The sequence below is a fragment of the Dietzia sp. NPDC055877 genome (genome assembly GCF_053615975.1).
In genome coordinates this window covers 111758-167856 of the sequence record NZ_JBSHCV010000006.1, presented here as the reverse complement: position 1 = coordinate 167856, position 56099 = coordinate 111758, and the positions used below count along the sequence as shown (strand labels likewise).

55 protein-coding genes and 2 pseudogenes (2 of these 57 running past the window's edge) are annotated in these 56099 nt (G+C 71.1%); 29 read left to right on the top strand and 28 right to left on the bottom strand.

The genetic code is table 11. The annotated features are described in order from the left end of the window. Positions 1-30 carry the final stretch of an ABC transporter ATP-binding protein gene (locus ACWGLC_RS09550; RefSeq protein WP_452099660.1) on the top strand. 702 nt of this gene lie to the left of the window's left edge, so only the last 30 of its 732 coding nucleotides appear in the window; the start codon falls outside the window, past its left edge; its stop codon occupies positions 28-30. Next, positions 27-1073 carry an ABC transporter substrate-binding protein gene (locus ACWGLC_RS09545; RefSeq protein ID WP_452099659.1) on the top strand — a complete coding sequence of 349 codons (1047 nt, stop codon included), beginning with the start codon at positions 27-29 and terminating at the stop codon, positions 1071-1073. Before ACWGLC_RS09550 ends, ACWGLC_RS09545 begins: the two co-directional genes overlap by 4 nt. Positions 1074-1093: 20 nt before the next feature. On the opposite strand, the gene ACWGLC_RS09540 is transcribed toward ACWGLC_RS09545, so the two are convergent. From ACWGLC_RS09540 to ACWGLC_RS09530, 3 genes are all read right to left on the bottom strand, one after another. After that, positions 1094-1486 (bottom strand): DedA family protein, encoded by a 393-nt coding sequence (locus ACWGLC_RS09540; RefSeq protein ID WP_452099658.1) that lies wholly within the window; start codon positions 1484-1486, stop codon positions 1094-1096. 45 nt (positions 1487-1531) lie between these two features. Beyond that, positions 1532-1840 carry an antibiotic biosynthesis monooxygenase family protein gene (locus ACWGLC_RS09535; RefSeq protein WP_452099657.1) on the bottom strand — a complete coding sequence of 103 codons (309 nt, stop codon included), beginning with the start codon at positions 1838-1840 and terminating at the stop codon, positions 1532-1534. 92 nt (positions 1841-1932) lie between these two features. Then, the gene (locus tag ACWGLC_RS09530; RefSeq protein ID WP_452099656.1) at positions 1933-2817 is read right to left on the bottom strand and encodes an A/G-specific adenine glycosylase; all 885 of its coding nucleotides are present in this window, start codon (positions 2815-2817) and stop codon (positions 1933-1935) included. A 38-nt stretch (positions 2818-2855) separates the two neighbouring features. Between ACWGLC_RS09530 and ACWGLC_RS09525 the strand changes: the two genes are divergently transcribed. Both ACWGLC_RS09525 and ACWGLC_RS09520 read left to right on the top strand, forming a co-directional pair. Beyond that, entirely contained in the window at positions 2856-3509 is a 654-nt protein-coding gene (locus ACWGLC_RS09525) for a carbonic anhydrase (protein WP_452099655.1), read from the top strand. Positions 3510-3565: 56 nt separating this feature from the next. Next, positions 3566-4231 (top strand): hypothetical protein, encoded by a 666-nt coding sequence (locus tag ACWGLC_RS09520; RefSeq protein ID WP_230929933.1) that lies wholly within the window; start codon positions 3566-3568, stop codon positions 4229-4231. Between the two features lie 33 nt (positions 4232-4264). Here the strand turns inward: ACWGLC_RS09520 and disA are convergent, their stop codons facing one another. Beyond that, positions 4265-5380 carry a DNA integrity scanning diadenylate cyclase DisA gene (disA, locus tag ACWGLC_RS09515; protein WP_452099712.1) on the bottom strand — a complete coding sequence of 372 codons (1116 nt, stop codon included), beginning with the start codon at positions 5378-5380 and terminating at the stop codon, positions 4265-4267. A 10-nt stretch (positions 5381-5390) separates the two neighbouring features. Next, a complete protein-coding gene (locus tag ACWGLC_RS09510; protein WP_452099654.1) occupies positions 5391-5963 on the bottom strand; it encodes a hypothetical protein in 573 nt (190 codons plus the stop codon). Positions 5964-6161: 198 nt separating this feature from the next. Here ACWGLC_RS09510 and ACWGLC_RS09505 point away from each other — a divergent pair, with 198 nt between their 5' ends. The 5 genes from ACWGLC_RS09505 (at position 6162) to rlmB (ending at position 10413) form a co-directional block, all read left to right on the top strand. Next, complete coding sequence (locus tag ACWGLC_RS09505) at positions 6162-6662, top strand: CarD family transcriptional regulator (RefSeq protein ID WP_452099653.1); 501 nt, start codon at positions 6162-6164, stop codon at positions 6660-6662. A gap of 16 nt (positions 6663-6678) precedes the next feature. After that, positions 6679-7452: a 2-C-methyl-D-erythritol 4-phosphate cytidylyltransferase gene (gene ispD / locus ACWGLC_RS09500; RefSeq protein ID WP_452099652.1), complete on the top strand. Its 774-nt coding sequence runs from the start codon at positions 6679-6681 to the stop codon at positions 7450-7452. After that, the gene (gene ispF, locus ACWGLC_RS09495) at positions 7449-7931 is read left to right on the top strand and encodes a 2-C-methyl-D-erythritol 2,4-cyclodiphosphate synthase (RefSeq protein WP_452099651.1); all 483 of its coding nucleotides are present in this window, start codon (positions 7449-7451) and stop codon (positions 7929-7931) included. Before ispD ends, ispF begins: the two co-directional genes overlap by 4 nt. A 63-nt stretch (positions 7932-7994) precedes the next feature. Then, a complete protein-coding gene (cysS, locus tag ACWGLC_RS09490) occupies positions 7995-9443 on the top strand; it encodes a cysteine--tRNA ligase (RefSeq protein WP_452099650.1) in 1449 nt (482 codons plus the stop codon). A 1-nt stretch (position 9444) separates the two neighbouring features. Then, positions 9445-10413 (top strand): 23S rRNA (guanosine(2251)-2'-O)-methyltransferase RlmB, encoded by a 969-nt coding sequence (rlmB, locus tag ACWGLC_RS09485; protein ID WP_452099649.1) that lies wholly within the window; start codon positions 9445-9447, stop codon positions 10411-10413. 128 nt (positions 10414-10541) lie between these two features. On the opposite strand, the gene ACWGLC_RS09480 is transcribed toward rlmB, so the two are convergent. From ACWGLC_RS09480 to otsB, 5 genes and pseudogenes are all read right to left on the bottom strand, one after another. Next, on the bottom strand, positions 10542-11585 hold the full coding sequence (locus tag ACWGLC_RS09480; protein WP_452099648.1) for an aminoglycoside phosphotransferase family protein: 1044 nt from the start codon (positions 11583-11585) through the stop codon (positions 10542-10544). A gap of 194 nt (positions 11586-11779) precedes the next feature. After that, on the bottom strand, positions 11780-12628 hold the full coding sequence (locus ACWGLC_RS09475) for a metal ABC transporter permease (protein WP_230931362.1): 849 nt from the start codon (positions 12626-12628) through the stop codon (positions 11780-11782). Continuing rightward, positions 12628-13398: pseudogene (locus tag ACWGLC_RS09470) on the bottom strand (metal ABC transporter ATP-binding protein); the annotation flags it as partial. The gene ACWGLC_RS09475 and the pseudogene ACWGLC_RS09470, both read right to left, overlap by 1 nt. A gap of 94 nt (positions 13399-13492) precedes the next feature. After that, positions 13493-14581, bottom strand: a complete 1089-nt coding sequence (locus tag ACWGLC_RS09465; RefSeq protein WP_452099647.1) for a metal ABC transporter solute-binding protein, Zn/Mn family — start codon at positions 14579-14581, stop codon at positions 13493-13495. 222 nt (positions 14582-14803) lie between these two features. Further along, positions 14804-15607 carry a trehalose-phosphatase gene (gene otsB, locus ACWGLC_RS09460; RefSeq protein ID WP_452099646.1) on the bottom strand — a complete coding sequence of 268 codons (804 nt, stop codon included), beginning with the start codon at positions 15605-15607 and terminating at the stop codon, positions 14804-14806. Between the two features lie 78 nt (positions 15608-15685). Here otsB and ACWGLC_RS09455 point away from each other — a divergent pair, with 78 nt between their 5' ends. From ACWGLC_RS09455 to ehuA, 6 genes are all read left to right on the top strand, one after another. Then, entirely contained in the window at positions 15686-17167 is a 1482-nt protein-coding gene (locus ACWGLC_RS09455) for an amidase (protein WP_452099645.1), read from the top strand. Beyond that, positions 17164-17847: a GntR family transcriptional regulator gene (locus tag ACWGLC_RS09450; protein ID WP_452099644.1), complete on the top strand. Its 684-nt coding sequence runs from the start codon at positions 17164-17166 to the stop codon at positions 17845-17847. The genes ACWGLC_RS09455 and ACWGLC_RS09450 overlap by 4 nt, the downstream gene beginning before the upstream one ends. A 244-nt stretch (positions 17848-18091) precedes the next feature. Further along, the gene (gene ehuB / locus ACWGLC_RS09445) at positions 18092-18943 is read left to right on the top strand and encodes an ectoine/hydroxyectoine ABC transporter substrate-binding protein EhuB (protein ID WP_452099710.1); all 852 of its coding nucleotides are present in this window, start codon (positions 18092-18094) and stop codon (positions 18941-18943) included. Between the two features lie 30 nt (positions 18944-18973). Further along, positions 18974-19705, top strand: coding sequence for an ectoine/hydroxyectoine ABC transporter permease subunit EhuC (ehuC, locus tag ACWGLC_RS09440; protein ID WP_452099643.1), 732 nt, complete (start codon positions 18974-18976; stop codon positions 19703-19705). Beyond that, on the top strand, positions 19702-20346 hold the full coding sequence (ehuD, locus tag ACWGLC_RS09435) for an ectoine/hydroxyectoine ABC transporter permease subunit EhuD (RefSeq protein WP_230931368.1): 645 nt from the start codon (positions 19702-19704) through the stop codon (positions 20344-20346). The genes ehuC and ehuD overlap by 4 nt, the downstream gene beginning before the upstream one ends. A gap of 67 nt (positions 20347-20413) precedes the next feature. Beyond that, the gene (gene ehuA / locus ACWGLC_RS09430) at positions 20414-21175 is read left to right on the top strand and encodes an ectoine/hydroxyectoine ABC transporter ATP-binding protein EhuA (protein ID WP_230931369.1); all 762 of its coding nucleotides are present in this window, start codon (positions 20414-20416) and stop codon (positions 21173-21175) included. 9 nt (positions 21176-21184) lie between these two features. Here the strand turns inward: ehuA and ACWGLC_RS09425 are convergent, their stop codons facing one another. The 4 genes from ACWGLC_RS09425 to ACWGLC_RS09410 are packed head-to-tail and all read right to left on the bottom strand — an operon-like array spanning position 21185 to position 25876. Continuing rightward, the gene (locus ACWGLC_RS09425; RefSeq protein WP_452099642.1) at positions 21185-22381 is read right to left on the bottom strand and encodes a CaiB/BaiF CoA transferase family protein; all 1197 of its coding nucleotides are present in this window, start codon (positions 22379-22381) and stop codon (positions 21185-21187) included. Next, positions 22378-23631, bottom strand: coding sequence for an MFS transporter (locus tag ACWGLC_RS09420; RefSeq protein ID WP_452099641.1), 1254 nt, complete (start codon positions 23629-23631; stop codon positions 22378-22380). Before ACWGLC_RS09420 ends, ACWGLC_RS09425 begins: the two co-directional genes overlap by 4 nt. 8 nt (positions 23632-23639) lie before the next feature. Then, the gene (locus tag ACWGLC_RS09415) at positions 23640-24725 is read right to left on the bottom strand and encodes an acyl-CoA dehydrogenase family protein (RefSeq protein WP_452099640.1); all 1086 of its coding nucleotides are present in this window, start codon (positions 24723-24725) and stop codon (positions 23640-23642) included. Further along, entirely contained in the window at positions 24725-25876 is a 1152-nt protein-coding gene (locus tag ACWGLC_RS09410) for an acyl-CoA dehydrogenase family protein (protein WP_452099639.1), read from the bottom strand. The genes ACWGLC_RS09415 and ACWGLC_RS09410 overlap by 1 nt, the downstream gene beginning before the upstream one ends. 129 nt (positions 25877-26005) lie before the next feature. Here ACWGLC_RS09410 and ACWGLC_RS09405 point away from each other — a divergent pair, with 129 nt between their 5' ends. Beyond that, entirely contained in the window at positions 26006-26758 is a 753-nt protein-coding gene (locus tag ACWGLC_RS09405; RefSeq protein WP_230931374.1) for an IclR family transcriptional regulator, read from the top strand. A 10-nt stretch (positions 26759-26768) separates the two neighbouring features. On the opposite strand, the gene ACWGLC_RS09400 is transcribed toward ACWGLC_RS09405, so the two are convergent. From ACWGLC_RS09400 to ACWGLC_RS09380, 5 genes are all read right to left on the bottom strand, one after another. Beyond that, the gene (locus ACWGLC_RS09400; RefSeq protein ID WP_230931375.1) at positions 26769-27584 is read right to left on the bottom strand and encodes a crotonase/enoyl-CoA hydratase family protein; all 816 of its coding nucleotides are present in this window, start codon (positions 27582-27584) and stop codon (positions 26769-26771) included. A 64-nt stretch (positions 27585-27648) separates the two neighbouring features. Then, complete coding sequence (locus ACWGLC_RS09395; protein ID WP_452099638.1) at positions 27649-28932, bottom strand: TRAP transporter large permease; 1284 nt, start codon at positions 28930-28932, stop codon at positions 27649-27651. 1 nt (position 28933) lies between these two features. Beyond that, the gene (locus tag ACWGLC_RS09390; protein WP_452099637.1) at positions 28934-29566 is read right to left on the bottom strand and encodes a TRAP transporter small permease; all 633 of its coding nucleotides are present in this window, start codon (positions 29564-29566) and stop codon (positions 28934-28936) included. After that, a complete protein-coding gene (gene dctP, locus ACWGLC_RS09385; protein ID WP_452099636.1) occupies positions 29563-30681 on the bottom strand; it encodes a TRAP transporter substrate-binding protein DctP in 1119 nt (372 codons plus the stop codon). Before dctP ends, ACWGLC_RS09390 begins: the two co-directional genes overlap by 4 nt. Positions 30682-30862: 181 nt before the next feature. Then, positions 30863-31480 (bottom strand): LuxR C-terminal-related transcriptional regulator, encoded by a 618-nt coding sequence (locus ACWGLC_RS09380; protein WP_452099635.1) that lies wholly within the window; start codon positions 31478-31480, stop codon positions 30863-30865. A gap of 145 nt (positions 31481-31625) precedes the next feature. On the opposite strand from ACWGLC_RS09380, the gene ACWGLC_RS09375 reads away from it, so the two are divergent. Continuing rightward, positions 31626-31904: a WhiB family transcriptional regulator gene (locus ACWGLC_RS09375; RefSeq protein WP_452099634.1), complete on the top strand. Its 279-nt coding sequence runs from the start codon at positions 31626-31628 to the stop codon at positions 31902-31904. A 34-nt stretch (positions 31905-31938) separates the two neighbouring features. Here the strand turns inward: ACWGLC_RS09375 and ACWGLC_RS09370 are convergent, their stop codons facing one another. The 3 genes from ACWGLC_RS09370 to ACWGLC_RS09360 are packed head-to-tail and all read right to left on the bottom strand — an operon-like array spanning position 31939 to position 37708. After that, positions 31939-33402, bottom strand: a complete 1464-nt coding sequence (locus ACWGLC_RS09370) for an NAD-dependent succinate-semialdehyde dehydrogenase (RefSeq protein ID WP_452099633.1) — start codon at positions 33400-33402, stop codon at positions 31939-31941. Then, positions 33399-36425, bottom strand: a complete 3027-nt coding sequence (locus ACWGLC_RS09365) for an FAD-binding and (Fe-S)-binding domain-containing protein (protein ID WP_452099632.1) — start codon at positions 36423-36425, stop codon at positions 33399-33401. The genes ACWGLC_RS09370 and ACWGLC_RS09365 overlap by 4 nt, the downstream gene beginning before the upstream one ends. Beyond that, positions 36422-37708 (bottom strand): aspartate aminotransferase family protein, encoded by a 1287-nt coding sequence (locus ACWGLC_RS09360; RefSeq protein ID WP_452099631.1) that lies wholly within the window; start codon positions 37706-37708, stop codon positions 36422-36424. Before ACWGLC_RS09360 ends, ACWGLC_RS09365 begins: the two co-directional genes overlap by 4 nt. 76 nt (positions 37709-37784) lie before the next feature. On the opposite strand from ACWGLC_RS09360, the gene ACWGLC_RS09355 reads away from it, so the two are divergent. Continuing rightward, positions 37785-38756 (top strand): D-2-hydroxyacid dehydrogenase, encoded by a 972-nt coding sequence (locus ACWGLC_RS09355; protein ID WP_452099630.1) that lies wholly within the window; start codon positions 37785-37787, stop codon positions 38754-38756. Positions 38757-38839: 83 nt separating this feature from the next. Continuing rightward, positions 38840-39703 carry an ectoine hydroxylase gene (thpD, locus tag ACWGLC_RS09350; protein WP_452099628.1) on the top strand — a complete coding sequence of 288 codons (864 nt, stop codon included), beginning with the start codon at positions 38840-38842 and terminating at the stop codon, positions 39701-39703. Between the two features lie 16 nt (positions 39704-39719). On the opposite strand, the gene ACWGLC_RS09345 is transcribed toward thpD, so the two are convergent. Then, the gene (locus ACWGLC_RS09345) at positions 39720-40631 is read right to left on the bottom strand and encodes a LysR substrate-binding domain-containing protein (protein WP_452099627.1); all 912 of its coding nucleotides are present in this window, start codon (positions 40629-40631) and stop codon (positions 39720-39722) included. A 175-nt stretch (positions 40632-40806) separates the two neighbouring features. Here ACWGLC_RS09345 and ACWGLC_RS09340 point away from each other — a divergent pair, with 175 nt between their 5' ends. After that, positions 40807-42054 (top strand): Glu/Leu/Phe/Val dehydrogenase dimerization domain-containing protein, encoded by a 1248-nt coding sequence (locus ACWGLC_RS09340; RefSeq protein WP_452099626.1) that lies wholly within the window; start codon positions 40807-40809, stop codon positions 42052-42054. Positions 42055-42073: 19 nt separating this feature from the next. Here ACWGLC_RS09340 and ACWGLC_RS09335 read toward each other — a convergent pair whose 3' ends face one another. The 4 genes from ACWGLC_RS09335 to kstR form a co-directional block, all read right to left on the bottom strand. After that, positions 42074-43030: a hypothetical protein gene (locus ACWGLC_RS09335; protein WP_452099625.1), complete on the bottom strand. Its 957-nt coding sequence runs from the start codon at positions 43028-43030 to the stop codon at positions 42074-42076. Then, positions 43024-43962 carry a hypothetical protein gene (locus ACWGLC_RS09330; protein WP_452099624.1) on the bottom strand — a complete coding sequence of 313 codons (939 nt, stop codon included), beginning with the start codon at positions 43960-43962 and terminating at the stop codon, positions 43024-43026. Before ACWGLC_RS09330 ends, ACWGLC_RS09335 begins: the two co-directional genes overlap by 7 nt. Continuing rightward, positions 43959-44264, bottom strand: coding sequence for a hypothetical protein (locus ACWGLC_RS09325; protein WP_452099623.1), 306 nt, complete (start codon positions 44262-44264; stop codon positions 43959-43961). Before ACWGLC_RS09325 ends, ACWGLC_RS09330 begins: the two co-directional genes overlap by 4 nt. An 87-nt stretch (positions 44265-44351) precedes the next feature. Next, positions 44352-45068 carry a cholesterol catabolism transcriptional regulator KstR gene (gene kstR, locus ACWGLC_RS09320; protein ID WP_452099622.1) on the bottom strand — a complete coding sequence of 239 codons (717 nt, stop codon included), beginning with the start codon at positions 45066-45068 and terminating at the stop codon, positions 44352-44354. Positions 45069-45234: 166 nt separating this feature from the next. On the opposite strand from kstR, the gene ACWGLC_RS09315 reads away from it, so the two are divergent. The 6 genes and pseudogenes from ACWGLC_RS09315 to ACWGLC_RS09290 all read left to right on the top strand — a co-directional run bounded on the left by ACWGLC_RS09315 (position 45235) and on the right by ACWGLC_RS09290 (position 52531). Continuing rightward, complete coding sequence (locus ACWGLC_RS09315) at positions 45235-47406, top strand: acyl-CoA dehydrogenase family protein (RefSeq protein ID WP_452099621.1); 2172 nt, start codon at positions 45235-45237, stop codon at positions 47404-47406. 39 nt (positions 47407-47445) lie between these two features. Further along, positions 47446-48462 (top strand): annotated as a pseudogene (locus tag ACWGLC_RS09310) (acyl-CoA dehydrogenase family protein); the annotation flags it as partial. Positions 48463-48573: 111 nt separating this feature from the next. After that, a complete protein-coding gene (locus ACWGLC_RS09305; RefSeq protein WP_452099709.1) occupies positions 48574-49791 on the top strand; it encodes an acyl-CoA dehydrogenase family protein in 1218 nt (405 codons plus the stop codon). 24 nt (positions 49792-49815) lie between these two features. Continuing rightward, entirely contained in the window at positions 49816-50901 is a 1086-nt protein-coding gene (locus ACWGLC_RS09300) for a bifunctional MaoC family dehydratase N-terminal/OB-fold nucleic acid binding domain-containing protein (protein ID WP_452099620.1), read from the top strand. Next, a complete protein-coding gene (locus ACWGLC_RS09295; protein WP_452099619.1) occupies positions 50898-51347 on the top strand; it encodes a MaoC family dehydratase in 450 nt (149 codons plus the stop codon). Before ACWGLC_RS09300 ends, ACWGLC_RS09295 begins: the two co-directional genes overlap by 4 nt. Next, entirely contained in the window at positions 51344-52531 is a 1188-nt protein-coding gene (locus tag ACWGLC_RS09290; RefSeq protein ID WP_452099618.1) for a lipid-transfer protein, read from the top strand. The genes ACWGLC_RS09295 and ACWGLC_RS09290 overlap by 4 nt, the downstream gene beginning before the upstream one ends. A 141-nt stretch (positions 52532-52672) precedes the next feature. Here the strand turns inward: ACWGLC_RS09290 and ACWGLC_RS09285 are convergent, their stop codons facing one another. Beyond that, positions 52673-53752 (bottom strand): alpha/beta hydrolase, encoded by a 1080-nt coding sequence (locus ACWGLC_RS09285; protein ID WP_452099617.1) that lies wholly within the window; start codon positions 53750-53752, stop codon positions 52673-52675. A 191-nt stretch (positions 53753-53943) separates the two neighbouring features. Between ACWGLC_RS09285 and ACWGLC_RS09280 the strand changes: the two genes are divergently transcribed. The 3 genes from ACWGLC_RS09280 to ACWGLC_RS09270 form a co-directional block, all read left to right on the top strand. Continuing rightward, complete coding sequence (locus tag ACWGLC_RS09280; protein ID WP_452099616.1) at positions 53944-55590, top strand: AMP-binding protein; 1647 nt, start codon at positions 53944-53946, stop codon at positions 55588-55590. A 92-nt stretch (positions 55591-55682) separates the two neighbouring features. After that, on the top strand, positions 55683-55973 hold the full coding sequence (locus ACWGLC_RS09275; RefSeq protein WP_452099615.1) for a hypothetical protein: 291 nt from the start codon (positions 55683-55685) through the stop codon (positions 55971-55973). Further along, positions 55970-56099 carry the 5' end (the start) of a hypothetical protein gene (locus ACWGLC_RS09270; protein WP_452099614.1) on the top strand. 272 nt of this gene lie beyond the right edge of the window, so 130 of the gene's 402 nt are visible here — the first part of the coding sequence; the start codon lies at positions 55970-55972; its stop codon lies beyond the right edge, outside the window. Before ACWGLC_RS09275 ends, ACWGLC_RS09270 begins: the two co-directional genes overlap by 4 nt.

Sequence of the window (56099 nt, the reverse complement as noted above, 5' to 3'; positions counted from 1 at the left end):
GACCACTCAGACGAGGACTATTCGATATGACCACCACCGTTTCCGACATCCGTAGGCGACACTCGATACTGATCGCACTCCTCACGCTGGCGGCGGTCGTGATGATCGCTGGCGCGGGGTGCGCCAGCCGGGAATCGCAGGCCCAGGCGCCCGTCCCGGACCGGGTGGACCCGGCGGAGCTGTCCGACCTCGTGCTGCGGGTGGGGGACCAGAAGGGTGGCACGGAGGCGCTGCTGACCGCGTCAGGGCAGCTCGACGACCTGCCGTACCGGGTGGAGTTCTCCACCTTCACCTCCGGACCGCCGCAGATCGAGGCGCTCAACGCCGGGCAGATCGACGTGGCTGTCACCGGGAACACCCCGCCCGTGTTCGGGGCCGCGGCCGGGGCGCGCGCGTCCGTCGTGTCCGCCTACGCCAACGACGGGGAGGGCGACCAGATCCTCGTCCCGGCCGACTCGGACGTGCAGTCCGTGGCGGACCTGGTCGGCCGGAAGGTGTTGGTGGCCAAGGGCACCTCCGCCCACGGCCACCTGCTGCTGCAGCTCCGTAAGGCCGGGGTCGACCCGGAGGACGTGGAGCTGGTGTACCTCCAGCCCGCCGAAGCGGGGTCGGCGTTTTCCCGCGGCGACGGCGACGCGTGGGCCATCTGGGACCCGTACACCGCCATCACCCAGACCACCTCTGATGCCCGCACCCTCACCACCGCGGCCGGGACGACCAACGGGTTCGGGTTCGGCGTGGCGTCTAACGAGGCCCTGGCGGACCCGCGCCGGCAGACCGCGATCGCCGACCTGCTGGTCCGGATCGCCGAGGCCGGGACGTGGGCGGCGGAGGATCCGGCCGGGTGGGCGGACTACTACGGAGACGCCGTGGGCATCTCACCGGAGGCGGCCGAACTCTCGCAGGGCCGAAGTAGCCGGGTGCCGGTCGCGCTGGCGGACACGATCGCCAGCGAACAGGAACTGGCCGACGCGTTCAGCGAGGACGGGCAGATCGACGCTGTGGACGTGTCCGAGTTGGCGGACGACCGCTTTGCCGACGACCTGGCGCCCGTGGTGGGCCCACTGCCCTGAACTGAGCCGGGCTGACCAGGTCAGGCGGCGACCCGGTCCCAGAGGGTCGCGATCGCCGCCCAGCCGACCATGCCGACGGTGGAGTAGAGCAGCGCCCAGAGCACACACCCCACGGTCACGGCCGGCAGGTAGCGGCGTAGCGGCATGACGGTGAATCCGGCGCTGAAATTGATCGCTGTCTGGATGCCGACCGTCAGGAACGACAGTGGCACCGCGACCACGCCGTAGCGAGCGGAGAGCCGCTGGGCGCGCTTCATGGTCGGCCCGTCGAGGCGACGGGCGAGCCTGTCGCTGAGCCGACCCCCGCTCAGCGCGCCCCGGCCCAGCCAATAGGTGGCGTTGGCCCGCAACATCACGATCAGGAACAGGGTGCCGAAGGCCAGGGCGAACGGCAGTTCGGCGATCCGGTCCATGGGAGGGTAGCGGGGCGGGGTGCGGTCAGGTCACGTCAGGTCTGGTCAGCCGGCGGGCTTGACGTTCATGACCACGTCGAACTCCAGCAGGTTCGCGCCGTCGGCGACAGGCTTGCCGTGCTGACCTGCGTGGGCCGCGCGGGCGTCGCCGTCGCGCCACGCCTCGAACGACGCGTCGTCCTCCCACGTCGTCACCACGAAGTAGCGGGTCTCCCCGCCGGTCGGGCGCAGCAGCTGGAACCCGAGGAAGCCCGGGGAGTTCTCGACGGTGTGCGCGCGCTCGGAGAACCGGCGCTCGAGCTCGGCACCGGCCTGCGGCGGGACGTTGAGGGCATTGATCTTCACGACGGTCATGTAGGGCAGCCTACGCTTACCGGCGGACGAGCCGTAGGCGGTGGCCTGACCGCGACGTGTGATCTCGTCGTGGTCGTATCGCGGGCGGCGCCTCAGGTCGGTAGTGAGTAGCGGCCCTCGACCCGCACCACGAGCCCGTCGTCGACAAGCGAGGCCAACGCCCGCGCACGTTGCACCTCGTCCGGCCACACCAGGTCGAGCCGCGCGGCGGTCGCGGTGCCGTCGCCGTCGCGCAGTACGTCGAGCAGCATGCCGCGGACCTGACGGTCGGTCCCGGCGTACGTCTGGGCCTTCCGCCTGGGCCCGTCCCAGGCGGGCTTCCCGGCGGCCACCCACGCGCACGAGGAGGCGAGCGGGCAGGCGTCGCAGTCGGGGGAGCGGGCGGTGCACACGAGGGCGCCCAGTTCCATGACCGCGACGGAGAAGGCCACGGCGTCCTCACGCCGCGCGGGCAACAACGACTCGACGGCGGCGAGGTCGCGACGGTTCGACGGCGGGCCCGCCTCGGCGAGCCCGTTGACGGCGCGCGCCACGACGCGCCGCACGTTGGTGTCCACCACGGGGACGGCCTGGCCGTGCGCGAAGCAGGCGACGGCGCGCGCCGTGTAGTCGCCGACGCCCGGCAGGGAGAGCAGGTCGTCGACGTCGGTGGGAACCTCGCCCCCGAATGTGTCGACGACGACGACAGCGCACTCCCGCAGTCGCAACGCACGGCGCGGATAGCCGAGTTTGCCCCACATGCGGATCACGTCCGCGGGGGCGGCGGCGGCGAGTTCGGCCGGGCCCGGCCACCGCGCCAGCCAGTCGCGCCAGACCGGCTCCACCCGGGCGACGGGCGTCTGTTGACTCATCACCTCACACAGCAGGATCTCCCAGGCGCTCACGCCGTCCTCGCGCCACGGCAGGGCGCGGCCGGCGCCGGAGAACCAGGAGATCAGGGCAGGGGTGTCGATGTCGTGGGCTGCGGTGGAGGTCACTGAGGGTCCTTCTGGGAAGCGAGTGCACAATATGAGCCATGCCTCATACCAACCCGATCAGCGCCTGGGCCTCGCTCCGCGACGGCAATCATCGATTCGTCAACGGCGAGATGCGTCATCCCAGCCAGAATACCCAGCGGCGTGAGGACCTGGTCGCCGCGCAGCAACCCAAGGCCGTGTTGTTCGGCTGTTCGGACTCGCGGGTGGCGGCAGAGATCATCTTCGACCAGGGGCTGGGCGATATGTTCGTCATCCGCACGGCGGGCCACATCATCGACACCGCGGTCCTGGGGTCGATCGAGTACGCCGTGCACCTGCTGGAGACGCCGCTGATCGTGGTGCTGGGGCACGACAGCTGCGGCGGCGTGGCCGCGGCGGTCGAGGCGCTCAAGACCGGCGAGATCCCGCCAGGGTTCCTGCGGGACGTGGTCGAGAAGGTCTCCCCGTCGATCCTCAACGGCCGTCGCGAGGGCCTCACGACGACCGACGACCTCGAGGCGCGGCACATTCTGGAGACCGGTGAGCTGCTGGAGCAGCGGTCCAAGATCATCTCGGAGCGGGTGGCCGCCGGCAAGCTCGCGATCGTGGGCGTGACGTACAAGCTCAACGACGGGCGAGCGTATCTGCGCAGCGTGATCGGCGACGTCGAGGACGTCCCGCACGGTCCCGGCGAGGAGATGGTCGCGGTCTGAGGGACACGCCGCGCCGCAGGTCGGGTGGGCGCGGGCTCGGATCTAGAGTTGGGCTCGTGCAAGAACCTCAGGGCCCCCTACCGCGCGAAGTCTATGTCCGCCGTCGTGTCGCGGCGGTCGTCGTCGCGGTCGTCGTCGTCCTGGCGGTGGTGGTGGCGCTCTTCCTGGCCTCCCGCGACACCGGGACGGACACCCAGGCGACGGCCGACGGCGGGGACCCGGATACGTCGGAGGCCGCAGAGACCACCGAGACCTCGACCACCGAGCCCACCGAGAGCGACAAGCCCGACGACGGCGGCGCGTCCCGCGGTCGTTGCGCTGACGAGGACCTGCGCCTGGACGTGTGGCCCGCCGGGCCGAACGTGCCGGTCGGCGAGGAGGTCCGCTTTTTCGTCAACGTCCTCAACACGTCCGAGACGACGTGCGACCGCGACCTGTCCGAGGCGCCGCTCTCGTTCGAGGTCTATCGGCTCGACGACAACACCAAGGTCTGGTCCAGCATCGACTGCACGACGCCCCGCGACGAGGACGAGGTCGAACTGCGCCCGAACGAGCCGGAGCCGCGCCAGATCGACTGGTCGGGCCGCCGTTCCGCCGAGGGCGCCTGTGCCGAGTCCGACCGCACGCCGGTCGAGGTGGGTTCCTACCAGGTGTACGCGCTGGTCGGGAACGTCTTCAGCCCGGCCGCGACGTTCAACGTGGTCGACGCGCCCGAGGCCTGACGTCTGAGACCTGACGCTCGCGTCTGACGTCGGTCAGCCGGTGACGAGGCCGGTGAGCCGCTGCCGGACGTGCCGCGCCCACAGGGAGCCGACGCCCTCGACATCGGCGAAGTCCGCCTGCTCGGCCGCCAGCAGCGCCGTCACCGAGCCGAACCGCTCCACGAGTGCCGCGATCTGCACCGGCCGCAGCCGGGGGATATGGGCGAGCATCCGGTAGCCGCGCGCCGAGACCTGGTCGTCCAGGTCCTCGGGCTCGGCCGGTAGCCCGAGGCAGCGCGCGACGGGGCCGGGTAGCAGCAGATCCGCGTCGGAGAGCACGGTGAGCCGCTCCAGGCCCGTCTCGACCTGCTCGGCAGTGGGCAGGGCCGGGGAATCCGCATCGGCGGGATCCATGCCGGTCTGGTCCACCACCAGGTAGTCGGCGACGAGGCCCCAGAGCTCATCCGGGGTGTCCGAGAGCAGCTCCTCGAGCTGCAGTGTGGTCTGACGCCCGTACTCGCCCATCTCGACGGTCAGCTCGGCGAGCTCGGTCCCCAGTCGCTCCAGGCGAAGCAGGCGCTGGGCCATGGTGATCACGTCACGCACGGCCGCGTACCCGCCGATCTCCGCGCGATCGAGTCGGGCCCGGGCGCGGGCGGTGCGGGCGCCGTGACGCTCCATCGTGGCGACGGTCTGGTCGGCGCGGGCGAGCAGCACGACGGGATCGGCCAACACGCGGGCCTGCCCTGCGGCGTACACGGTCACCGTGGTCATGGATGCCGACACGGCGACCGCGGGGACACCGGTGTGCCGGGCGGTCCGCTCCGCGGCGCGGTGACGGGTGCCCGTCTCCACTGCGGGCAGCGAGGGATCGGGCACCAGATGGACGTTGGCGCGGGTGATCCTCGTGCCGTCCGTGGACAGGACCACGGCGCCGTCCATCTTGCTCAGCTCGCGCAGGCGGGCCGGGGTGAACGGGACGTCGAGATCGACCCCGCCGTCACAGATGGACTGGACCGCGGGATCGTCCCCGAGTACGACGAGGCCGCCGGTTCCGCTACGCCGGATCCGGTCGAGCGCGTCGCGCAGCGGCGTGCCCGGGGCGAGGCGGCGGAGAACGCCGCGGACCTCGGCGTCGACGGGCGAGCCGTCAGCCGAGCGGGCGGACAGGGCGGACGTCTCAGTGCCCCTCGGACGGGGCGGCGGTCTCGGCCGGGCGGGTGTACTCGCCGATCTCGAGGTGCTCGGCCATCACGGCCGCGTCCAGCTCGATCCGCTCGCCGTTGCTGAAGGAGACGGTGGCGGGGACCGAGGTGCCGATGTGCAGCTCCTCGCCTCCGGGCAGCATCGCCGTGGCGTGCTCGAGGCAGACGTCGGCGGCTGGCGGCATGGGCGCCGCGTCCGGGCTGGCGTCGAAGACGATCGAGCAGCCACGCTCCATCGGCCGGGTGTCGCCGAGCTGTACCGGCATGCCGTCGACCTCGGCCGACTCGATGCCGATCGGGTCCTCCATGCCGTAGCCGGTGTACGAGGCCGCGAAGCCGACACGGGCCTCGCCGCCGTCCTGCGGGATGAGCACCTGGAAGTCGTTCACGGACAGATCGCCGGCCGAGCCACGGCCGCCGTCGACCGCGGCGACCTGGTTGGCGGTCTGCGACACCTGGCCGGATCCGCAGGCCGACGCCCCGAGGGCGGCGCCCACGGCCAGGACTACGAGCGCGGTGCGGCGCAGGCCGGTGTTCGGTGAAGTCACGTCAGGCTCCTCGGGGAATGGTCGTCTCTCAGGCCGGTCTCATCGTAGTCCACGGCCCCGCGCCATCGGTGCCGGAGTGGCCCCCCCGGGGGCGCCGGAATGCCTGGACAGGTCCGGCACGGTGCTGACCTGCGCAAACGGAAAACACCGAGGCTGAGGGCGTGCTAACATAGGTCAGTCGAAAGGGGAAAGCCACTCATGGAGTTCAAGGTCGGCGACACCGTCGTCTACCCGCATCACGGCGCCGCGACCATTCAGGCGATCGAGATGCGGACGGTCAAGGGCACCGAGAAGGAATACCTCGTCCTCAAGGTTTCGCAGGGCGATCTCACGGTCAAGGTCCCGGCCGAGAACGCCGAGTACGTCGGAGTGCGCGACGTGGTGGACCAGGCGGGCCTCGACAAGGTCTTCGAGGTCCTGCGCACCGAGCACGCGGAGGAGCCCACCAACTGGTCCCGCCGCTACAAGGCGAACGGCGAGAAGCTCGCCTCGGGCGATGTGAACAAGGTCGCCGAGGTCGTACGTGACCTCTGGCGCCGCGATCTCGACCGTGGACTGTCCGCGGGCGAGAAGCGCATGCTGGCCAAGGCCCGCCAGGTGCTCGTCGGTGAGCTCGCGCTCGCCGAGCGCGCGGACGAGGATCGCGCGGACGCGCTCCTCGAAGAGGTGCTGGGCTCAGCAGCGCCCGCGTCCGCGTAATGCGGCACACCACCAGGTGACGCACCACGAATCGACCGGCCACCCCGCCCCTACGAGCAGGGTGGCCGCGGTCGTCCCCGCCGCCGGATCCGGCGTCCGTCTCGGCGCCGGCATCCCCAAGGCCTTCGTCGAGCTCGGGGGCCGGACCATGCTCGAACGGTCCGTGGCAGGGCTGCTCGACTCGGGCGTCGTGGACGATGTGGTGGCCGTGGTGCCGGACGATCGCGTGGAGGAGGCGGAGTCACTGCTGGCTCCGCTGCGGGTGGGCCGCCACGTCGTCGTCGTCACCACGGGCGGAGCCGAGCGCACCGACTCGGTGCGTAACGGCCTCGCGGCCCTGACCACCGCCCACGACGCGGCGACCGGCGCGGCGGTCTACGACGTCCTGCTCGTCCACGACGCGGCGCGGTGCCTCACCCCCGCCGGGTCGATCCGGCGCGTGGTCGAGGCGGTGCGCGCAGGCGAGGCCGCGGTGGTGCCCGTCCTCCCGGTCGTCGACACCGTCAAACAGGTCGACGCCGCGGGCCACGTCGTGGGCACCCCCGACCGCTCCGCGCTGCGCGCCGTCCAGACCCCGCAGGGCTTCGCGCCCGACGTGCTCCTCGTCGCCTACGACGCGGCCGGGGACGTGGCCACCGACGACGCGGGGTTGGTCGAGCGGCTCGGCCGGCGCGTCGCCACCGTCCGGGGTGCGGCGCTCGCGTTCAAGATCACCACCGCGGACGACCGCGCGCTCGCCGAATTCCACCTGCGGTCCCGACCGACCGCACAGTCCCAGGAGGACCCGTGACCGGACCCGTCATCCCCCGCGTGGGGATCGGCACCGACGCCCACCGCGTCGAGCCGGGCAAGCCCTGCATGATGGCCTGCCTGCACTTTCCCGACGACCACGGGTGCGAGGGCCACTCGGACGGCGACGTCGTGGCGCACTCGCTCGTCGACGCCCTGCTGTCCGCCGCGGGACTCGGCGACCTCGGCACCCTGGTCGGGACCGGGAGGCCCGAGTACGACGACGTCTCCGGGGAGCAGCTCCTTCGCGAGGCCGTTCGGGAACTCGGCAGGCACGGCTGGGCGATCGGCAACGGGGCCGTGCAGATGGTCGGCAACCGGCCCAAGATGGGGCCGCGGCGGGTCGAGGCCGAGGAGCGGCTGTCGGAGATCATCGGGGCGCCGGTGTCCGTCTCGGCCACCACGACCGACGGCATGGGGTACACCGGCCGCGGCGAGGGCGTCTCCGCCGTGGCCACCGCGCTGGTCTACCGGGCCTGAACTACCCCACACCCCGCGCGACGACGCGGGCGTACGGCGCGGCCACCGGTAGACTCGGCCACCGTGACACTCCATCTGTATGACACCGCCACCCGCTCCCTGAGGGAGTTCGCCCCCGTCCGGGAAGGGCACGCGTCTGTCTACCTCTGTGGAGCCACCCCGCAGTCCGCCCCGCACATCGGGCACGTGCGCTCCGGCGTCGCGTTCGACATCCTCCGTCGCTGGCTGCTGGCCGCGGGCTATGACGTGGCGTTCGTGCGCAATGTCACCGACATCGACGACAAGATCCTGACCAAGGCGGCCGAGAACGGTCGCCCCTGGTGGGAATGGGCCGCCACGCACGAGCGCGAGTTCACCCGCGCCTACGACGCGCTGGGCGTGCTGCCGCCGTCGACCGAGCCGCGGGCGACCGGGCACATGACCCAGATGATCGAGTACATGGAGCGGCTCATCGAGCGCGGCTACGCGTACCCGGCCGAGGGGTCGGTCTACTTCGACGTGGCCGCCTGGTCGGCCGCGCCGGAGGGCGACTACGGGCACCTGTCCGGACACAAGCTCGACGAGGTGGACCAGGGGGAGTCCGCGGACCTGCGCGGTAAGCGCGACCCGCGCGATTTCGCCCTGTGGAAGGCGGCCAAGGACGGCGAGCCCAGCTGGCCCACCCCGTGGGGCGACGGCCGGCCCGGCTGGCACCTCGAGTGCTCGGCCATGGCCACCTGGTACCTCGGCGGCACCTTCGACATCCACGGCGGCGGCCTGGACCTGCAGTTCCCGCACCACGAGAACGAGGCCGCACAGTCCCACGCCGCCGGTGACGGCTTCGCGCGGTACTGGCTGCACAACGGCTGGGTCACCATGGCCGGCGAGAAGATGAGCAAGTCGCTGGGCAACGTGCTCAGCGTGCCCAACATCCTCGAGCACGTCCGGCCGGTCGAGCTGCGCTACTACCTGGGCAGCGCCCACTACCGCTCGATGCTCGAGTACTCGCCCGAGGCCCTGCAGGAGGCGGCGGCCGGCTACCGGCGCATCGAGGCGTTCGTAGGGCGGGTGGTCGAGGCCGTCAGTTCGGACGCGGGGCCGTCCGTCGCCCCGGATGCCGCGGTGCCCGTCGGGACGTGGACCGAGGGGTTCGCCGCCGCGATGAACGACGACCTGGGGGTGCCGGCCGCGCTGGCCGAGATCCACGGGCAGGTCCGGGCGGGCAACACCGCGCTGGCGGCCGGCGACATGGAGGCGGCGTTGGCCGCCGCCTCGTCCGTGCGGGCGATGGCAGGTGTGCTGGGCGTGGATCCACTCGACGCCCGGTGGGTTGCCGCCGGTGGGGGCGACGACGACACGGCCGTCGCGCTGGATCTTCTCGTACAGGCCGAGTTGGCCGCACGGCAGCAGGCTCGGGCGGACAAGGACTTCGCCACCTCGGACGCCATTCGTGACCGGCTGGTCGCGGCGGGCATCGACGTGGCCGACACTGCGGACGGCCAGAAGTGGTCGCTCGCCAACCGGAAGGACTGATATGGCGGGCAACTCGAGCCGGCGCGGAGCGATCCGCAAGAGCGGCACGAAGAAGGGGCAGGTCGTCGGTTCCGGCGGCCAGCGTCGTCGTGGACTGGAGGCGCGTGGCGCCACCCCCAAGGCGGAGGACCGGACCTATCACGCGGCCCACCGCCGGGCGAAGTCTGCGGACCGCAAGGCGCAGGGCGCGCAGCAGCGTCGCCAGTACGCCCAGAAGAAGGCCGACGGGCCCGAGCTCGTGGTGGGCCGCAACCCGGTCGTGGAGTGCCTGCGGGCCGGGGTCCCGGCGACCGCGCTGTTCGTGGCCGTGGGCGCGGACAACGACGAGCGGCTCACCGAGGCCGTGCGTTTCGCCGCCGACAACGGGATCTCGATCCTGGAGGTGCCGCGCGTCGATCTGGACCGCATGACGTCCAACGGCATGCATCAGGGGATCGGGCTGCAGGTTCCGCCGTACGAGTACGCGGACCCGAACGACCTCATCCAGAGCGCCATGCACTCGTCGCAGCCGGCGCTGCTGGTGGCGCTCGACAACATCACGGACACGCGGAACCTCGGCGCCGTCATCCGCTCGGTCGCGGCGTTCGGCGGCCACGGCGTCCTGATCCCCGAGCGTCGCAGTGCCTCCATCACCGCGGTGGCGTGGCGGACCTCGGCCGGCGCGGCGGCACGCCTGCCCGTCGCCCGCGCCACCAACCTCAACCGCACGCTGCTGGACTGGGCCAAGTCCGGCGCCCAGCTCGTCGGGCTCGACGCCGGTGGCGACGTGTCGTTGGACGACTACGACGGCACCGGCCCCACGGTCATTGTGGTGGGATCCGAGGGCAAGGGCCTGTCCCGGCTGGTACGCGAGAACTGCGACTCCATCCTGTCGATCCCGATCGCCTCGAAGGTGGAGAGCCTCAACGCCTCGGTCGCGGCGGGCGTGGTGCTGTCGGAGTTCGCGCGTCAGCGGCGCGTCAAGGGCTGACGAGGGTTTCCGGCCCGCTCCACGCGTCGAGTGGTCGCAGAGCCGGGTTTTTGCTCGTGCGGTCTTGGGAGTTCGTGAGGCGGTGTGACCTATCGGCGAAGGTGGGGCGGCCGCGGTAGAGGGGTCGGTCAGGCGCGGGGTCGGCGGGGTGACCGGCAGCGATCAAAGGTCGCTCGTGCGTACTCCCACGTCTCCTCGCCGTAGTACAGGTGGCCGGCGAGCATATAGAGACCGGCCAGCCGCTGGTAGGTCCACGCCCGATCGAGGAACTCAGGATCCACGCGACCGACGTAGCGCGCCAGGACGTCCTCCACGAAGCGCGGGCCGTATTCGTACAGCTCCGCGAAGTCGATGGCCGGGTCTCCGATGCACATATCGGTGAAGTCGATCAGGCCGAGCTGGCCTGGTGAGCCGGCCTCGGCCTCGGTTCCGCCAGCACGGCCGCGCTGCCAGTACAGGTGGCGGGCGTAGATGTCGTAGTGCAAAAACACCCGGGGCAGCAGGGTGGACTGCAGCCCGGCCACCTCGTCGCAGATCTCGCGGGCCGTGCGCATCTCGTCCGGTGTGAGCACGTCGGGCATGTTGTTCTCCACGATCCCGCGCACGAAGTCCAGGTTCTCGGGCTGGTACGACGGCGCGACCAGATCCATCGGTGGCGCCGAGGTGTCCTGGATGTGCAGCGCAGACAGCAGAGAACCCAGCTGCGTGGCGATGTTCGTCTGCTCGGTGAAGGGCAGGCTGTGCAGTAGGCCCGCGGTGAGGCGTTCCCCGTGGACCATCGGGTAGCCGGCGAACGGGATGAGGCCCTCGTCCGGCCGCGCGCTCGCAGGCACATGCGTGTAGCGGGGGAGCGCCGCCTCGATCCGGGGCGCCAGGTGCTCGAGCACCGCGATCTCGGTGGGCAGCTGCGCGAGCGCCTGCTCGTCGGAGGGGAAGCGGAACACCAGATCGGCGTACCCGAGGGCGTCCTCGCCGGAGCAGCCGCGGCAGAGGATCACCACGTGGTCCCAGCCCTCGTCGGTGCGGCTGACCGACTCCCAGTGCAGCGACGGGTAGGCCATGCGGATCGCGTGGAGTTCTGCCCCGGCTTCAGCGCCGGCCGCGGCGTCGTCGGCGTCGGGTCCGGCGCCAGCGTCGGGCTCGGGCTCGGGCTCGGAGGCGGTGTCCATCATCGTCCAGACGTTAGTAGCGACAAGCGCGGACGCCGTGCTTCCTCTCGGCATGGCGGGCTGACCTGGTCCGACCCGGCGTCGCGAAGAGGGTTTCGCACAGTGCCTCTCGGGCGATGTGGGCGAAAGGCTCTTCGCGACGAAAGGCGGCGGCGCTGTGGAGTGCTGTGAGGCGGGCGCGGCACGGGGCGGGGGCGTCAGCGACGCAGGGCGGCCACGACCCGACAGGCCAGGTAGATCACGAACGAGATCGTGGTGACGAAGACCGAGACCGGCACGCCGGGCGCCAGCGAGAGCAGCATCCCGCCGACCGCGGCGATCTCGGCGAACAGGATCGTCAGCCCGATCGCCTTGGCCGGGCTGGAGGTGACAGCAGCGGCCGCGGCGGCCGGGGTGATGAGCAGCGAGAGCACCAGCAGCGCACCGACGACCTGTACGGCCTGCGCGGCGGCGAGCCCCACGAGCACGGCGAAGACCATGTTGATAGCCCGCACCGGCACGCCGCGGGCCTCGGCCACCTCCGGGTCGGCGGAGGAGAACACGAGCGGCCGGTACAGGGCCACGAGCGCGGCGCAGATGATCGCCGCGACGATCGCCATCTGCAGCAGGCCGTTCTCGGACACCCCCACGATCTGCCCGGTGAGCAGGGCGAAGGCGGTTCCGGATCGGCCGGGGTAGAGGTGGATGAACAGCACGGCCAGGCCCAGTCCGAACGCCAGCACCACGCCGATCGACGAGTCGCGCTGGGAGGCCCGCGATCCCATGAGTCCGAACATCAGGGCGGCGATCACCGACCCGACGATCGCGCCGAACCCCAGGTTGAGGCCGAACAGCAGCGCGGCGGCGGCACCGGTCAACGCCAACTCGCTGGCACCGTGCACGGAGAACGACATCTGTCGCATCACGATGAACGGCCCGATCGCCCCGGCGAGCAACCCGAGCAGCGCGATGGCGGCGAGGCCGAGCAGGACGAAATCCTGCTGCAGCAGGTAGGCGGTGACCTCGGTGTCGGCGATGGACCCGAAGATCTCGAGCAAGCGGTCCATCAGTGCGCTCCGTGTCCGTGGTCGACGTCGTCATGATGGTGGTGCCCGGTCGACCAGGGCTCGGCCACCAGGTGCTGCGTGTCGCCCACCACGACGATCTGCCCGCGCACCCGCAGCACCTCGACGGGCGAGGAGTACAGGTCGGACATGACCTCGGAGGTGAACACCTCGTCGGGCGTGCCGATGCGGTGCCGGCCGTCGACGATGTAGAGCACGCGGTCGACCATCGGCAGCACCGGGTTGATCTCGTGGGTCACGAAGACGATCGCGGTGTCGTCGTCGCGACGCCGGTGATCGAGCACGGAGGCGACGGTGCGCTGGCCGGTGAGGTCGAGGCTGAGAAGCGGCTCGTCGCACAGCATGACGCACGGGTCGCACGCGATGGCCTGGGCCACGCGCACGCGCTGCTGCTCGCCGCCGGACATCCGGCCGAGCGGCTTGTCTGCGAGCTTTCCGGCCTCGAGCCGGGCCAGCGAGTCCTCGACGATCCGCTTCTTCTCCCCGCGTCGGCTGGGCCATCCGGGGCCCCAGCGGGTGCCGTCGATCCCCAGGCTGACCAGGTCGCGGCCGCGCAGGGTGATGCCGGGGTCGAACGCGCGCTGCTGCGGCACGTAGCCGAGGTGGGTGCCGCGATCACCGGGCGCCCGGCCGTCCACGACGACACGGCCGGCGTCGGGGGCGAGCTCGCCGAGCAGCACCTTGAGCAGGGTGGACTTGCCGGCGCCGTTGGGTCCGAGGACGGCCACGAACTCGCCGGGCTGGATCTGCAGGTCGAGGTCGCGGATGAGGGTCCGGCCGCCGCGCGAGATGGTCACGCCGTCGAGCGAGACCACCGGGCCGGGCCCGGGGATGCCGCGCTCGTGGTCAGTGCCCACCGTCGCCCTCCGGCGTGGCGTCGGAGAGTGCGCGGGTCAGGTCGTCGACGATGTCGCGCATCCAGGTGAGATAGTCCGCGCCGTCGGGGAGGGTCTCGGTGAGATCGACGACGACGACACCGGCCTCCACCGCGGCGTCACGCACCCGGGCCGTGACGGCCGTCTCGGTCTGCGAGTTGAACGCCAGGAACGCGACCTCCCGCTTGTGGAGCAGGTCGATCAGGCCGGCGAGGTCGGCGGCCGCCGGGTCCGTGTCGTCCTCGACGGAGGAGAGGAACCCGGCCGGCGTCAGGTCCACCATGTGTGCGTAGTCGAACAGATGCGCGCCGATGCGCTCGGTCTGGGCGTAGGTGAAGTGCCCGCGGTCGTGGATCTCGTCGAGCTGCGCACGGAGCGGGCTCAGCTCCCCGCCGAAGTCCCGGGCGTTGGCCCGGTACTCCTCGGCGTGCTCGGGGTCGAGTTCGGAGAGCTGCTCGGCTACCCGCTCGGCCACGGCGGCCGTGGTGGGCAGGCTGAACCAGACGTGCTCGTTGGTCTCCGAATCGTGCGAGTGGCCGTGGTCGTCGGCGGCATTGTCGGCGGGGATGTCGTCGTCGTGCGCGTGGTCGTGACCGGCGTGACCCGCGTCGTCGCCGTGATCGTGGGAGTGCTCCGGCGCGGCCTCGCCGGTGACCCGGGAGTACTCGTCGACGGCCCGCACCACCGGGACATCCCCGGCGTTGGCCAGGGCGAGGTCCACGAACGAGTCGTAGCCGCCGCCGTTGTAGACCACGAGGTCGGCCGTGGCGACCCGGGCGGCGTCGGCGGGGCCGGCCTCGTAGGAGTGGGGGTCGGCGGCGGGGTCGGAGATCACGGACTCGACCTCCGCGTTGCCGCCGGCGACCTGCCGGGCGATGTCCGCGTAGACGGTCGTCGACGCCACCACGGACGGACCGTCGCCGTCGGCGGGCCCCGTGCCCGAGGCGCCGCCGCAGGCGGTCAGCGCGCCGGCGCCGACCAGAGCGGTGGCGAGCACGGCCAGGGTCCGGGACAGGCCGGCGCGGCGGGGCTGGCGGGAGGCCGGGCGGGAGGTCGACACGGGCACCACTCCTCGGGGTGAAGGCGAACGGTAATGGGAACCGTTGTCGGTAAGTGTACGACCGCGCCTGCGCAGGGCGACAACCCCGGGGGTGCTCCCGCCGCATGTGCCGCGCCCGCCCGCCTCCGGGTGTCCGGAATCGCCGCCCATTGGATGTCTCGCCACCCACGGGATTCGGCAGGTGGCGCGACATCCGATGGGTGGCGCTGCGGACCGGCGGGGTCAGCCGCGGAGGTCGGCCAGGGTTTCCAGCAGGCGCACGACGGCGGGGATGTCCTCCACTCGGTGGCCGGCCGCGGTCTCGCCCGGACCGACCTTGATCCCCACGTCCTGCGGGCGCAGTCGCGCGAAGCCGCGCTCGTCGGTGACGTCGTCGCCGATGAAGATCGTCACGTCGGCGCCGGCCTGCTCGGTGAGCCGCTCGAGTGCCGCCCCCTTGCTCGCCTCGCGGACCGCGATCTCCACGACGTTCTTGCCCTCGGTCACGAACACCCCGCCGGCAGCGGCGGGCCCGGCCAGCGCCCGGGCCGTCGCCTGCTCGCGTGCGGCCGGATCCTCGACCGGCCGGACATGCAGCACGGCGGCGGTCGGCTTGGATTCGACGTGCGCCCCGGGGGCGTCGGAGGCGATCTCCGTGAGTTCGGCGTGGATGCGGGCCAGGAGGGCGTTGTCGTCGTCGTCGAGTGGGGCGTCGAACCCGCCCTCCCACTCCGAACCGTGGCTGCCCACCAGCACCACCGGGGCGCCCGCGCCGCTCACCTCGGCCAGCGCGGCGCGGTTGCGGCCCGACAGGAGGGCGACCGTCGTGCCGGGCAGTTCCGCGAGTCGCGCGAGGACGTCGAGCGCGCCGGGGGCGGCGAAGGCGCTCATGGGCTCGTCGGCGAAGGGGGCGAGGGTGCCGTCGTAGTCGCACGCCACGACGAGGGCGGATGCGGCGGCGGCGCGGCGCAGTGCCTCGGCCAGGGCCGGGGTGAGGTCCGGCTCGGTGGGCTCTGGGGTGGAGGCGGTGTGGTCGGCGGCGCTCATGGCTCCAGCGTAGAAGATGTCCTTGACGGGGCGCGGACCGAATGTACGATTGTCGACAATCCGACGAAAGGTGGCCTGATGACCGCGTCTCTCACCGCACTGCAGCTCGCCGAGAAGTTCCGACGCGGCGAGCTGTCGCCCGTCGACGCGGCGCGCGACGCGCTGGCCGCGATCGAGCGGGTCGACGGCCGGCTGAACGCGATCTGCCACACCGACCCCGAGGAGACGCTCCGGCAGGCACGCGCGGCGGAGCGGCGCTACCGCGACGGCGCCGCGATCGGCCCCATCGACGGCGTCCCCACCACCATCAAGGACATCTTCTACACCCGTGGAGTGCCGACGCTGCGCGGCTCCCACCTGCTGGCCGACAAGCCCGGCGCGGACGACCCCGCCTCCTGGCCCGACGACGCCCCCGTCACCGCCGCGACCCACGAGGCCGGCTGCGTGGTGATCGGCAAGACCACCACACCCGAGTTCGCGTGGAAGGGCGTCACCGACAACACCCTGACCGGCATCACCCGCAACCCCTACGACCCGGCGCTCACCCCGGGCGGCTCGAGCGGCGGCGCCTCGGCCGCGGTCGCCGCGGGGCTCGGGCAGCTCGCGCTGGGGACCGACGGCGGCGGATCGGTGCGGATACCGGCCGCGTTCTGCGGCATCGTCGCCCTCAAGCCCACCTACGGCGTCATCCCCATGTTCCCGTCGAGCCCGTTCGGCACGCTGGCCCACGCCGGGCCGATGACGCGCACCGTCGCGGACACGGCCGCGTTCATGGACGCGCTCCTGCGCCCCGATCCACGCGACTGGTCCGCGGTGCCCGCCCGCGCCACCACGCCCACCACCGGTGGATACCTCGCCGCCGCCACCGACGGCGCCCGCGGCGACCGGCCGCTCGAGGGGCTGCGCGTCGCCTACAGCGCGACCCTGGGATTCGGGAGGAACGACGACGACGTCGAGCGTGAGGTCGCGCGGGCCGTGGGCGTACTCGAGGCGCTCGGCGCGCGCGTCGACACGGTGGATCCCGGGATCACCGACCCCGTCGACGCGTTCCACGTCCTGTGGTTCGCCGGGCTCGCGGCGGTGCTCGCGCCGCACGGCCCGGGGGCGGTCGAGCGAGTGGACCCGTCGATGCGGGAGGCGCTCGGCCGCTACCACGACTTCTCGGCCGCCGACTACCTCGACGCGGTCGCGATCCGGATGGCGTTGGGCGCCCGGCTGGCCGACTTCCACCAGAACTACGACCTGCTGGTCACGCCCACCACGCCGATCCCCGCGTTCGCCGCGGGCTCGGACGTCCCGCCGGGCTGGCACAGCCCCGACTGGACCTCGTGGACGCCCTACACCTACCCCTTCAACATGACCCAGCAGCCGGCGCTGTCCGTGCCGTGCGGGCTCACCGATTCCGGGCTGCCGGTCGGGGTGCAGCTGATCGGGGCCCGGTTCGACGACCTGCTCGTGATCCGCGCCGGGGCGGCGCTCGAGGCCGCGCTCGGTCAGGTGGTCCCGGCACCGCCCGTCCACGCCGACGCGCAGCTGGGGCCTGGGGGCGCCACGGCATGAACGAACCGGATCATCTCGCCGGGCTCGACCCGGTGGTGCAGGAGTCGACCCCCGCGATCATCGCGCGGGGGCTGCGCCGAGCGATCTCCGACGGCAGCTTCGCCCCCGGCGACCAGCTGGGGGAGGCCGCGCTGGCGCGCACCCTCGGGGTGAGCCGGGGCCCGCTGCGGGAAGCGATGCAGCGGCTCACCCAGGAGGGACTGCTGGTCTCGCACCGCAACCGCGGGCTGTTCGTCGCCGACCTCACCCCCGAGGCCGTGGCCGACATGTACCTGCTCCGCACGACCATCGAGACGGCGGCGCTCCAGCGCGTCCTCGAATCGGGGGCGGGTGCCCGGACCGCCGACGAGCTGGACTCCGCCGTGGACGCGATGGCGGCGCTGGCAGAAGAGCCCCGCTCGGCCGCGATGGTGGCCGCGGATCTCGACTTCCATCACGCGTTGGTCGAGGCCGCGCGCAGCCCGCGATTGTCCCGGGTCCACGAGACGGTGCTGGTGGAGACGAGCATGTGTCTGCACGCCATGAGCGCCACGTATTCGGACGCCGATTCGCGGTTATCGGAGCATCGCGCGATCGCGGAGGCGGTCCGGGCGGGGGATGCCGCGCGTGCCACATCGCTGCTGGTGGAGCACATGCACGACGGACTCGCCCGGGTCCGGGCGGCCGGCCCGGCGACCTGACCCCGGCGGGTCGGCCGAAGATCGGAGATGGTGAGGCTGAGGCGGTTGGGGTTTACGGTTGTGTCGGGAGCCACAAGTGACCCGTGATAAGTTCGGAATCAGCTAAGAGAGCATCGGGCGTGAGCCCACGTTCCGGTGAGACGTGAAGGTCGGACCGCGGGAGGGCCCGCGGTGCGATCGCGACCGGAAGGCTGACAAGACAATGGCACCCTCGATGTTGAGAAGTCCCGCACGAACCCGTGCGATGGGCGCGATCGCCGCGACCGCGGCGGCCGTCCTGGCGCTGTCCGGCTGCACCTCCACCTCGACGGATGAGGACGGCAGTCTCCTCGAGCGGCTGCAGGATCAGGGAACGGTGACGGTGGGCTTCGCGGGTGAGGCCCCGTACTCCTTCGAGGAGAACGGCGAGCTGACCGGTGCCACCGTGGCGCTGCACCGCGAGATCTTCGGCAACCTGGGGATCGACACCGTCGAGGGCCAGAACGCCGACTTCGGCGCCCTCATCCCCGGCCTGCAGGCCAACCGCTTCGACGTGGTGAGTGCGGGCATGTCGATCCTGCCCGAGCGCTGTGAGCAGGCCGCGTTCTCCGAGCCCGAGTTCAACTACACGACCGCGCTGATGGTGCCCGAGGGCAACCCGATGGGGCTGACGGACCTGCAGTCCGTGCTCGACAGCGGCGCTCGCCTGAGCACCATGACCGGCGCGATCGAGTCCGACTACGCCGCCCAGATGGGTATCGACAACACGCAGGTCGCCACCCCGCAGGACGGCATGGACGCCGTCACCTCCGGCCGCGCGGACGTGTTCGCGCTGACCGCCATCTCGCTGAACTGGATGGCGAACAACAACCCCGACGCCCCGGTCGAGGTGACCGAGTCGTTCGTCGCCGAGATCGACGGCGTGCCGCAGGTCGGCGCGGGTGGCACGGTGTTCCGCACCGACGACCAGGAGCTGCTCGACGCGTACAACGAGGAGCTCGCCAAGATCACCTCGGACCCCGAGAAGTACCTGGAGATCGTGGGCGAGTACGGGTTCACGGCCGAGGAGCTCCCGGATCCGGAGCTGACGACCGCGGACCTCTGCGCAGGGGCGTGATCCCGATTCCGAGAACCGGGGTGAGCGGCAGTGGACCGTAACCTCGACGCCTTCCTGGATTCCTGGCCCGGATTCCAGGAAGGCATTCTCATCACCATCTACCTGACCCTGGGCGGGGCGGCGCTGGCGTTCGTCATGGCGCTGGTGCTCGGCGTGGCCGCGGGGTCGCGACTCATCGTGTTGCGCGGGATCGCCCGCACGATCATCGAGTTCTTTCGCGGAACCTCCCTGCTGGTACAGCTCTTCTGGCTGTTCTTCGTGTTGCCCCTGCTCGGGTACGAACTCGACCCGCTGTTCTGCGGGATCCTGGCACTGGGCCTGAACTACGGCGCGTATGCCGCCGAGGTCGTCCGCGGAGCGCTGGCGGCCGTGCCGGCCGCGCAGACCGAGGCCGCGATCGCGCTCAACCTCTCGACTTGGCAGCGGCTGTACAAGGTGACGTTCCCGCAGGCGTGGGTGCAGATGATCCCGCCGCTGAACAACCTGCTGATCCAACTCCTCAAGGGCAGCGCGCTGGCCAGCTTCATCCTGCTGCACGACCTGACCTTCCAGATCGGCGAACTGCGCAAGACCACGGGCGACACCCTCTTCGCGTTCGGAATCGGCCTGATCCTGTACTTCGTGATCGCCTACGTACTGACCCTCTTCATGAACCTGCTCGAATTCCTCGCCAAGGCCCGTCTCGGGACCGGACCGACGCTCAAGGGGCTGCTGAGTCTGCGGCCCGAACGCGTCGACGACGCGGTGGGGGTGGACCGATGAGCGTGAACTGGAGTTGGGAACGCGCGGTCGAGAGCATCCCGTTCCTGCTGGAGGGCTTCAAGATCACCCTGCTGGCCACGGTGGCGGGTTTCGTCATCGCCGCGATCCTCGGACTGGTGGTCGCGGTGCTACGGCGCTCGGGCCCGAAGGTCGTGACGGTGCCGCTGCGGATGGTCACCGAGTTCATCCGGCTGACGCCCCTGGTGGTGCAGCTGCTGTTCGCCTACTTCCTGCTGCCACAGTTCTCCGCGTTGCAGATCGGTATCACCGTGCTCGGCATCCACTACGCCACCTACATGGCTGAGGTGTACCGGGCCGGCATCGACGCGGTGCCCCGCGGGCAGTGGGAGGCCGCGCGTGCGCTGTCGCTGCCCCCGGGACGGACCTGGCGCGCGGTGGTGCTGCCGCAGGCCATCCGGAACACCGTGCCCGCGCTAGGCAACTACGCGATCTCACTGTTCAAGGACACCCCGTTCCTCTTCGCGATCACCGTGGTCGAGATGGTCACGGCCGCGCAGCAGTACGGCGCCCGGAACTTCCAATACCTCGAGCCGATCACGATCGCCGGCGTGATCTTCCTGCTCGCGAGCTACCCGACGTCGATCCTGATCCGGAGACTGGAGAAGACCCTTGTCTACTGACGGAAACCCCCCGACCGGACCCGCCCGGCCGGCGGACCCAGCGGGCGCGGGCTATGACGGCTCGCACATGGTGGTGTTCGACAAGGTGCTCAAGCAGTTCGGCAGCAACGTCGTGCTGGACCACCTGGACTTCACCGTGCGACGGGGCGAGCGTGTGGCCCTGATCGGCCCCAGTGGCTCGGGTAAGACCACCATCCTGCGTCTGCTCATGACGCTCGAAGAGGTCAACGACGGAGTGATCTGGGTGGAGGGCCAGCCCCTGACCCACCAGCGCAAGGGCGACAAACTGGTCAAGGCGTCCCAAAAGCACCTCCGGCAGGTCCGGTCGAAGATCGGGATGGTGTTCCAGCAGTTCAACCTGTTCCCCAACATGACGGTGATGGAGAACATCACCGAGGCCCAGATCCATGTCCTTAATCGCTCCAAGGCCGAGGCCGTGGACCGGGCCCGCGAGCTCCTGGCCACGGTCGGGCTGTCGGACAAGGAGAACGCCCACCCCACCACGCTCTCGGGCGGTCAGCAGCAGCGGGTCGCGATCGCTCGCGCGCTGGCCATGGACCCGGACATCCTGCTGCTCGACGAGGTGACATCCGCCCTCGACCCCGAGCTCGTCGCCGACGTCCTCGGTGTGCTGAGGACGATCGCCGAGACCACTGACATCACCATGCTGCTGGTCACCCACGAGATGGGATTCGCCCGCGACGTGGCCGACCGGGTTCTCGTGTTCGACAAGGGCAAGATCGTCGAGGAGGGCACGCCCGAGGCAATCTTCACCAACCCGCAGAAGGAGCGGACGCGGACGTTCCTCAAGGCCGTCCTCGACCGCTGACCGGGGGCGTCAGGCGGGCAGGACGCCGGCTGCCCGTAGTCCCTCTGCCTGCTCCTCGGTGATCCCGAGCTCGGAGAGCACCTCGGCGGTGTCCGCGCCGCGGTCGCGCGGGCCGAAGCGGACGGCGCCCGGGGTGTGCTCGAGCTTCACCGGGATGCCCACGCTGCGGTACCCGTCCCGCTCGACCACCATCTCGCGGTGGAGGACCTGGGGCAGCGACATCGCTTCCCCGACCGTGTTGACCGCCCCCGCCGGCACCCCGGCTGAGCGACACAGATCCGACAGCTCGGCGCGGCCCCACTCGCCGACGATCGCGCCGAGCGTCCCGCGCAGCTCCGCCGAATGGGCGAGCCGCTCGGCATTGGTGACGTAGCGCGGGTCCTCTGCGAGCTGGCCGACGCCGAGCGCGGAGGTGAGAGACCGGAACTGCGAGTCGTTTCCCACGCCGATGAAGAACGGGCCGTCCGCGCACTGGAACGTCTCGTACGGGCAGATCGTCGGGTGTGCCACGCCGGTGCGCGGCGGGGTCTCGCCCGTGGCGAACCACTTGCCGGCGTGCGGGTGGAGAATCGATACGGCGTTGTCGAGCAGCGCGAGGTCGACCAACTGGCCCCGGCCGGTCGTCTCCCGGGCGTGCACGGCCATGAGGATCCCTGCCATCGCGTTGAGGCTGGTGATGATGTCGACCAGGGGGATGCCGACGCGCATCTCGGGACCGTCGGCCTCACCGTTGATGCTCATCAGGCCGGACAGTGCCTGGAGGACGGCATCGTATCCGGGCGCGCCGCCGAGCGGACCGTCGACGCCGTACCCGGTGATCCGGCAGTGGATGAGCCGTGGGAACTCCACGGCGAGCACCTCGTCGGACAGGCCCCAACGATCGAGTGTGCCGGCCTTAAAGTTCTCGATCACCACGTCCGCCTCGGCCAGCAGTCGGCGAAGGAGGGACTGCCCCTCGTCGGTGCGCAGGTCCACGCTGATGTTGCGCTTGTTGCGGTTGAGCCCGTCGAAATAGGCGCTGTGGCCCGGTTTGACGAAGGGCGGGCCCCACCACCGGGTGTCGTCGCCGGCGGGGGGTTCGACCTTGATCACGTCCGCGCCGTGGTCGGCGAGCATCTGCCCGCAGAGCGGCCCGGCCAGGACGCGGGAGAGATCGACGACCCGCAGGTCGGTGAGCGCGCCGGTGCGGTCGGTGGTGTCGGTCATCTGTCACTCCTGGTGTTCGGTGTGGTCTGGTCGCGGGGGTCGGGTGCGCGACGGGTCGGCAGGGCACCAACCCGGCCGAGCTCGTCAAAGGGATGCCGGCGGAGCGAGACGCTCGTGGTGGCCGCCGAGGCGGCGGTGAGTGCGCCGGAGAGGAGGAATACGCTGCCCGGGCCGGCTATCCCGGCGATCGCGCCGGCGCCGAGGGGGACGAGGACCTGGGCGGCCCGGTTGCCGGTCAGTCGCAGCGACAGCGCTGCGGCGCGCTCCCCGGCCGGCGCGGCCGCGGTCACCCAGTTCATGGTCACGGGTTGGTTCATGCCCCAGAAGAACCCGATTACGGCGAGGCAGGCGAACATCGTCCCGGCGTCGCCGGCGAGGCCGAGTACGACCACCGCCGGGGTGGTTACGACGGGGGAGGCGATGAGGATCGCGCGCTGGGACCACCGCCGCAACGCCCACGGTGTGGCCGCGCGGGAGATCATGGAGAACACCGAGCGCGTCGCGACGAGCAGGGTCACCACGAGCGGCGTCAGCCCCACGGACTCGCCCAGCACGGGCATGTACGCGGTGATGAGGTCGAAACCCGTCACCACGATGAGCGCGGCGAAGATCGACGGCGGCATGCCCTTCCGGCGCAGGAGCGCGGTCATCGACTCGGCCCGGGGCTGACCTGCGCTTCGCGCGGGGGGCGTCGACCGGGGCAGGGCGAGCGCGAACGGCAGCGAGATGACGATCGCGCTCGCCATCACCCACAGCGCCGGCCCGGTGTCCACGTGCTCACCGGTGCGGCCGGCCTGGAGCAGGACGCCCATGACCGGCGTACCCACCGCCTGGCCGACCGAGACGGCGAGCGTGAACATCGCAAAGCCGTTGACGTGACGGTCGCGGGTGGTGAGCTCCATGACGAATCCCTGCGCGGCGATGAGGGTCATGACCTGACCCAGGCCGACCATCGCGTTGGCGGCGGCCAGGACGGGGATGGAGGGCGCCACCGCGGTCAGGGCGACCGCTGACGCGGACACCGCGGTACCGACGGCGAGGACGCCCCAGCTGCCGCGCCGGTCGACGAACCGCCCGAACTGCAGGGCGACGAGCATCGGCAGCGCCGCGAACGTGGCGGCGACCAGCCCCACCTGGGCGGCGTCACCGCCGAGCGCGAGTACCCGGTACGAGACCGCCACCCGCACGGCGTCGTACGCGCCGTTGACCAGCACGACGGCGACGAACAGTCGGGCGAGCGGAGCGGTCACGGATCGGCCTAGGCGCCGGTCACGGCGTCGAGCCACGCCGAGGGGATCCCGTCGACGGGGGCGCCCTCGACGATCATCGGCCAGGCCCCGTCCATCCCGCCGGTGACGGCGGCGCGGCTGAGGAAGCCCTCCCAGAAGGCGGCCGAGCCGAACTCCGACCGCCACTGCAGCGCGGGGAGGGTGAGCCGGTGCAGCGTGTGCTCATGCGTCGTGCCGATCGCGCCGTGGATCTGGTGTGTGTTGCGCACGGCGACGGCCAGCGCCTGCGAGACGACGCTCCGGGCCACGGCCACGCGGAATTCCGACAGGCCCCCGGCGAGGTCGTCGGTCAGGGCGTCGACGAGCGCGGTGTCCACGGCGGCGCGGGACAGTACCGATTCGGCGGCGATGTCCACGACCAGGTTCTGCACCGACTGGAACTTCGCCAGGGCCCGGCCGAACTGGTTCCGCTCGGTGGTGTGTGCGATCGACGAGGCGAGCATCCCGTCCATCGCCCCGACGCACTGGAGGGCGCGGGCGAGGGCGCCGCGCAGGACGTGGGCCTGCACCGCCGAGGCGGGGACCGGCGCCCACGGGTGGTCGCCGTCGGCGGTCACGGAGCCGGTGGGGACGGCGGAGATGCCCTCGGACTCGACGACGACGAGGTGGTCGGTCGCCACGTCGGCGACCTCGTAGCCACCTGATGCCCGCCGGACGCACAGGACTGTCGCGGTGGCGCCGGCCCAGGGCACGCGGTGCGCGGTGCCGTCGGACCCGAGGACCGCCACTGTTGCGGTCTGCCCGGACGAGTCGTCCAGGCTGGCAGCGCGGCGGAGGGGGCCGGCGAGCAGATCGGTCTCGGCGAACGGCACGGCCACACCGGCGGCCGCGAGCGTCCGCAGGAGGGCCGCGGCCTCGGTCCAGCCCGCGCCGCTACCGCCGGACTCCTCCGGCGCGGTGAGTCGGGCGAGGCCGACCTCGGTCAGGGTGGCCCACACCGCATCCGGGTCGGGCTCGACGTCGGGTCCGGAGAACCCGGAGACGAGGTCGTCCATGAGGTTCTGCAGGTCGGGATCGACACCGAGGTCGATCTCGGTGGTGTTCGAGGTGGTCATCAGCGCATCCCCAGTCCCCGCGCGATCACGCCGCGCAGGATCTCGTTGGTTCCGCCTCGGAGCGTGAAGCCCGGGCGTTGGTGTAGCCCTGCACGCAGGAGGGCGTCGATCTCTCCGGGGGCGGCGGGTGTCTCGTCGCCGAGCCCGGTGGAGACCACGTCGACGAGGTCGCCCTCGGTCGTGGTTCCGAGCAGTTTGACCAGCGCGGCCGCGGTGTCGGCCTTCTCTCCCCGTTGCAGGGCGCCCGCGATGTTCTGGCTCAGGGCGTGGAGACCGGCCATCCGGGCGACGGATCGGCCGAGGTCGGTCCGCTCGGGGAGCCTGCCCGCGGTGATCTCACCGATCTCGGCTGCGAGCAGGCGGAAGGAGGACAGGAAGCGTTCGGGCCCGCTGCGTTCGAAGGCGAGCTCGGCGTTGACCTGCTCCCAGCCGTTGCCCGGGGTGCCGAACACGCGGGAATCGGGGACGAACACCTCGTCGAGGACGACCTCGTTGAAGTGATGGTCCCCGGATAGCGAGACGATGGGGCGGATGGTGACGCCCTCGGCGCGGAGGTCGACGATGAACTGACTCAGGCCGGCGTGCCGGTGATTCGTGTCGAGTGGCTCGGTGCGGGCCAGGGCGATGAACGCCTCGGCGTGCTGGGCGCCGGAGGTCCACACCTTGGTCCCGGTGATCGTCCACCCGCCGTCGACGCGCACGCCCCGGGTGCGCACGCTCGCGAGGTCGGACCCCGAGTCGGGCTCGCTCATGCCGATGCCGAAGCAGCAGTCGCCGGCCGCGATCCGCGGCAGGAACTCCTGCTTCTGCTCCTCGGTGCCGTAGCGCAGCAGCGAGGGCGCGATCTGCCGGTCGGCCACCCACTGCGCGGCGACCGGGGCGCCCACCGCGAGGAGTTCCTCGGTGATGACGAAGCGCTCGAGGTGTGTGCGACCGCGGCCGCCGTACTCCTCGGGGATCGTCATGCCGACCCAGCCGCGATCGGCCAGGCGCCGGGTGAACGCCTCGTCCCAGCGGGTGAGCCACGTGTCGATCCACGGGGTGAATGCGCCGGCGGCGATCTCGGCGGCGAGGAACTCCCGCACCTGACCGCGGAGCTCCCGCATCTGCGGGGTCTCCACGGTCGTGGGCGGGGCGAAGGTGGTACTCATCGGTTCTCCTGCTGGTGAGGGCTGTCGGGCCGCGTGATGTCACTATGACACCGCTCGGCTGATTACGCAATAGAGCAACTAGTTACGGATTTAAGTAAGTATCGGCTGCGACTTGGTAGGCTCGTGCTCATGACCACCACTGCCGAGCTCGATGCCCAGATCCCGGAACGGCCCAGGCATCGGATGGTGGACAGGGTGGCATCAATCCTCGAGGCGGTGGCCCGGTCCGGATCGGGGATGACGCTCACGGCGATCGCCAAGGCGCTCGGCGCACCGGTCAGTTCGACGCAGGGGCTCGTGAACGGCCTGGTGGCCACCGGGTATCTGGACGAGCGGGACCGGGTCTACACCCTCGGGATGGCGCCGTACCTGCTCAACGTCATCGCGGGTCGCCCTCCCGTGACGCAGGTCCCCCACGACGCGCTCGAGGCGATCAACGAGGAGACCGGGATGGTCACCGTTCTCTCCGCCGCGGTGGGCGACGACCTGTTCTACGTCGATCACGTCTCGTCCGACCCCGCCTATGCGTACCTCGCCGAGAACCGTCTGCGGCGCTCGTTGCTCCGGACGTCGGCCGGGTGGGTCCTGCTCGCGGCGCGGGAGAACCGGGACCTCTGGGCCTACCTCAATGCCCGCCCCGAGGCGGATTCCGGCCGGGTCGAGGCCTTCCTCGAGGCGCTCGCGCAGATCCGCGAGACCGGGATCTGCGCGGCGCCCCACGCCGCCGAGAAAGGCGCTGATGGCGTGTCGGTCGCGGTGACCGAGCGGGGCGGCACGATCGCCGCGGTGGGCGTCATCGGTTCCCGTGCCGAGATCGATGAGCGACGTGACGACCTCGTGGAGATCCTCGGCCGTCACGTCGCCACCTGGCAGCTCGACTGACCGCGCCCGGTCAGCGACCCTCGTAGTTCCCCGGTCGCTTCTCGCCGAACGCCGCGAGCGCCTCGCGGTGGTCCGCGGTGTGGTGCGCGAGGGCCTGCATGGCCGCGGAGAGCTCGAGCACCGACTCCAGGGACTGGTGCTGGGATTCGCGGAGGAGTTTCTTGGCCATCCGGACCGAGTGCGGCGGGTTCTTGGCCACTCGCGCGGCCAGCTCACGGGCCGCGCCCATCAGCTCCTCGGGCTCGACCACCCGGGAGACCAATCCCCAGTCGAGCGCGGTCGCGGCGTCCACGCGGTCGCCGGTCAGCGCCATCTCGGCCGCGCGGGCCGGGCCCACGGCCTTGGTCAGCAGCCACGCGCCGCCGTCGCCGGGGATGATGCCCAGTTGGACGAAGCTCTCGGCGAACCACGCCCTGCTCGACGCCACCCGGAGATCACACATGAGGGTGAGATCGCAGCCCGCGCCGACGGCCGGGCCGTTCACGGCCGCGATCACGGGCACCTCGCAGTGGTAGAGCGCGCGCGGGATCCGCTGGATGCCGTCGCGGTAGCCGCCGCGCACCTCGTAGGGGCTCCCCCCGAACATTCCGCTGCGGTCGACCATGTGCTTGACGTTGCCGCCCGCGGAGAACGCGGAACCGGCGCCGGTGAGGATGACGGCACGCACATCGGGGTCGGCGTTGACGACGGACACCCGGTGGACGAGCGCCTCGATCACACGGTCGTCGGAGATGGGGTTGCGAGCGTCCGGCAGGTTGATGGTCCAGGTCTCGATGTGATCGGCGCGGTCGATCAGCAGCGCGTCGTCGGAGGTGTTCTCTGTCATCGTCATTCCTTTGCGGGGGAGGGTTGGAGTGGGTGTCGGAGTGGGTCGGTCGGGTCGGCTCAGGTCACATTGTCTCCGGGATCCAGAGCACGATGCCGGGGAATATGAGGAACAGCAGGGCAACGGCCAGCATGGCGATCACGTACGGGAAGGCACCGCGGAAGACCTCCTCGACCCGGCGGCCGGCGGAGCGGGCCACCACGAACACGTTGAGGCCCATGGGCGGGGTGACGAGGCCGACCTCGGCCAGGAGCACCATGAACACCCCGAACCAGATGGGGTCGTACCCGAGCTCGACGACCAGCGGGAGGACGACCGGGACGGTGAGCGCGATGATCGCGATCTGGTCCATGAAGAAGCCGAGCACCACGTAGACGATGCCGATGCACAGCATGATGACGAACGCGGGGAGCGTGAGGTCGCCGATCCACGCGACGAGCGTCGGCGTGACCTTGGTCTCGGTGAGGAAGTGGCCGAAGACGTGCGCCCCGATGATGATGGCGAAGATCATGGCCGTGGACTTGGTGGTCTCCACCAGGGTGTGTCCCACGCCGGCGAGGCTGAACCGCCCGCGCGCGATCACGAGAATCATCGCCGCGACGCTTCCCAGTGCCGCCGCCTCGGTAGGAGTGGCCCACCCGAGGTAGATGGAGCCGACCACGGCGAGGAAGACCAGTGCCAGCGGGGCGGCCGTGCCCAGCGCGCGTCCCTTCTCGGCCCACGTGGAGGGCTGCCCGGACGGTACGGCCTCGGGATCGCGCAGCATTGTCACGTAGAGCATCACCACGAGAGCGCACGCGATGATCACGCCGGGCAGGGCGCCGGCGATGAGCACGTCGCCCACGCTCACCTCGGCGGTGATCGCGTAGAAGACCAGGATGATCGACGGCGGGATCATGGCGGCGAGGGTGCCGACCACCGCGACGAGGCCGCTCGCGGTCTTGGGACTGTAGCCCTCGTCGATCATCTTGAGCGTCGAGGTCTGGGCGAGCGTGGCGGCCGCCGCGGTGGAGGAGCCGGACACCGACGCGAACGCGGTGCCCGCGCCGATGGAGGCGACGGCCGTGCCTCCCCGGATGCGGCCGACGATGGCCCGCGCCGCGTCGAAGAGCGAATCGAGCAGTCCGGACAGCATCAGGAGGTGCGCCATGAGGATGAACAGCGGCACGGCGGACAGCGAATAGCTCATCACCGAGGTCGCGGGCACGGTCTGCATGACCCCGTCGACCACGCCGAAGCCGCCCACGGCGAACAGTCCGATGATGCCGGCACCGAGGATCGCGAACGACACCGGGACCCGGATAAGGATGAGGACGAGCAGGAGCACGACTATGGCGAGTGCGAGCATGTCAGATCTCCTCTGCGTGGATGCCGGGCTCGTAGTCGGTGGCGACACGATTGAACGGGGCGGTGAGTTCGCGATAGAGGTCGATGGCCACCACGACGAAACCGAGGCCGGAGGCCACCGGGATGATCGACTTCCACCACCAGCTCGGAAGTGACAGTTCAGCCATCCCGGGTGGGGGGATCTCCGAGGTGACGAACGAGAACTGCATGGCGCGCGTTCCCGAGTACACCAGGAGCACGAGCCCGGCGAGGATGATGAGGTACGTGATCAGCAGCAGTACCTTGCGCACCGGCTCGGGGGTCTTCTCGAAGATGGTGACCACGGCGACGTGCGCGCCGGCGCGGTAGGCCGTGACCGTGCCGAAGAAGGCGAGGGTCATCATCAGGTACTGCTCGACCAGGCCGACGTTCCAGCCCAGCGGTGCGTCGAAGGCGGTCCGGGTGAACACCTCGAGCGCGGTGAGGGCGACGATGACGACGATCGCGACGCTGGCGATCACCGCGCAGAACGCGGAGATCCCGTTCTGGATGCGGTCGAGCCTCGGGTGGGTGTCGGTGAGGTAGCCGAACGGCGTCCGACGGGCGGGTGTGGACCCCTGGCGGGGGGCGATGACCTCGGGTACCTGGTCGCTCATGATCGCTCGCTTCCGTGCTCGGACTCCGCACGGGCGAGTGCGGCGGTGAAGTCGTCGAGGACCCGGCGGGCGGGCAGACCGATGCTCTCCAGGTCCTTGACCCAGGACTCCCGGACGGGCGCGGCCAGCGCCTCCCAGTGGGGACGCTCGGCGTCCGTGACCTCGATCATCTGTACGCCCGCGTCGCGCATTGCCTGCTTAGACTCGTCCATCGACCGGTTGATCTCGCGGCACACGGAGTCCTGTGCGACCTCGGATGCTTCGGCGAGGACGGCCTGCTGCTCCGGGGTCATCTCGTTCCAGACCGTGTCGGAGACGGAGTAGGTGACCGTGAACGAGCCGAGGTTGGCACCGTCGGTGGAGTACTGGATGACCTCCTCGAGGCTGTACGGCGTGATGCTCAGTGGGCTCGCGAGGGTGCCTTCGACGGTGCCGCGGGAGATCGCCTCGTACATGTCACCCAGCGGCATCGAGACGCCGGCCGCGCCGGCTGCGTCCACCACGCGGTCGGCCGCGCCTCCGGTCGATCGCATGATCTTGCCGTGGAGAGCGTCGACGGAGTCGACGGGGAACGCGCCCGACATGGCTTCGTAGCCGGGGATATAGGCGACCCAGAGCGGGTGCACGTCCTGCGGCGCGAGCTCGGTCTCGAACAGCGTGGTCCCCGGCTGCATGATCTCGAGCATCGCGTCACCGCCGACGCACGAGTCCTGGGTGAAGCCGGGAAGGTCTCCCACGTTCGCCAGGGGGAGTTGCGTTCCCACGTACGCGGGGGAGACGGCTGCGATCTGGGCGATGCCGGTCCGCAGCACGGCGGGCATGTCCCGCTGCTTTCCGAGCTGGCCGGAGTCGAAGTACACGATCTCCATCCCGGCGGACGGCGCCGTGTCCCGGAGGATCTCCATGAAGTCGGTCGTGCCGCTGCGCCCGATGGGGTGGGTGGCGGCGAAACTGTCCGCGACCCTGATCTCCAGAGGCTCGGACGGGTTGTCGGGCTCGCCGGAACATGCCGTCGCGGCGATCGCCACGGATAGGCCGGCCGCGAGCGTCGACGCCGCGCGACGGGCTGTGGTCCGCCGGGCTGCACCGCGGATCGGACGAGGGGGGCGTCTCATGAGAATCCTTAACTAGGGAACCCACTACGCATATACGTAGCAAACGGGACGCGGCTAGGATATGTCGTGACGTGAGTCACTGTCAATCCCGCTGAGCGGGAGAGTTTGGGACGACGACGTGCGTACCGTGCGCGGTAAGCATGTTGCAAGCGGCGCTGCCAGCCCGGACTCGTGTCCGGGGTCAGTGCGCGGGCTCGAGCCCGTTCCGCATCCCCCACGCCACGGCCTGCGCCCGCGTGGTGACCCCGATTTTCCGGTAGGCCTCACGGATGTACGACTTCACGGTGTTGGGCGAGAGGTAGCGCGACCGGGCGATCTCCTCGTTGGAGTAGCCGCGCACGATCAGCGAGAGCATCTCGGCCTCGCGGGGGCTCAGGCCCACGCCTTCGGCGGGCCAGTGATCGCCGGCGACGCCGCCGTCCCACGCGCCGAGGTCCACCACGCGATGCCCGCCGGCGATCGACTCGATCCCCTCGACGAGTTCCTCGGCGGGGAGTGACTTGGCCAGGAAACCGCCGGCGCCCGCGGCGAGTGAGTCCTCCACGGCCCGCGGGTCGGTCATGAACGAGTAGACGGCCACGGCGCCCACGCGCGGGTCGGTCGCCAGCTCAGCCAGCTGCACCTGCCAGTCGAGCGGTGCGGCGAACGTGTCGAACAACGCCACGTCCACGATGAGGTCAGGATTTGTCCGGAGTTGGGTTTCCACGACCAGCACCCGGTCGGCGAACGGGGACAGCAGCGCGCGCACGCCGGCCACCACGATGTCGAAGTCGTCGATAACGCACACGCTGACCGGCATGGGGCAAAGGTAGCAGCGGGTGGCACACGAATTTGTCGGGGCCTGCAGTTTTCTCCCCGCCCGGCGGTGATCACACCCCTGGGGGTGTGCCGCGGGTCAGCGCCTCTGGCAGAAGGTTGATCTCGTAATGGAGGAGATGACCTGGATGACAATGCCGACGGGGATCCGCCGGATCGACGAACGATGGGAATGGGCAGATCACGGGCATTGTCAGGAGTTGCCGGATCTGTTCTACAACTCCGAGGACGAGCCCAAGCGGGTGCGCCGCCGGAAGGAGACCGCCGCCAAGAAGATCTGTGCCGGCTGCCCTGTCTTGGCCGAGTGTCGCGAGCATGCCGTGGCCAACGGTGAATTGTATGGCGTCTGGGGCGGCCTGACCGAGATCGAACGTCACCGCCTGGCTGGCCGGGCCCGCACCGGCTGAACCCGCAGCCGACGCGGCGGGCGCCGGCCCCGCGTCAGCGCACCGGGATCGCGACGAGCTTGGTCTCGAGGAACTCCTCGATTCCGGTCGTCCCGCCCTCGCGGCCTAGCCCCGACTGCTTGATGCCGCCGAACGGTGCCGCCGGGTTGGAGACCACGCCGACGTTGACGCCGACCATCCCCGCCTGTAGCCGCTCGGACATCGTCAACGCGCGGTCGAGGTTCTCGGTCATGACGTACGAGACCAGTCCGAACTCGGTGTCGTTGGCCAGTTCCACGGCCTCATCGTCGGTGTCGAAGGGGATCAATGCGGCGACGGGGCCGAAGATCTCGGTCGTCATCAGTTCGGACTCGGGCGAGACCCCGGTGATCACGGTGGGCGGGTAGAAGAACCCCGGCCCGTCTCCGCGATTACCGCCGGTTAGGACCTCGGCGCCCCGCGAGACGGCGTCGTCGACCAGCCCCTCGACCTTGGCGACGGCCTTCTCCTCGACCAGCGGGCCCACGTCCACGCCGTCCTCGACACCGTTGCCGACGGTGAGCGCGCCCATCTTCTCGGTGAGGCGCCGCCCGAACTCGTCGATCACCGAGCTGTGCACGAGGATCCGGTTGGCGGACGTGCACGCCTCGCCCATGTTGCGCATCTTGGCGGCCATGGCGGCGGCGACAGCGGTGTCCATGTCCGCGTCCTCGCACACGACGAACGGCGCGTTCCCGCCCAGCTCCATGGACGTGCGCAGCACCCCGCGTGCGCACTGTTCGAGCAGTGACCTGCCGACGGGGGTGGAGCCGGTGAAGGAGAGCTTGCGGGCGATGCCGGAGTCGATCCACGGCTCCACCACGTCGCCGGGCGAGGTCGTGCACACGACGTTGAGCACGCCGTCGGGCAGCCCGGCCTCACGCAGCAGATCGACCACGTACAGCGAGGTCAGGGGTGTGAGGTTGGCGGGCTTGAACACCATGGTGCAGCCGGCGGCGATCGCCGGCCCGATCTTGCGGGTGGCCATGGCCAGCGGGAAGTTCCACGGGGTGATGAGGATGCACGGCCCCACTGGCTCGGCGGTGACCACCAGCCGGGTGTTGCCGTCGGGGGAGCGGCGGGCGTCGCCGGGGATGCGGCAGGCCTCCTCGGAGAACCAGCGGAAGAACTCGGCGCCGTAGGTCACCTCGCCGCGCGCCTCGGCCAGCGGTTTTCCCATCTCGGTGGTCATGATCAGCGCGAGCTCGTCGGCGTGCTCGATGAGTAGTTCGTAGGCACGCCGGAGGATCTCGGCCCTCTCGCGCGCGGGCACGGCCGCCCAGCTCGCCTGGGTGCGACCGGCGGCCTGGATCGCCGCCGCGGCGTCGTCGGCACCGCCGTCGGCGAGGGTCGCCACGGGTTCGCCGGTGGCCGGGTTGTGCACCTCGAACGTGGCGCCGGTGGCGGCGTCGCGCCACTGGCCGTCCACGTGGATGCCGGTGCCGAGGGTGGCGATGAGATCGGCGACGGAGCGGGTCATGGCTGCCTCCTGGGGGTCGGGTCGGTCGGGTCGGGGTCGAGGAGTTCGAACAGGTGACGGCCGGTCCGGCGGCCGACGCGCGGGTCGCGCGCCGCGAGGTGGGCGACCTGGGTGGCGCACGAGAACCCGTCGGCCAGGACGGGGGCCTCGGGATCGGCACGAAGGGTGGGGGCCAGGGTCTGCTGCGCCACCGCGTCGGCGACGAACTCGTGCCCGGCGGTGAACCCAAAGTCCCCGGCGAGGCCGCAGCAGCCGGTGGCCTCGCGTACCGAGCCCACGCCGAGGGCGGTGAGGGTGGCGCGCTGGACCCGGTTGCCGAAGGTGGCGTACTCGTGGCAGTGGGTCTGCACCGTGACGCGGTCGGGCGGGGCGCCGCCGGGCCAGGCGGGGGCGCGGCCGGAGGCGGCCAGTACGCCCAGGTGCTCGGCGGCGGAGCGCACGCGCGCGGCCACGCGGCGGGCGAGCTCGGCGTCAGAGGTCTCCGCGAGGAGCCTGGGAAGGTCGCCGCGCAGGGCGGCGGCGCAGGAGGGTTCGACGACGACGACGGGGACCTCCTCCCCGTCCGGGCCGCGGATCCCGTCGAGGTGCCGCACGGTCTCGCTCAGGGTGCGGCGGGCGGCGTCCAGCCGTCCGGTGGTGATGTGGGTCAGCCCGCAGCAGTGGCCGGAGCTGCACGCGACGGACGTGTGCGAACCGCCGAGGACGCGGGCGGCCGCGCCGGCGACCGCGGGGCGCAGTCCCCGGGTGAAGGAGTCGAGGAAGAGCACCACCTCGGCCGAGGTGCGCGTGGCAGCGGCGGAGGCCGGCGTGGCGGCCCCGCGCCTGACTGCCCAGACGCTGTCGGGGGCCCGGGCCAGTTCGGTTCGCAGTTCGGCGGCGGAGGCGAAGCGGGGCAGCTCACGGTCGGCGGCGACCCCGCCCACCCGGGCGGCGGCGCGCCCGAGCCGCGTGGACATGACGGCGTTGAGCGGCCCGGCGATCCGGCCGGTCGCGCGCAGCCACACCGGCAGCAGGCCGAGGGAGTAGTGCACCCGGGGCCGGGGTCGCCCCCGGTAGCGGCGGTGCAGGGCCTCGGACTTGAAGGCTGCCATGTCCACACCGGTGGGGCAGTCCGACGAGCACGCCTTGCAGGCCAGGCACAACTCGAGTGATTCCTCGACCGCCGGGTCGTCGACGGGCAGGGTGCCGCGCACGACCTCCTGCAGGACGCGGGCGCGGCCCCGGGTGGAGTCCTTCTCATCGCCGGTGGCGCGGAACGACGGGCACATCACGCCGCCGGTGGAGGTGCGGCAGCGGCCCACCCCGATGCAGGCCTGGACCGGGTGGGCGCCCCCTGCGGAGGTGAGCAGGCCCAGGTCGCGCGGGGGGCGCCGGTCGGGGATGCCGTCCAGGGCCAGATCGACATCCAGTGGTCGGGTGGCGGTGAGCCCGCCCGGAGCGAGCAGCCCCGCGGGGTCCCACAGGCGCGCGAAGCGGTCGAACGCGCCGAGCATCTCGGGCGAGTACATGACCGGCAGCAGTTCGGAGCGGGCCCGGCCGTCGCCGTGCTCCCCGGAGAGCGAGCCGCCGTGGCGCACGGCGAGGCGGGCGGCGTCGGTGCAGAAGGCGCGGAAGACGGCCCGACCGGCGTCGCTCCTCAGATCGAAGGTGATGCGGATGTGCATGCAGCCGGCGCCGAAGTGTCCGTACATCACGCCGGTGAGTCCGTGCTGGTCCAGCAGTTCGCGGAACTCGGCGAGGTAGTCGGCCAGGCGCTCGGGCGGGACGGCCGAGTCCTCCCAGCCGGGCCACGACTCGATGGTCCGGCCGGTGACCGGGTCGGTGAGCCGCGAGCTGAGCCCGGCGCCGTCCTCGCGGACCCGCCACAGGTCGGCGCGGGCCACGGGGTCGGTCACGACGAGCGCCCGGATGGCGTGACCGGTCCGGACGAGTTGGTCGGCCAGTGCGGCCATCCGGGCCTCGGGCCCGCTGGCGGTGTCGGTGCCCGGGGTGGCAGCCTCGTCGTCGTCCAACTCGATGAACAGCCACGCGCGTCCGTCGGGGAGCTCGGCGACGGAGTCCGCGCCGCGCCGGGAGCGCATCGTCGCGACGATCACCTCGTCCACGCCCTCTACGGCTGTAGGGCGGTGCGGCAGGATGGCCGTCACGTCGCGCGCGGCGTCCACGACATCGGCGTATCCCACCACGAGCAGGCCGGTACGGGCGGCGCGCGGCACGATCCGCATACGCGCGGCGGTGACGATCGCGCAGGTGCCCTCCGACCCCACGAGCGCCCGGGCCACGTCGAAGCCCTCCTCGGGCAGGAGGTGCCGCAGGTGATAGCCAGACACCTGGCGGGGGATCCGGCCGAGCTCGGTGCGGATCGCGGCGAGGTGATCGGTGGCCAGGTCCCGGAGTTCGGTGGTGAGGTGTTCGGCGCGCGCGGTGGCGGCGGCATCGCGCGGGTCGGTGGCCTCGATGCCGCGCCGGGTGGCGGTCAGTCGCAGGCCGTCGGCGGTGACCAGGCGCAGCGCCTCCACGTGGTCGGCGGTCCGGCCGTGACGCACCGAGTGGTTCCCACACGCGTCGTTGCCGATCGCCCCGCCCAGGCAGGCCCGCGACTGGCTGGACGGGTCGGGGGCGAAGGTCAGGCGGCTGTCGGTGGCGGCGTGGACGGCGGCGCGCAGCTCGGTCAGGACGACGCCGGCCTCGGCGGTGACCACCCTGGCTGCCTCGTCCACCTCGCGCACGCGGTTCAGGTGCCGCGACAGGTCCAGCACGAGGCCGCTGCCGATCGCGTTGCCGGCCATCGACGTGCCGCCGCCCCGAGCGGTGGCCGGCACGCCGAACCGGTGGCATGCCGCCAGCGCGGCGGCCACCTCCTCCTCGGTGCGGGGGAACACCACGGCCGCGGGGGCGACCCGGTAGTTGGAGGCGTCGTAGGAGTATTCGGCGATGCGGCGGGGGTCGGACTCGGGCGACAGGCCGGCGGCGGTGAGCGCCTCGATCAGCGCGTCGCGGCGGGCCCCCACCGTCGCGGTCACGACCGGCCCACGACCCGGTGGACGGCGCGGGTCAGGCGCTCGACGCCCGCGTTGACCTCGTCGGCGGTCACGACCAGGGCCGGGATGACGCGCACGATCGAGCCGGTCGGGCCGCAGGTCAGGGTGAGCAGGTCCTCGTCGATGCAGGCCTGCTGCACGGCGCCGGCCAGGCGGGCGCCCTCGAGCGCGCCGGGGCTGCCTGCGGGCGCGGCTGCGTCACCGAACTCGACGGCCAGCATGAGTCCGGTACCGCGGATGTCGCAGATCTCGCTCACGTCGCCGAGATTACGCCGAAGCCCGTCGAGAAGTTGCGTTCCGCGCTCGGCGGCACCCGCCACCAGTCCCTCGCGCTCGATGACGCCCAACGTCGCGACGGCCGCCGCGGCCGCGACCGCGTTGCCGCCGTAGGTGCCGCCCTGCGACCCGGGCCAGGCCTTGGCCATGATCTCCTCCGGCGCGGCGATGGCCGAGATGGGAAAACCCGAGGCGATGCCCTTGGCGGTGATGAGGACGTCCGGCACCAGTCCCTCGGTGTGCTGGTGGCCCCAGAACCGGCCCGTGCGCCCGACGCCGGCCTGCACCTCGTCGAGCACGAGCAGCGCGCCGTGCGCGGTGGCGCGCTCGCGCAGCCCCTGCAGGTAGCGCTGCGGGACGGCCATGTAGCCGCCGTCGCCGAGCACCGGCTCGATCACGATCCCCGCCAGCTCGCGCGGGTCGATGCGGGTGGCGAGCAGGAAGTCGAACTCGGCCAGCGCGTAGTCCACGGCCTCGTCCTCGCTCATCTTCAGTCGCAGCGCATCGGGGTAGGGGGTCTGCGCGACGCCGGCCATGAGCGGGCCGAACCCGGCGGAGAACTTGGTGCCGGCGGTGGTCAGGCTCGCGGCGGCGACGGTGCGCCCGTGGAAGCCGCGCTGCACGGTGACGATGTACTGCCGGCCGGTGGCCATGCGCGCCAGGCGCACGGCGGCCTCGACCGCTTCCGAGCCGGAGTTGGCGTAGAACACCGAGTCGATACCCGATGGCAGGTGCTCACCCAGCTTCTCTGTGAGCTCGAGAAGCGGCTGGTGCATGACGGTCGTGTACTGCGCGTGGATGATCTTCGCGCACTGCGCCTGCGCGGCCGCCACCACGTCGGGGTGGCAGTGGCCGGTCGAGGTCACGCCGATGCCGGTCGTGAAGTCGAGGTAGTCGCGGCCGTCGGTGCCGTGGATCCACGAGCCCAGGGCGTGGTCCACCACGACGGGCGTGGCCTGCTTGAGGACGGGGGACAGGTGCGCGGTCATGCGGTCAGTGTGTGACCGGTCGGGGCGATTGTCAACAATCCGACAACGCCGGATTCCGGCGGGTTACGGTGGTGGCATGACGCAGGAGAAGCCGACCGTCGTACTGCTCACCGCCGACGGCGTCCCCGAGCCCGCCGACCTCGCCACGGTGCGCGATCTCGCCGACGTCCGGGTCTGCACCGCCGGCACTCTCGCCGAGGCCCTGCCGGGCGCCGAGATCCTTCTCGTCTGGGACATCTTCTCCGGCGCGCTGGCCGACGCCTGGCACGCCGCCGACTCGCTGCGCTGGATCCACGTGGCCGCCGCGGGTGTCGACGCCCTGCTCTTCGACGAGCTCCGCGAGTCGGACGTGCTGGTCACCAACGCGAGCGGGGTGTTCGACGGCCCCATCGCCGAGTACGTGCTGGCGTGCGTGCTGGCCCACGACAAGCGCCTGCACGAGACCGAGGCCTTCCAGCGCGCCGGGAGGTGGCGTCACCGCGAGACCCTCCGGGTGGCCGGCCGCCGCGCCCTGGTCGTGGGGACCGGCGGGATCGGGCGGGCCACCGCGCGCCTGCTCCGCGCGGTCGGGCTCGAGGTCCACGGCGCGGGACGACGACGACGGGACAGCGACGAGGACTTCGGCCACGTCGTGGATTCCGCGGACCTGGCCGCGCACCTGCGCGAGGTCGACCATCTCGTCATGGTCGCGCCGCTGACGGAGGCCACCCGGGGGATGCTCGGTGCGCAGGAGCTGGCGGCCCTGCCCGACGGCGCCCACGTGATCAACGTCGGACGCGGAGAACTCGTCGATCAGGATGCGCTGACCGCCGAGCTCGCGACGGGCCGACTGTCGGCGCACCTGGACGTCGTCGTCGTCGAACCTCTTCCAGGTGGTGACCCACTCTGGGCACTCGGGGGCGCGCACATCAGCCCCCACATGTCCGGCGACGTGGAGGGCTGGCGCGACACACTCTCCGCGCAATTCGTCGACCACCTGCGGACATGGCTGGGCGGTGACGAACCGGCGCCAGCGGTCGACAAAGGTCGAGGATACGTCAGCAGCTGAGTGGTTGTCCAAGGTCACAGGGTCTTCTACGGTCGGGCTCATAGGCGCGTGAACCATCCGTGCCCCCGACCGAGAGGAGAACAATGACCCTGGCCGTCGATGACTACATCACCCGAGTGAGCGGTGCCCCGGTGATCGTCGACCGACCGGACCCGGTGGTGTGGTCCGACCTGGACGATCCCGAGATCCGGGACTTCGCCGACCGCGGGTACATCCAGCGCGAGGGCGCGATCGACGATGCCCGGATCAACGCCTGCCTCGAGGAACTGCAGCGGATCGGCCACCATCCGGACATGGCCGACGACCCGCGGATCATCCGCGAGGCCGGCAGCGAGGCCGTCCGCTCGATCTTCGATGTGCACCTGCTCAGCGACGTCGTGTGGGAGGCCGTCGAGAGCTCCGGCGCGATCGAGCTGGCACGCGAGATCCTAGGCTCGGACGTGTACGTGCACCAGAGCCGACTCAACTACAAGCCCGGTTTCGCCGGCGGCGCGTTCTACTGGCACTCGGACTTCGAGACCTGGCACGCCGAGGACGGCATGCCGCGGCCGCGCGCCTGCAGCGCCTCGATCGCGCTCACGCCCAACCGCACCTACAACGGGCCGCTCATGATCATGCCCGGCACCCAGAAGTACTTCGTGCAGTGCGCGGGCGAGACGCCGGACGACTACTTCAAGGAGTCCCTGGTCTCGACGGCGCCGAAGGTCGGGGTGCCCTCGGAGGAGCACATCTCCGAGCTGTACCGGCGGCACGGCCTCGACGTGCTCACCGGCGACGCGGGGTCGATGACCGTGTTCGACTGCAACGCGCTGCACGCCTCCGGCGGGAACATCACGCCCATGCCGCGGGCCAACGTGTTCATCGTGTTCAACAGCGTCGACAACGCGCTGGCCGAGCCGTACGCGGGCACCCCGCGGCGCCCGGACTTCCTCGCACGCCGACCCTGACCGGGCGACCGACCGGTCACGCGGCGGACAGGCCCATAAGGTCTGCCGCCTCGGCGAACGCGTCGACGAACGCCCGCAGCTGGCGCCGCCTCGTATCGCGTTCCCGGAAGGTGACCGACACCGTGCGGGTGGGGGATTCGACGAGCGGCAGCACGTCCACGCCCTCGGGTGTGGTGACCAGTCCCAGGTCGGAGGCGATCGTCACGCCGAGGCCGGCGGCGACCAACGCGAGGGCGGTGGACTGCTCGCCGGCCTCGTGGCGGACCTCCGGATCGAAGCCGGCCTCGCGGCAGGCTATCCGGACCGCCCGACCGAAATGCGATCGCGGGTGCGCGATCACCCAGGGCGCGCCCGCGAGGTCGGTCAGCGACACCTCGCCGGCCGGGATCGACCCCCGCGGCACCACCGCGCGCAGGGACTCGACCGCGACGGGCAGGCGGGCCAGGTCGGGAACCCGCGCCATCGGATAACTCGAGTAGTCGAGGACGAAGGACAGGTCGAGCGAGCCGTCCCGGACCGCGCCGGTGGTGTCCTCGGGTGCCAGCTCGCGGGTGCGGACGCTGATCTGCGGGTGGTCGCGGCCGAGGACCCGCAGGCCCGCGGGCAGCAGTGCCGTGGCCACCGACGCCCACACCCCGGCCGTCAGCGTGGTGGCACCGCCCTCGCGGGCCGACTCCATGGCGTGGCCCGCGTCCTCGACGGCCGCCAGGATCGTGCGGGCGTGCCCGGCCAGGACCAGCCCGGCCTCGGTCAGCACCAGCCCCCGGCCCCGCCGCTCGAACAACGGCGTGCCCGCCTCCCGTTCCAGCAACGAGAGTTGCTGGGACACCGCCGAGACCGTGTAGTCCAGCGCGGACGCGACGGCCGTGACGGTGCCGCGCCGCTCCAGCTCGTGGAGCAACCGCAGGCGGTGCAGGGACGGCTCCATGGGCCAGATCGTAGGAGGGGGAGCGACATCGTGCAGGAAAAGTGAACGGTGGACTCCATGAATCCTCGCTGGACCGGTCGGTAGAGGGCTCTCATGCTGGGGGTACGCCACCGGATAGGCCGGTCGGCGCGGTCGCCGCCCACGGGGCGGACACCACAGCGAGGAGGCGAGCATCATGACGTCGATCGAGATTCCCGGCAGGGCAGGCATTCCGGCGGTGGCACCGGGCGCCCCCGGCACTCCCACCTCGCCCTCGCAGGCGCCCGGTCGGGCGACCCGCGAGCCGTACCTGCGCCTGCACTGGGAGGACGACCTCACCGACGCGCGCGGCTACCTCGTGGTGGACACGCTCGTCGGGGGACTGGCGACCGGCGGAACCCGCATGCGGGCCGGCTGCACCATGGGGGAGGTGGAGGACCTCGCCCGCGGCATGACCCGAAAGACCGCGGCGTTCGATCTGCCCGTGGGCGGCGCGAAGGGCGGGATCGACTTCGACCCCAAGGACCCCCGCGCCGTGGAGGTGCTGGCGCGCTTCTGCGAGGCCATGCACCCGTTCCTCGACCGGCATTGGGTGACCGCCGAGGACCTGGGCGTGACCCAGCAGCTCATCGACGAGGTCTTCGCCCGACTCGGCATGCGCCAGTCGTACCACGCGGCCATCGAGCGTTCGTCGAACTGCGCGGACACCACCGAGCGCATCTACCGCGGCCTCAACGCTCAGGTGCCGGGCGGCCTGCTCGGCGACGTGATCGGCGGGTACGGGGTCGCGCAGGCATGCCTGGCCGCCGCGAGCGTGCGCGGCTGGGACATCGAGCGCACCTCGGTGGCGGTCCAGGGCGTGGGCACCATGGGCGGCGCCGCCGCCTGGTACCTGCACGAGGCCGGGATGAGGGTGGTGGCCCTCGCCGACGCCGGTGGCACCCTTTACGACCCGGCGGGGCTCGATGTCCACGCGTTGCTGGCCACCCGCGATCGCTACGGCGAGATCGACCGCGACGCCGTCCCCGCCCGCGTGCAGCGACTGGACCGCGACGCGATCCTCGGCATGGACGTCGACGTCCTGGTCCCCGCCGCCGTCTCGTACGCGATCACGGCCGAGAACTGCGCCCGGGTGACGGCCCCGGTGATCGTCGAGGCCGCCAATGCCGCCACGACGGCGGATGCCGAGCTCGACCTCACCGCCCGCGGGATCGCGGTGGTGCCCGACTTCGTGGCCAACGCGGGCGCCGTGGCGTGGGCGTGGTGGCTCATCCTCGGCGAGGTCGACGAGCGGGCCGAGACCTCGTTCCTGCGACTGGGGCGGGCCATGACGACGAAGGTCGCCGACCTCATGAGCGACTGGACCCCGTCCGACGGTCCGTTGCGGTGGGCGGCCGACGTCTCCGACAGGGTGCGGGACGTCCCCGCGGTGGTGGTGCCCTGACGCCCGCGAGGGCGCCGCGTCAGTCCCGGGCGGGCTCGCGAGCCCCGTAGCCGAGCGCCTCGTTGATGCGCCGCTCCCACGGTAGCCAGACGTGAGAGCGGCGCATCCCCTCGCGGATTTCCGGGGGCGGCCCCTCGAACAGGAACGCGCCCTCCTCGCGGCCGAGGAGCTGCCGGACCTCGGGATGCGCATGGGCCGCGCGGATGACGTTGAGCAACGTGTCCTCGTCCACGTCGAAGTTGAGCAGACTGATGGGATTCGCCCGTTCCCCGACGCGAAACGGGCCCTCGGGGATCGTGGCCTCGTCGGTGGTGGTGAAGACGATCTCGGCGCGCTTTCCGATCCCGAACGGCCGCATCGCGCTCGGGCCGCGGTGGACGTTCACCTCGAGGATCGAGCGCCAGGGGGTCAGTGCGACCAACGAGTCGTTCTGGCCGGCGAGCCCGTGCGGCGAGAACTCCAGGCGTCGCCCCAGCGGCACCTTCGCCAGCATCCAGAAGGTGTAGACGATCAGAAAGATGTTGAGGGCCACAAAGGCGGGGTACTGCCGGTGGTGCGAGATGTGTATGGCGCCCACCCTGTCGGCTGTGATGGCCCCGATGCCGAGCATCACGAACCCGAGAACGGCCATGCCGCCAGCGGTCCACGGCGTCCAGTCCCCGCGGGCGCTGACGTGTGTGATGCCGTCCGTGACGCTCACGCGCCCCCGTCGGACAGGGATCGCACCGGAGCGGCCGACATAGGCGAGGGCACCGCCGCAGAACAGAATGAACACGCCGGCCAGGGCGACGATGACGCTCGGGTGCGTGGAGGACCAACTGATGTTGAAGACCGTCCAGGCGAGCGTGGCGGCTGCCCCTACCCCGGCGAGCACAGCGGCGACCAGTGCGGCCGGGTCGGTGCGGTCGTAGAAGTGTCGGCGCCACTCCAGTGGCGCGGCATCGTTCTCCTGCCGAGGCTCGGGTGTGCTCACCATCCGAAGCCCTCCTTTCCGTCAGCACGTTCTCGTTCGATGTGGTTCCGCAGGGCGGCGGTGGCCGCGGGGCCGGCCAGCAGCCTGACGCCGGCCCCGAGCGCGAATCCGAGCGCGGTACCGGGGCCGGGCAGGACGCTTCCGGCGGCCGCCCCGGCCAGCGCGGACGCCGCCACCCCGGCGCTCTCGATGGCGAGCGCCTCCCCGAGGGACTCGTGCTCCGGTCTCGTGGCGAGCCCGATCGCCAGTCCCAGGCCGGTGCCGAGCACCGGGAGGCTTCGGGTGACCGCGCTCGCGGCGTCCATCACCTCGGCTGTCGAGTCCAGGGCGTCTAGGCTTCCGGAGATGGCCGCGCCGGCGGCCACGGTCCGGGGGTCTATCTCGATCAGCTCGGGCTCATAGGGGTAGGAGACGTACGACTCGGTCATGGACAAGAGGTTCAGCGCGTTGGCCGCCGCGAGGTCGAGGTCCTCCAACGCGCGCAGGAGCGGCAGGATCCGGCTCTCGATCGCCGAGGCGTCGGCCTCACCGCGCTGGTGCGCACGGGCCACCTCCGGGTCGGAGGGATCCCCGATGAGCAGCGGACCCCGCACCGTGCCGTCGTCCGCCACCCGGCACTGCGCTGCGGCGGCCTCGTCGACGGCGTCCAGCAGTCGACTCCGCAGGCCCGGGGCCCGGGCGCAGAAATCGGAGAGGGCCCGGACCGCGTTCTCGGCTTTCCTGGCGACGATGGTGATGTCCCGCGTGATTTCGGCGCAGCTCCCGGCGGAGGCGGAGACGGTATCGCCCGCGGAACCGTCGAGGTGCGCGTCCGCGGCCGAGCGCACGGCCGCGGCCGAATCCAGGAGGATCTCCTCGTCGACTCGCAGGTCGTCGACCCGGGCGCACACCGTGTCGAGGTCCCAGGACATGACGTCCGGCACCGTCAGGCTCATCGCGGCGGCCCCACGGGTCCGAGGGCGGCGGTGGTGGCCCATTCCTGGTCCTCGAGGACGCCGGCCGCGGCGACGAGCGCCTCGATCTCGGCATCGAACCGTGTGGCGATATTCTCCTTGAACTCCAGGATGTCGAGGGAAACCGCACCGTGGCACTCGGCGATGAGCGAACCGCGCAGGGCCGCCCCGATGGCCGTGAGCGCATCGGCCGGGGTCACATCGGCGGTGCGCTGTTCCTCGGTGCCGAGGGCCCGGGCCAGCGCGCGCAGGCGGGACGAATCGACGTCGGTGATGTCAGGCATGGGCCCTCCGGTGGTGAGAAGTTCTCGTCACCAGGTCTGACGGGCCGGGCCTCCCATCTGGTTCCACGGAAGGAGAGTTCGCCGGAGCTAGACCTCCGCGGCGCCGCCGGTCGCGCTCTCGCCGTTGCCGTTGCCTATCGCCGAATGCAGACTCACCCGCCGCGGGGAGTCGTCGGTCCCCAGTAGCAGGTCGATGGTCAGGCCGAGCCGGTTGCTCACGTCCGCGGCCGTCGACCGGCGGGTCAGCCACGAGACCAAATTGGACATCCACACGTCGGAAACCACGCGTGCGATCGACAGTTGGACCTCGTTCGGCGTGCCCTCGGCGATGGCGCGGGCGATGATCCGGTCCATGTAGAAGCCGACCTCCTCGACCTCGTTGGCCACGGAGGCGTCGGCGAACATGAACGCGCGGGTCATGGCCTCGGTGAGATTGGGCTGACTCTGCATGGCCTTGGTGATCATCTCCACCACGACCTTCATCCGCTCCTGCGCCGTGTCCCCGGGCGGGGCGGAACGCTCGGTGCGCTGATCCAAGCGCCGGAATTCGCGGGCCAGCGCCGAGACGAGCAGGTGCACCTTGGAGGGGAAGTAGCGGTAGAGGGTGCCCACCGCGACCTCGGCCTTCTCCGCGACCGCGCGCATCTGCACGGCCTCGTAGCCGCCCTTCGCCGCCAGGGCCAGGGTCGCGTCGAGGATCCGGCGCCGGCGTTCGCGCTGGGACGAGGTGCTGGGCTCATCGGAGCGGGCGGCGGTGTCGGAGGCGCTACTGCCGGAACCGGTCCCGGTCGAGCTCTTGGTCATGGGGCGAACCTTCTGCGCTGGGCGGATCTGGGACCCGGTTGTGCGGATCGTGGCGTGCTGATGCATTCTAGAACACGTTTCCTAGAACAGGTTCTATTATGTCGGGAGGGCGCGATCCGTGACGGTCGTGCCGCCACCCGAATCCAGTCGCGCCGAGGAGTCATACGTGAGCATCGCCACCACCCCGGATCAGACCGAGATCCAGAACTCGATCAAGGCCTGGGCGAAGTCCGCTGATCCCGTGACTACCGTACGCGCCCAGGAAACTGACCCCGACGCGTGGAAGGCCCTGTGGCCGCATCTCGCCGAGCTCGGCCTGTTCGGCGTGGCCGTGGCCGAGGAACACGGCGGAGCCGGGGCGGAGATCGTCGACCTGGCCTGCATGATCGAGGCCGCGAGCTCGCGCATGGCCCCCGGCCCGATCCTGACCACGGCTCTGGCCGGCGTCCTCGTCTCGAAGGCGGGCGGCGACGTGGCCGCCGCGCTGGGTGAGACGATCGCCGAGGGCGGGCTGCCGGTCGGCATCTGCCTGGGCTTGGGGACCGAGACCCTCGACGCCTCCGGCGCGGTGACCGGGGATGCCGGCATCGCCTACGGCGGAACCGTCGACGGCGGACTGCTGCTGCCCGTCGTGGTCGACAGTCTCACCCGCTGGGTCCTTCTGGAGCCCGGCACCAAGGGCGTGACCATCACCCCGTCGACCCCGTACGACATCTCCGCGTCCATCGCGCGGGTGTCGCTGGAGGACGTGGCGATCCCGACCGACCGGATCCTCGACGGCATCTCGACCGCCCACGTCCACCAGCTGTTCGTCACCCTCGCCGCGGCCGAGGCCGCCGGGGTCGCGGACTACACGCTGAACACGGCCGTCGAGTACGCCAAGATCCGCGAGCAGTTCGGCCGCACCATCGGCTCGTTCCAGTCCATCAAGCACCTGGCCGCCGACATGCTGTGCCGCACCGAGCAGGTCCGCGCCCTGGCCTGGGATGCCGCGGTGGCCGCAGAGGACCTCACGGCCGCGGACTCCGAGCTCCCCGTGGCCGCCTCGGTCGCCGGCGCGCTCGCATTCGACAACGCGGTGGCCAACTCGCAGGACTGCATCCAGATCCTCGGCGGCATCGGCTTCACCTTCGAGCACGACGCGCACTTCTACATGCGTCGAGCCGGCGCCCTGCGCCAGGCTATCGGCGGCGCGGCCCGCTGGCGTCGGTCGCTCGCCGACCTCACGCTGGCCGGCAAGCGTCGCCACCTGGACATCGACCTGTCCGAGATCGTCGGGATCGACGCCAAGCGCGAGGAGATCAAGGCGCTGGTCGCCGAGGTCGCCGCGGTGGAGGGCGCCGAGCGCAAGCAGGCCCTCGCCGACACAGGCCTGTTCATGCCGCACCTGTCCGAGCCGTGGGGCCTGGGTGCCTCGCCGGCCGAGCAGCTCATGATCGACGAGGAGCTCGAGGCCGCGGGAGTGTCCCGGCACGACATCAACATCGGCGGCTGGGCCGTGCCCACCATCCTGCAAGCCGCGCCCGAGCACGCCGACCTGCTGGTCCGCGACACCATGGCCGGCAAGATCAAGTGGTGCCAGCTGTTCTCCGAGCCCGGCGCCGGCTCCGACCTGGCCGCACTGCGCGCCACCGCGGAGAAGGTCGACGGCGGCTGGAAGCTCAACGGCCAGAAGGTGTGGACGTCGCTGGCCCGCGAGGCCGACTGGGCCATGTGCCTGGCCCGTACCGACAAGGACGCACCCAAGCACAAGGGCATCACCTACTTCCTGGTCGACATGAAGTCGGCGGGCATCCGCACTTCACCGCTGCGCGAGATCACCGGGGAGGCCCTGTTCAACGAGGTCTTCCTCGAGGACCTGTTCGTGCCCGACGAGTTCCAGATCGGCACGGTCAACGACGGCTGGAAGATCGCCCGCACGACCCTGGCCAACGAGCGCGTGGCCATGGGTGGCGGCTCCTCGCTCGGTGACGCCGCCGAGGAGATCATCGGCCTCATCGAGGCGGCCGGCGTCTCGGACGACGCCCTCGTCCTGGACGAGCTGGGCAAGCACGTCGCGGACGGCGTCGTGGGCAGCCTGCTCGACCTGCGCACCGCGCTGCGGAGCCTGGCGGGCTCCGGCCCGGGCGCCGAGTCGAGCGTCCGCAAGATCGTCGGCGTGCGCCACCGCCAGGACATCGCCGAGTTCGGCCTCGAGCTCACCGGCACCAGCGGTGTCGAGTTCACCGAGCAGGGCCGCAAGTTCCTCATGGTCCGCTGTCTGTCGATCGCCGGCGGCACCGAGCAGGTCCTCCTCAACGTGGTGGGCGAGCGCATCCTCGGCCTGCCCCGCGACTGAATCACCTCCCCTCCCACTCCCGAACAGGACTGATCCCCCGTGGACTTCACCCGTACCGAGACCCAGGCAGCCGTCGCCGAGGCGGTGGCCGGCGCCCTGACCACCGCAGCACCCGCCGAGGAACTGCTCACCGCGTTGCCCAGCCGCAGCGTGGAGGACGCGGGCTACGACGAGCGCCTGTGGGCGTCGTTCGCGGAGTCCGGACTGCTCTCCCTCGGCCTCCCCGAGGACCTGGGCGGCGACGGCCTGACCGTCGCCGACGTGGCCGTGGTGCTCGAGGAGGTCGGCCGCGCGGGCGTGGTGATCCCCGCCCTGGAGACCCTCGGCTTCGGCGTTCTGCCGATCGTCGCGCTCGGCACGCCGGCGCAGCAGAAGAGGCTGCTCGAGGGGATCGAGGACGGCCGGATCCTCACCGCCGCCGTCGCGGAGCCCGGGCGTCCGCTGCCCGCCGTGCCCTCCGTGCGTCTGAACGGCGGGACGATCACCGGCACCGTCACCTCGGTGCGTTACGCGGCCCAGGCGCGATCCGTGCTGGTCCCGGTGTCGACCCCCGAGGGTGCGGCCGTCGTCGTCGTCGCCCCCGACGCCCCGGGGGTCACCCTCACCCCCACCCTCGGCTCCCTGGGGGTGCCCGAGTACGCGATGCGGTTCGAGGCCACGCCTGTCGACGACGACGTGGTCCGCGGCGGCGACGAGCCCCTTCTCGAGGTGTTCCGGCGGCTCATCCTCGCGGCGTGCGTCGCGCACGGCGACGGCCTCATCGCCGGCGCGCTGGACATGACCGCGGACTACCTGAAGGAGCGGGAGCAGTTCGGCAAGCCGCTCGGCTCGTTCCAGGCGGTGCAGCAGGAGCTCGCCGACGTCTACATCGTGTCGCGGACGCTGCACGTGATCTCGCAGTCGGTGGCGTGGCGGATCTCTTCGGGCCTCACGGGCTCTTCCGACCGCTACGAGACCGATCCCACGATCGGCGCATACTGGCTCGCCGCCGAGGGGCCGCGCGCGGTGCAGGTCCTGCACCACCTGCACGGCGGCGTCGGCGTGGACATCACCTACCCGATGTTCCGGTACTCCTCGGCGGTCAAGGACCTGGCCCGATTCGTGGGCGGCCCGCGCCTGCAGCTCACCGAGCTCGGCGAGGCCGTGGCGGCCGACCCGGTCGACGCAGTGTCGGTCGCGTCGTCGAGCGACGACGCGGTAGCCGACGACGACGAGGCGTTCATCGACCTCACCCCCGCCCAGCGCGCCCTCCAGTCCGAGCTGCGCGAGTACTTCTCCACCCTCATCTCCGCCGACGAGGCCGCCGACATCGGCACCACCCGGCACGGGAAGACCTACGAGGAGATCATCAAGCGGATGGGCCGCGACGGCTGGCTGGGTGTCGGCTGGCCCGCCGAGTACGGCGGCAAGGGATTCGGCCACCTCGAGCAGCAGATCTTCACCAACGAGGCCACGCGTGCCGACGTGCCGCTGCCCTCGGTGACGCTGCAGACGGTGGGCCCGACCCTGCAGAAGTACGGCACGGACATCCAGAAGAAGAAGTTCCTGCCCGGCATCCTCGAGGGGACCGTGCACTTCGCGATCGGCTACTCCGAGCCCGACGCCGGCACCGACCTCGCGTCGCTGCGCACCACCGCCAAGCGCGACGAGGCCACCGGCGACTGGATCATCAACGGACAGAAGATGTGGACCACCGGCGGCCATCACGCCGACTACATCTGGCTGGCCGCCCGCACCGGCACCCCGGACTCCCGCCACCGTGGTCTGACGATCTTCATCGTCGACACCTCCGATCCGGGCTTCTCGTTCACGCCGATCATCACCTGCGACGGCGCGCACCACGTCAACGCCACCTACTACTCGGACGTGCGCGTGCCCGCCGACATGGTGGTCGGCGAGGTCGACGGCGGCTGGAAGATGCTCACCACCCAGCTCAACCACGAGCGCGTCATGCTCGCCCCCTCCGGGCGGCCCGGCGGCTACTACGACGAGCTGGCCGAGTGGGCGCGCGGCACCGGGCCCGACGGTGTCCGACACCTGGACCGGCCCGAGGTCCGCGACGGACTGGCCGAGATCTTCGCGATCGTCCGCCTCAACGAGCTGCTCAACTGGCAGGTCTCCGCGATGGGCGACAACCCGTCGATGGGCGACTCCGCCGCCTCGAAGGTGTTCTCCACCGAGAAGATCCAGCACGTCGGCCGCATCGCCGAGGAGCTGCTCGGGCGCTTCGGCGACCCCACCGACGCCGGCACGGCCAAGCTGCAGCGCTGGTTCGACATGATGAACAAGCGCAACGTCGTGATCACGTTCGGCGGCGGCGTCAACGAGGTCATGCGCGAGCTGACCTGCATGGGCGGCCTCGGCATGCCCCGCACCGCCCGCTGATCCGACCCCGTACGAAAGGCACCCATGAGTGACGACACTGCTACCGCCGCCCAGGCCGGCCGGATCCTCGCCGCATCCGAGGAGATCCGGGCCGTCGGCGGCAGCGCCCCCCGCGCGGGCCGCGATCCCATCAACACCCCGATGATCCGCAACTGGACAGAGGCGATCGGCGACGCCAACCCGATCTACGAGTCCGAGGAGGCGGCCGTCGCGGCCGGCCACGGCGGACTCGTCGCCCCGCCCGCGATGGCCCAGGTCTGGACCATGCGCGGCCTCGGGAAGACCCGCGAGTCCGACGACCCGCTCGGCAACATGACCGATCTGCTCGACGCCGAGGGCTTCACCTCCGTCGTGGCCACCAACTGCGACTCCACCTATCACCGCTACACCCGCCCCGACGAGGAGGTGACCATCTCCTCGGTCCTGACCGACGTGGTGGGCCCCAAGAAGACGGGCCTGGGCGAGGGCTGGTTCTTCACCACCCGCAACTACTGGCGGGTCGGCGACGAGGTCGTGGCCGAGATGGACTTCCGGATCCTCAAGTTCCGGCCGCCGGTCAAGACTGCCGAGCCGGCCGCCTCCGATCAGATCGTCGCGAGCTCCGGCTCGGCCACCGACGATCTGGTCGTGGGCAAGGTCCTGCGGCCCTCGGTCTCGCAGGACACCCGCTTCTTCTGGGACGGCGTCGCCGCCCACGAGCTGCGCATCCAGAAGCGCGAGGACGGCTCGCTGCAGCACCCGCCCGTGCCGGCGCTGTGGAAGGACAAGACCGAGCAGACCGACTACGTGGTCTCCTCCGGCCGCGGCACGGTCTACAGCTTCGTCAACCACCACGCCCCGCGCGTGCCGGGGCGCACCCGGTTCCCGTTCGTGATCGCGTTGGTGGAGCTGGAGGAGGGCGTACGCATGCTCGGCGAGCTGCGCGACGTCGACCCGGCCGACGTCGAGATCGGCATGGACGTCGAGGTGGAGTTCCTCGACATGCCCGGTGATTCCAGCGAGGACGCGGCGTTCGGCACCGAGCCGTGGACGCTGTACGCGTGGCGGCCCGCCGGTGCCGCTCCTGTCGAACGCCAGATGTCCGAAGTCACGGAAGGTGGCGCGAAGTGAGCGAGAACAGTGCAGTGACCGGCGCGGTCTGCCCCGCCGAGCCGCCCGCCGCGCGAGTGGGGGACACCCTGCCCGAGCTGGCCATCGAGGGGACGCCGACGTTCATCGTGGCCTCGGCCCTGGCGACGCGCGACTTCCAGGATGTCCACCACGACCGGGACCTGGCCCACCAGAAGGGCTCGAAGGACATCTTCGTCAACATCCTCACCGACACCGGCCTCGTGCAGCGGTTCGTCACCGACTGGGCCGGACAGAAGGCGCGGATCACCTCCATCAAGTTGCGTCTCGGTGTGCCCTGGTACGCCTACGACACGCTGACCCTGACCGGTGAGGTCACGGAGATCGCGACCGACGGTCTGGTCACGCTGAAGATCGTCGGCAACGACTCTCTGGGCGCGCACGTCACCTCGACCGCGACCCTCTACATGAACGGAGACCCGCAGTGAGCACGCTGGCTTCTGAGTCACTCGCCAACCGGGCGGCGATCGTCGGGATCGGCGCCACCGACTTCTCCAAGGACTCCGGCCGCTCCGAGCTCCGACTGGCGGCAGAGGCCGTGCAGGCCGCCGTGGCGGACGCGGGACTGCAGCCGTCTGACGTCGACGGCCTGGTGTCCTTCACCATGGACACCAACACCGAGATCGCCGTGGCCCGCGCGGCCGGCATCGGCCACCTGAACTTCTTCTCGCGGATCCACTACGGCGGCGGCGCGGCGTGCGCGACCGTCCAGCAGGCCGCGATGGCCGTCGCGACGGGTGTCGCCGAGGTGGTGGTCTGCTACCGCGCCTTCAACGAGCGCTCGGGCATGCGGTTCGGGCAGGTCAACTCGGCGCTGGTGCAACAGGTCAACTCCTCCGGCACCGACAACGCATTCTCCTACCCGCACGGGCTGTCCACGCCGGCCGGGTTCGTCGCCATGGTCGCGCAGCGCTACATGCACGAGTACGGCGCCACCAGCGAGGACCTCGGCCGGGTGGCCGTGGTCGACCGCAAGCACGCCGCCGTGAACCCGGCCGCGTTCTTCTACGGCAAGCCCATCACGCTCGAAGAGCACCAGAACTCGCGCTACATCGCCGAACCGCTGCACCTGCTGGACTGCTGCCAGGAGTCGGACGGCGGGCAGGCGATCGTGGTGACCACGCCTGAGCGCGCGAAGGACCTGCCGCACAAGCCGGTCTCCATCGCGGCCGCGGCGTCGGGCTCCGGACCGGACCAGTACATCATGACCTCGTACTACCGTCCCGAGCTCGCGGGACTGCCCGAGATGGGGATCGTGGGCGACCAGCTCTGGAACCAATCCGGGCTGCGCCCCGACGACATGGACATGGCCGTGCTCTACGACCACTTCACCCCGTACGTCCTCATGCAGCTCGAGGAGCTGGGTTTCTGTGGCCGCGGCGAGGCCAAGGACTTCGTCCGGGAGCCGGGCGCCCTCGAGGTGGGCGGCCGCCTGCCGCTGAATACTCACGGCGGCCAGCTGGGCGAGGCGTACATCCACGGTATGAACGGCATCGCCGAGGGCGTGCGCCAGCTGCGGGGCGATTCGGTGAACCAGGTCGCGGGGGCGGAGAAGCTCGTCGTCACCGCCGGTACCGGCGTCCCCACCTCGGGGCTCGTCCTCACCGTCTGAGCCGACCGGGTTCCGCCCCCTCCACGCCTCGCCCCGCCCCTCCCCACCCCTCCACGTCGTCAAGAGCGTTTCGCACACGTTTCCCGAGGAGGGGGTGTGCGAAACGCTCTTGTCGTTGAGGGAGGTGCGGCGTCGGCGACCCTAGCCGCGCAGGCAGCCTCGCACGAACGAGCCGATGTCGCGGACCGCGGCCCTGGCCTCGGGGACCAGTGGGTGGAACGCCTGGAACACGTGGAACTGGTGCGGCCAGAGCTGGAATTCGTGTGTCACGCCGTGCTCGGCGAACTTCTCGGCCAGCCTCGCGATCCCGCCCGCGAAGTTCTCCGCGCCGCCGCACTGGATGAGGAAGGGTGGCCAGTCGGGGGAGGGGCGGTAGTTGATCGGCGAGATCGCGGGGTCGTCGGCGTCGGTGTCCGGCGCGTACCGGGCGCGGCACAGTTCAGCCATCCCCAGGGCCAGGAACGGGTCCTTCTTGGCCTTGTCGCGCGCGGACATGTCGGAGAAATCCAGGTCGACCCAGGGGGACATGAGGACGACGCCCGCGGGCATCGCCTCGCCTGACTTCTCCAGGTGGGCGACCAGCTGCAGCGCGAGGTTGCCGCCCGCCGAGTCGCCGGCCACCACGATGTTCTCGGCGGGAAAGCCCATGTCGAGCAGCCACTGGAAGCCGGCGATCGTGTCCTCGGTGGCGGCCGGATGCGGATGTTCGGGGGCCAGGCGGTAGTCGGGCAGGAACACCGGTGTGCCGGTCTCGGCGGCCATCCGCGAGGCCAGGGCCTTGTGCGACCAGGGCGAACCGAAGGTGAACCCGCCGCCGTGGACGTGGTAGATCACCTTGTCCGAGTCGAAGAACCTCTTCCGGCCGACCCACAGGCCCGGCACCGGACCGTCCGACGACCAGTCGGCGGTGGTTTCCAGGGCGGCCGCGCGGCCCGCCCCGGAGGTGAGGGCACGAAGCCGGTTGAGCGAGGCCTCGGTGGGCGGCATGCGATCCAGCGCGGGGCGGACGAACATGCGCAGGCCCCCGGCCAGGCCGCGGGCGCGCAGGGTGCCCTGCACGCCGGGGCCGGCCAGGAGCGGTGCGCGCTGGGAGGGCCGCTCCGCTTCGACGTCGGCGGAGCGCTGACCGTCCGCCGGGACGTCCCCGGACCCTGTCGCCTGGGGCAGTCGGAGTCCACCGTCGTACGGGGCGCCCGTCCGCCGGGGCCGCGATCCACTCATGTGCGCAATGTAGATGTCGGAGCGAGGTGACGGGTGTCGAATCGCCGCTGCTACCATAAATCCCAGCTAGAACTCGTTCTCGTTCTCCGGGGATGGCGCAGGCCACGGGCCGGTCTGGACACGAGAACAAGTTCAGGTCACAATGTGACAGTAGCCACATCTGCCCTCAGTTAGAAGGAATTATTCCCGCGATGACCGACGCAGCAGCCGATCACACGTCCGACCCCCTCGCCGGGACCAATCCCGAGATGAACCAGGCATTGGTGTTCGAGGCGATCGTCGACAAGATTCCTGACAACCTGCTCCTCACCATGGACGGCGAGGACTTCACGTACCGGCAGATCGATGATCTGGCCAACCAGATGGGGCACGTGCTCCGGGCCCACGGCACCGAGCCGGGCGATCATGTCGCGCTGTACATGAAGAACAGCACGCCGCACATGGCCGCGATCATCGCGACCATGAAGATCCGGGTCGCCGGCATCAACGTCAACTACCGCTACACCCCGGCCGAGCTGGTCTACCTGTTCAACGACTCGCAGTCGACCGGAGTCCTGGTGGACGCCGAGTTCGCCGAGACGATGGCGGCCGCGGCGCCCAAGCTCGAGACCGTCAAGACGATCTTCTCCGTGGGCGGCGTGCCCGAGGTCCTGGCCACCGCGTGCGCCGAGAACGGCATCGCGGTCGTCGACCTGGACTCCGAGATGGCCACCCAGTCCACCGCGCGGGATTTCGAGCCCGCGCGAGGCGACGACAAGTGGATCGTCTACACCGGCGGCACCACCGGCTTCCCCAAGGGCGTGCAGTGGAACCACTCGGACTACTACTACGCGTGCCTGTCCGGCGGTAACCCGTACGGCGACAAGCGACACAGCCCGGCCGAGGTCGCCGAGCACATCAACCCGGACGGCGGGTTCCGCGTGGTCATCTCGGCGCCGCTCATGCACGGCGCCGGGCTGTTCACCCTGCTGACCTTCGTCAACCTCGGCGGACACCTGCTGATGTTCCGCGACTTCGACCCGCAGGCCATCGTCGAGACGGTCGCCGAGCGCCAGGGCCAGATGCTGGTGTTCGTGGGCGACGGCATGGCCGTGCCGATCACTGACGCGATCGTGGCCAACAAGGACAAGCTGGACTTCAGCTCGCTGTTCATGGTCGCCTCCGGCGGCGGAATCTGGTCCAAGGCCACGCGTGACCGCCTCCTCGAGGTCCTGCCGAACATCATGACGCGCGACAACTTCGGTGCCTCCGAGTCGGGCAACGACGGAGAGCTGGCCATTTCCGAGAAGGCGGAACTGACCCTGCCGTCGAGCGCGCGCATCGGCCTGATCAACGAGTCCAACCAGCCGATCAACCCGGGCTCGGACGAGATCGGGTACATCGTGCGCCGCGGCCACGTCCCGGTGGGCTACTGGAACGACCCGGAGAAGACCGCCAAGACCTTCCCCGAGGTCGGCGGGCGGCGTGTCTCGGTGCTCGGTGACATGGGCCAGATCCGTGAGGACGGCACCATCGTCTTCCTCGGTCGCGGCTCGGGCTGCATCAACACCGGCGGCGAGAAGGTGTTCCCGGAGGAGGTCGAGCAGGCGATCAAGGCCCACCCGGCCGTCCACGACGCGCTGGTCGCCGGCGCCCCCGACGAGCGGTTCGGCCAGAAGGTCGCCGCGGTGGTGTCCTTCCGCGAGGGCCAGTCGGCCACGAACGAGGAGCTGACCACGTTCCTGCGTGAGTCGCTGGCCAACTACAAGGTGCCCAAGACGATCGTCGACGTCCCCGAGATCCGTCGTTCACCCGCCGGCAAGGCCGACTATAAGTGGGCCAAGGACCAGGTGTCCTGACGGACCGGTAAGCACGACTGACCCACTGCGAAGGCCGGGTCCGCCACCAGGGCGGGCCCGGCCTTCGTACGTGCCCCCGTAGTATCGGCGGCATGCGCAGATTCGATCCGACGCCGCGGATCCGCGGCCTGGTGCGGTCGTATCGCGGTCGGCACGGCCGTCGCGCCGGTGTGCTCGCGGTGCTGTTGGAGGGCGACGACGACAACGCCGCCGCCGAGCTGACCGTCCACCCGTCACAGGTGCGGCTGCCCCGGACCGTGATCTATGCGGCCGCCCGCAGCAGGGGGCTGGAGCCCGTCGGTGGTGCGGCAGCGCTCGCGCAGCGCGGACCGTGGATCGACCCGATGCGGTTCGTCCGGCCGTCGGAGGGGAGTGCCGGATGAGCGCGGGGTGGCTCCTCGTCGCGCTGGCGCTCCTGCCGCCGGCCCTGTGGCTCCTGGCGATCGCGGTGGTCGCGGCGCGCGGGAGGCTGCGCCGCAGAGGGGATGAGAGGACGCGCCGGCTGCGAC

Coding starts and splice junctions, on each gene's coding strand:
- ACWGLC_RS09545 (WP_452099659.1), top strand. CDS start 27: ATGACCACCACCGTTTCCGACATCCGTAGGCGACACTCGATACTGATC.
- ACWGLC_RS09540 (WP_452099658.1), bottom strand. CDS start 1,486: ATGGACCGGATCGCCGAACTGCCGTTCGCCCTGGCCTTCGGCACCCTG.
- ACWGLC_RS09535 (WP_452099657.1), bottom strand. CDS start 1,840: ATGACCGTCGTGAAGATCAATGCCCTCAACGTCCCGCCGCAGGCCGGT.
- ACWGLC_RS09525 (WP_452099655.1), top strand. CDS start 2,856: ATGCCTCATACCAACCCGATCAGCGCCTGGGCCTCGCTCCGCGACGGC.
- ACWGLC_RS09505 (WP_452099653.1), top strand. CDS start 6,162: ATGGAGTTCAAGGTCGGCGACACCGTCGTCTACCCGCATCACGGCGCC.
- rlmB (WP_452099649.1), top strand. CDS start 9,445: ATGGCGGGCAACTCGAGCCGGCGCGGAGCGATCCGCAAGAGCGGCACG.
- ACWGLC_RS09480 (WP_452099648.1), bottom strand. CDS start 11,585: ATGATGGACACCGCCTCCGAGCCCGAGCCCGAGCCCGACGCTGGCGCC.
- ACWGLC_RS09475 (WP_230931362.1), bottom strand. CDS start 12,628: ATGGACCGCTTGCTCGAGATCTTCGGGTCCATCGCCGACACCGAGGTC.
- otsB (WP_452099646.1), bottom strand. CDS start 15,607: ATGAGCGCCGCCGACCACACCGCCTCCACCCCAGAGCCCACCGAGCCG.
- ACWGLC_RS09455 (WP_452099645.1), top strand. CDS start 15,686: ATGACCGCGTCTCTCACCGCACTGCAGCTCGCCGAGAAGTTCCGACGC.
- ACWGLC_RS09450 (WP_452099644.1), top strand. CDS start 17,164: ATGAACGAACCGGATCATCTCGCCGGGCTCGACCCGGTGGTGCAGGAG.
- ehuB (WP_452099710.1), top strand. CDS start 18,092: ATGGGCGCGATCGCCGCGACCGCGGCGGCCGTCCTGGCGCTGTCCGGC.
- ehuD (WP_230931368.1), top strand. CDS start 19,702: ATGAGCGTGAACTGGAGTTGGGAACGCGCGGTCGAGAGCATCCCGTTC.
- ehuA (WP_230931369.1), top strand. CDS start 20,414: ATGGTGGTGTTCGACAAGGTGCTCAAGCAGTTCGGCAGCAACGTCGTG.
- ACWGLC_RS09425 (WP_452099642.1), bottom strand. CDS start 22,381: ATGACCGACACCACCGACCGCACCGGCGCGCTCACCGACCTGCGGGTC.
- ACWGLC_RS09415 (WP_452099640.1), bottom strand. CDS start 24,725: ATGACCACCTCGAACACCACCGAGATCGACCTCGGTGTCGATCCCGAC.
- ACWGLC_RS09410 (WP_452099639.1), bottom strand. CDS start 25,876: ATGAGTACCACCTTCGCCCCGCCCACGACCGTGGAGACCCCGCAGATG.
- ACWGLC_RS09405 (WP_230931374.1), top strand. CDS start 26,006: ATGACCACCACTGCCGAGCTCGATGCCCAGATCCCGGAACGGCCCAGG.
- ACWGLC_RS09400 (WP_230931375.1), bottom strand. CDS start 27,584: ATGACAGAGAACACCTCCGACGACGCGCTGCTGATCGACCGCGCCGAT.
- ACWGLC_RS09395 (WP_452099638.1), bottom strand. CDS start 28,932: ATGCTCGCACTCGCCATAGTCGTGCTCCTGCTCGTCCTCATCCTTATC.
- ACWGLC_RS09390 (WP_452099637.1), bottom strand. CDS start 29,566: ATGAGCGACCAGGTACCCGAGGTCATCGCCCCCCGCCAGGGGTCCACA.
- dctP (WP_452099636.1), bottom strand. CDS start 30,681: ATGAGACGCCCCCCTCGTCCGATCCGCGGTGCAGCCCGGCGGACCACA.
- ACWGLC_RS09380 (WP_452099635.1), bottom strand. CDS start 31,480: ATGCCGGTCAGCGTGTGCGTTATCGACGACTTCGACATCGTGGTGGCC.
- ACWGLC_RS09375 (WP_452099634.1), top strand. CDS start 31,626: ATGACAATGCCGACGGGGATCCGCCGGATCGACGAACGATGGGAATGG.
- ACWGLC_RS09370 (WP_452099633.1), bottom strand. CDS start 33,402: ATGACCCGCTCCGTCGCCGATCTCATCGCCACCCTCGGCACCGGCATC.
- ACWGLC_RS09360 (WP_452099631.1), bottom strand. CDS start 37,708: ATGACCGCGCACCTGTCCCCCGTCCTCAAGCAGGCCACGCCCGTCGTG.
- ACWGLC_RS09355 (WP_452099630.1), top strand. CDS start 37,785: ATGACGCAGGAGAAGCCGACCGTCGTACTGCTCACCGCCGACGGCGTC.
- thpD (WP_452099628.1), top strand. CDS start 38,840: ATGACCCTGGCCGTCGATGACTACATCACCCGAGTGAGCGGTGCCCCG.
- ACWGLC_RS09345 (WP_452099627.1), bottom strand. CDS start 40,631: ATGGAGCCGTCCCTGCACCGCCTGCGGTTGCTCCACGAGCTGGAGCGG.
- ACWGLC_RS09340 (WP_452099626.1), top strand. CDS start 40,807: ATGACGTCGATCGAGATTCCCGGCAGGGCAGGCATTCCGGCGGTGGCA.
- ACWGLC_RS09335 (WP_452099625.1), bottom strand. CDS start 43,030: ATGGTGAGCACACCCGAGCCTCGGCAGGAGAACGATGCCGCGCCACTG.
- ACWGLC_RS09330 (WP_452099624.1), bottom strand. CDS start 43,962: ATGAGCCTGACGGTGCCGGACGTCATGTCCTGGGACCTCGACACGGTG.
- ACWGLC_RS09325 (WP_452099623.1), bottom strand. CDS start 44,264: ATGCCTGACATCACCGACGTCGATTCGTCCCGCCTGCGCGCGCTGGCC.
- kstR (WP_452099622.1), bottom strand. CDS start 45,068: ATGACCAAGAGCTCGACCGGGACCGGTTCCGGCAGTAGCGCCTCCGAC.
- ACWGLC_RS09300 (WP_452099620.1), top strand. CDS start 49,816: ATGAGTGACGACACTGCTACCGCCGCCCAGGCCGGCCGGATCCTCGCC.
- ACWGLC_RS09285 (WP_452099617.1), bottom strand. CDS start 53,752: ATGAGTGGATCGCGGCCCCGGCGGACGGGCGCCCCGTACGACGGTGGA.
- ACWGLC_RS09280 (WP_452099616.1), top strand. CDS start 53,944: ATGACCGACGCAGCAGCCGATCACACGTCCGACCCCCTCGCCGGGACC.
- ACWGLC_RS09275 (WP_452099615.1), top strand. CDS start 55,683: ATGCGCAGATTCGATCCGACGCCGCGGATCCGCGGCCTGGTGCGGTCG.